47 protein-coding genes (2 of these 47 running past the window's edge) are annotated in these 57671 nt (G+C 56.7%); 13 read left to right on the top strand and 34 right to left on the bottom strand.

Annotated elements, in window-relative coordinates:
* The 3 genes from HD598_RS02530 to HD598_RS02520 form a co-directional block, all read left to right on the top strand.
* A protein-coding gene (locus tag HD598_RS02530; RefSeq protein ID WP_183663587.1) for a glucose-6-phosphate isomerase crosses the window boundary here: on the top strand, window positions 1–1209 show its 3' portion. It extends 429 nt beyond the left edge of the window; only the last 1209 of its 1638 coding nucleotides appear in the window; the start codon falls outside the window, past its left edge; its stop codon occupies window positions 1207–1209.
* 94 nt (window positions 1210–1303) lie between these two features.
* Window positions 1304–2929, top strand: coding sequence for a glucose-6-phosphate dehydrogenase (gene zwf / locus HD598_RS02525; protein WP_183663585.1), 1626 nt, complete (start codon window positions 1304–1306; stop codon window positions 2927–2929).
* Window positions 2926–3867 (top strand): glucose-6-phosphate dehydrogenase assembly protein OpcA, encoded by a 942-nt coding sequence (locus HD598_RS02520; RefSeq protein WP_071895138.1) that lies wholly within the window; start codon window positions 2926–2928, stop codon window positions 3865–3867. The genes zwf and HD598_RS02520 overlap by 4 nt, the downstream gene beginning before the upstream one ends.
* A gap of 218 nt (window positions 3868–4085) precedes the next feature.
* Here the strand turns inward: HD598_RS02520 and secG are convergent, their stop codons facing one another.
* From secG to HD598_RS02455, 13 genes are all read right to left on the bottom strand, one after another.
* Window positions 4086–4337 carry a preprotein translocase subunit SecG gene (gene secG / locus HD598_RS02515; RefSeq protein ID WP_071893663.1) on the bottom strand — a complete coding sequence of 84 codons (252 nt, stop codon included), beginning with the start codon at window positions 4335–4337 and terminating at the stop codon, window positions 4086–4088.
* A gap of 166 nt (window positions 4338–4503) precedes the next feature.
* Window positions 4504–5319, bottom strand: a complete 816-nt coding sequence (gene tpiA, locus HD598_RS02510; protein ID WP_183663584.1) for a triose-phosphate isomerase — start codon at window positions 5317–5319, stop codon at window positions 4504–4506.
* 3 nt (window positions 5320–5322) lie between these two features.
* Window positions 5323–6552 (bottom strand): phosphoglycerate kinase, encoded by a 1230-nt coding sequence (locus HD598_RS02505; RefSeq protein ID WP_183663582.1) that lies wholly within the window; start codon window positions 6550–6552, stop codon window positions 5323–5325.
* An 87-nt stretch (window positions 6553–6639) separates the two neighbouring features.
* Window positions 6640–7662 (bottom strand): type I glyceraldehyde-3-phosphate dehydrogenase, encoded by a 1023-nt coding sequence (gene gap / locus HD598_RS02500; protein WP_183663580.1) that lies wholly within the window; start codon window positions 7660–7662, stop codon window positions 6640–6642.
* A gap of 213 nt (window positions 7663–7875) precedes the next feature.
* On the bottom strand, window positions 7876–8505 hold the full coding sequence (locus tag HD598_RS02495; protein WP_071893667.1) for a superoxide dismutase: 630 nt from the start codon (window positions 8503–8505) through the stop codon (window positions 7876–7878).
* Between the two features lie 163 nt (window positions 8506–8668).
* Window positions 8669–9649, bottom strand: coding sequence for a DNA-binding protein WhiA (gene whiA, locus HD598_RS02490; RefSeq protein WP_183663578.1), 981 nt, complete (start codon window positions 9647–9649; stop codon window positions 8669–8671).
* 51 nt (window positions 9650–9700) lie between these two features.
* Window positions 9701–10723, bottom strand: coding sequence for a gluconeogenesis factor YvcK family protein (locus HD598_RS02485; RefSeq protein WP_183663576.1), 1023 nt, complete (start codon window positions 10721–10723; stop codon window positions 9701–9703).
* A gap of 2 nt (window positions 10724–10725) precedes the next feature.
* Entirely contained in the window at window positions 10726–11634 is a 909-nt protein-coding gene (gene rapZ / locus HD598_RS02480; protein ID WP_183663574.1) for an RNase adapter RapZ, read from the bottom strand.
* A gap of 29 nt (window positions 11635–11663) precedes the next feature.
* A complete protein-coding gene (gene uvrC, locus HD598_RS02475) occupies window positions 11664–13655 on the bottom strand; it encodes an excinuclease ABC subunit UvrC (RefSeq protein ID WP_183663572.1) in 1992 nt (663 codons plus the stop codon).
* 11 nt (window positions 13656–13666) lie between these two features.
* The gene (locus HD598_RS02470; protein ID WP_183663570.1) at window positions 13667–14338 is read right to left on the bottom strand and encodes a lysophospholipid acyltransferase family protein; all 672 of its coding nucleotides are present in this window, start codon (window positions 14336–14338) and stop codon (window positions 13667–13669) included.
* A gap of 29 nt (window positions 14339–14367) precedes the next feature.
* Window positions 14368–15054, bottom strand: coding sequence for an HAD hydrolase-like protein (locus tag HD598_RS02465; protein WP_183663568.1), 687 nt, complete (start codon window positions 15052–15054; stop codon window positions 14368–14370).
* A gap of 176 nt (window positions 15055–15230) precedes the next feature.
* Window positions 15231–18116, bottom strand: a complete 2886-nt coding sequence (gene uvrA, locus HD598_RS02460; RefSeq protein WP_183666512.1) for an excinuclease ABC subunit UvrA — start codon at window positions 18114–18116, stop codon at window positions 15231–15233.
* A 215-nt stretch (window positions 18117–18331) separates the two neighbouring features.
* Window positions 18332–18721 (bottom strand): GntR family transcriptional regulator, encoded by a 390-nt coding sequence (locus HD598_RS02455; RefSeq protein ID WP_071893674.1) that lies wholly within the window; start codon window positions 18719–18721, stop codon window positions 18332–18334.
* Between the two features lie 59 nt (window positions 18722–18780).
* On the opposite strand from HD598_RS02455, the gene HD598_RS02450 reads away from it, so the two are divergent.
* The gene (locus HD598_RS02450; RefSeq protein WP_183663567.1) at window positions 18781–19443 is read left to right on the top strand and encodes an MBL fold metallo-hydrolase; all 663 of its coding nucleotides are present in this window, start codon (window positions 18781–18783) and stop codon (window positions 19441–19443) included.
* Here the strand turns inward: HD598_RS02450 and HD598_RS02445 are convergent, their stop codons facing one another.
* The gene (locus HD598_RS02445) at window positions 19444–20271 is read right to left on the bottom strand and encodes a methyltransferase domain-containing protein (RefSeq protein WP_183663565.1); all 828 of its coding nucleotides are present in this window, start codon (window positions 20269–20271) and stop codon (window positions 19444–19446) included. It lies immediately after the preceding gene.
* A 132-nt stretch (window positions 20272–20403) separates the two neighbouring features.
* Here HD598_RS02445 and HD598_RS02440 point away from each other — a divergent pair, with 132 nt between their 5' ends.
* Window positions 20404–22962 carry a DEAD/DEAH box helicase gene (locus HD598_RS02440; protein ID WP_183663563.1) on the top strand — a complete coding sequence of 853 codons (2559 nt, stop codon included), beginning with the start codon at window positions 20404–20406 and terminating at the stop codon, window positions 22960–22962.
* A gap of 162 nt (window positions 22963–23124) precedes the next feature.
* Window positions 23125–24576, top strand: a complete 1452-nt coding sequence (locus HD598_RS02435) for an alpha/beta fold hydrolase (RefSeq protein ID WP_311538923.1) — start codon at window positions 23125–23127, stop codon at window positions 24574–24576.
* On the opposite strand, the gene HD598_RS02430 is transcribed toward HD598_RS02435, so the two are convergent.
* The 3 genes from HD598_RS02430 to uvrB all read right to left on the bottom strand — a co-directional run bounded on the left by HD598_RS02430 (window position 24573) and on the right by uvrB (window position 29472).
* Window positions 24573–25889 (bottom strand): MFS transporter, encoded by a 1317-nt coding sequence (locus HD598_RS02430; protein WP_311538922.1) that lies wholly within the window; start codon window positions 25887–25889, stop codon window positions 24573–24575. The genes HD598_RS02435 and HD598_RS02430 overlap by 4 nt on opposite strands.
* A gap of 158 nt (window positions 25890–26047) precedes the next feature.
* A complete protein-coding gene (locus HD598_RS02425; protein WP_183663561.1) occupies window positions 26048–27076 on the bottom strand; it encodes a TerC family protein in 1029 nt (342 codons plus the stop codon).
* Window positions 27077–27390: 314 nt separating this feature from the next.
* Window positions 27391–29472 (bottom strand): excinuclease ABC subunit UvrB, encoded by a 2082-nt coding sequence (gene uvrB / locus HD598_RS02420; RefSeq protein WP_183663559.1) that lies wholly within the window; start codon window positions 29470–29472, stop codon window positions 27391–27393.
* 552 nt (window positions 29473–30024) lie between these two features.
* Between uvrB and HD598_RS02415 the strand changes: the two genes are divergently transcribed.
* Window positions 30025–31335: an HNH endonuclease signature motif containing protein gene (locus tag HD598_RS02415; protein ID WP_183663557.1), complete on the top strand. Its 1311-nt coding sequence runs from the start codon at window positions 30025–30027 to the stop codon at window positions 31333–31335.
* 45 nt (window positions 31336–31380) lie between these two features.
* Here HD598_RS02415 and HD598_RS02410 read toward each other — a convergent pair whose 3' ends face one another.
* Window positions 31381–31542: a hypothetical protein gene (locus tag HD598_RS02410; protein WP_183663555.1), complete on the bottom strand. Its 162-nt coding sequence runs from the start codon at window positions 31540–31542 to the stop codon at window positions 31381–31383.
* A 179-nt stretch (window positions 31543–31721) separates the two neighbouring features.
* On the bottom strand, window positions 31722–32375 hold the full coding sequence (coaE, locus tag HD598_RS02405) for a dephospho-CoA kinase (protein WP_311538921.1): 654 nt from the start codon (window positions 32373–32375) through the stop codon (window positions 31722–31724).
* Window positions 32376–32392: 17 nt separating this feature from the next.
* Between coaE and HD598_RS02400 the strand changes: the two genes are divergently transcribed.
* Both HD598_RS02400 and HD598_RS02395 read left to right on the top strand, forming a co-directional pair.
* Window positions 32393–33085 carry an IMPACT family protein gene (locus HD598_RS02400; RefSeq protein WP_183663553.1) on the top strand — a complete coding sequence of 231 codons (693 nt, stop codon included), beginning with the start codon at window positions 32393–32395 and terminating at the stop codon, window positions 33083–33085.
* A 5-nt stretch (window positions 33086–33090) separates the two neighbouring features.
* A complete protein-coding gene (locus HD598_RS02395; RefSeq protein ID WP_183663551.1) occupies window positions 33091–34350 on the top strand; it encodes a class I SAM-dependent methyltransferase in 1260 nt (419 codons plus the stop codon).
* Here the strand turns inward: HD598_RS02395 and HD598_RS02390 are convergent.
* The 6 genes from HD598_RS02390 to polA all read right to left on the bottom strand — a co-directional run bounded on the left by HD598_RS02390 (window position 34347) and on the right by polA (window position 42945).
* Window positions 34347–34817: a DinB family protein gene (locus tag HD598_RS02390; protein WP_183666503.1), complete on the bottom strand. Its 471-nt coding sequence runs from the start codon at window positions 34815–34817 to the stop codon at window positions 34347–34349. The genes HD598_RS02395 and HD598_RS02390 overlap by 4 nt on opposite strands.
* A 274-nt stretch (window positions 34818–35091) precedes the next feature.
* The gene (rpsA, locus tag HD598_RS02385) at window positions 35092–36564 is read right to left on the bottom strand and encodes a 30S ribosomal protein S1 (RefSeq protein ID WP_183663549.1); all 1473 of its coding nucleotides are present in this window, start codon (window positions 36562–36564) and stop codon (window positions 35092–35094) included.
* 245 nt (window positions 36565–36809) lie between these two features.
* The gene (locus HD598_RS02380; protein WP_183663547.1) at window positions 36810–37292 is read right to left on the bottom strand and encodes a hypothetical protein; all 483 of its coding nucleotides are present in this window, start codon (window positions 37290–37292) and stop codon (window positions 36810–36812) included.
* 539 nt (window positions 37293–37831) lie between these two features.
* Window positions 37832–38329 (bottom strand): DUF6318 family protein, encoded by a 498-nt coding sequence (locus HD598_RS02375; protein WP_183663545.1) that lies wholly within the window; start codon window positions 38327–38329, stop codon window positions 37832–37834.
* 475 nt (window positions 38330–38804) lie between these two features.
* Window positions 38805–40160: a GNAT family N-acetyltransferase gene (locus HD598_RS02370; protein WP_183663543.1), complete on the bottom strand. Its 1356-nt coding sequence runs from the start codon at window positions 40158–40160 to the stop codon at window positions 38805–38807.
* Window positions 40161–40278: 118 nt separating this feature from the next.
* Window positions 40279–42945: a DNA polymerase I gene (polA, locus tag HD598_RS02365; RefSeq protein ID WP_260170616.1), complete on the bottom strand. Its 2667-nt coding sequence runs from the start codon at window positions 42943–42945 to the stop codon at window positions 40279–40281.
* Window positions 42946–43018: 73 nt separating this feature from the next.
* Between polA and HD598_RS02360 the strand changes: the two genes are divergently transcribed.
* Window positions 43019–43558: a hotdog fold thioesterase gene (locus tag HD598_RS02360; protein WP_183663539.1), complete on the top strand. Its 540-nt coding sequence runs from the start codon at window positions 43019–43021 to the stop codon at window positions 43556–43558.
* 79 nt (window positions 43559–43637) lie between these two features.
* On the opposite strand, the gene prfB is transcribed toward HD598_RS02360, so the two are convergent.
* The 8 genes from prfB to HD598_RS02325 form a co-directional block, all read right to left on the bottom strand.
* Entirely contained in the window at window positions 43638–44756 is a 1119-nt protein-coding gene (prfB, locus tag HD598_RS02355) for a peptide chain release factor 2 (protein WP_071893690.1), read from the bottom strand.
* Between the two features lie 133 nt (window positions 44757–44889).
* Window positions 44890–45270, bottom strand: coding sequence for a hypothetical protein (locus tag HD598_RS02350; protein WP_183663537.1), 381 nt, complete (start codon window positions 45268–45270; stop codon window positions 44890–44892).
* A gap of 107 nt (window positions 45271–45377) precedes the next feature.
* Entirely contained in the window at window positions 45378–45761 is a 384-nt protein-coding gene (locus HD598_RS02345; RefSeq protein ID WP_071895144.1) for a hypothetical protein, read from the bottom strand.
* A 144-nt stretch (window positions 45762–45905) separates the two neighbouring features.
* Window positions 45906–46277, bottom strand: coding sequence for a TadE family protein (locus HD598_RS02340; RefSeq protein WP_183663535.1), 372 nt, complete (start codon window positions 46275–46277; stop codon window positions 45906–45908).
* A gap of 55 nt (window positions 46278–46332) precedes the next feature.
* The gene (locus tag HD598_RS13405) at window positions 46333–46569 is read right to left on the bottom strand and encodes a hypothetical protein (protein ID WP_260170469.1); all 237 of its coding nucleotides are present in this window, start codon (window positions 46567–46569) and stop codon (window positions 46333–46335) included.
* A gap of 332 nt (window positions 46570–46901) precedes the next feature.
* Entirely contained in the window at window positions 46902–47588 is a 687-nt protein-coding gene (locus HD598_RS02335) for a type II secretion system F family protein (protein WP_232318066.1), read from the bottom strand.
* A 248-nt stretch (window positions 47589–47836) separates the two neighbouring features.
* Entirely contained in the window at window positions 47837–48691 is an 855-nt protein-coding gene (locus HD598_RS02330) for a type II secretion system F family protein (protein WP_071893694.1), read from the bottom strand.
* Entirely contained in the window at window positions 48688–49914 is a 1227-nt protein-coding gene (locus HD598_RS02325; protein WP_071893695.1) for a CpaF family protein, read from the bottom strand. Before HD598_RS02325 ends, HD598_RS02330 begins: the two co-directional genes overlap by 4 nt.
* A gap of 266 nt (window positions 49915–50180) precedes the next feature.
* Here HD598_RS02325 and HD598_RS02320 point away from each other — a divergent pair, with 266 nt between their 5' ends.
* Window positions 50181–54377 (top strand): FtsK/SpoIIIE domain-containing protein, encoded by a 4197-nt coding sequence (locus HD598_RS02320; protein WP_183663531.1) that lies wholly within the window; start codon window positions 50181–50183, stop codon window positions 54375–54377.
* A gap of 15 nt (window positions 54378–54392) precedes the next feature.
* Here HD598_RS02320 and HD598_RS02315 read toward each other — a convergent pair whose 3' ends face one another.
* On the bottom strand, window positions 54393–54836 hold the full coding sequence (locus tag HD598_RS02315) for a hypothetical protein (protein ID WP_071893697.1): 444 nt from the start codon (window positions 54834–54836) through the stop codon (window positions 54393–54395).
* Between the two features lie 358 nt (window positions 54837–55194).
* On the opposite strand from HD598_RS02315, the gene HD598_RS02310 reads away from it, so the two are divergent.
* Both HD598_RS02310 and HD598_RS02305 read left to right on the top strand, forming a co-directional pair.
* Complete coding sequence (locus HD598_RS02310; protein WP_071893698.1) at window positions 55195–55443, top strand: WhiB family transcriptional regulator; 249 nt, start codon at window positions 55195–55197, stop codon at window positions 55441–55443.
* A 296-nt stretch (window positions 55444–55739) separates the two neighbouring features.
* A protein-coding gene (locus HD598_RS02305) for a Stk1 family PASTA domain-containing Ser/Thr kinase (RefSeq protein WP_183663529.1) crosses the window boundary here: on the top strand, window positions 55740–57671 show its 5' portion. 444 nt of this gene lie beyond the right edge of the window; only the first 1932 of its 2376 coding nucleotides appear in the window; its start codon is at window positions 55740–55742; its stop codon lies beyond the right edge, outside the window.

The raw sequence follows: 57671 nt of genomic DNA, 5'->3' as shown, positions 1-57671 counted from the left end.
TCGCAACGCCGTATTTTTGAAAAGTACTATGCAGATGCAGGGATCAACCCCGCAGAGCGCATCATTGTGGTCACCGACCCGGGCTCCCCGCTCGAGTCTTCAGCTCGTGAAGCGGGCTACCGCGTCTTCGTCGCCGATCCCACCGTGGGCGGCCGGTACTCGGCGCTGACCGCATTCGGTCTGGTTCCCTCCGGTCTCGCAGGCGTTGATATCGACTCGTTGCTCAACGACGCAGAAGCTGCCTCCAAGCAGTTTGCGGCGGACACCGAAGACAACTTGGCACTTCAGCTAGGCGCTGCCTTGGGCGGCACGCGTCCATTGCGCGACAAGCTGATCTTCGAGGATCAGGGCTCCGGCATTGTGGGGTTCGCTGACTGGGCAGAACAGCTCATCGCAGAATCCACCGGCAAGGAAGGCACAGGACTTCTCCCCGTCGTCGTTCAGGCAGGCGATCCTGAGGTCACGACACCACAAGACGATTTCCTAGAAATCAAGCTTGTATCTTCCATCACCGCCACCGAGTACACGGCAACCACCGTTGAGGTCTCCGGAAATCTTGGTGCGCAAATGGTGTTGTGGGAGTACGCCACCGTTATTGCTAGCTACTTGTTGGACATCAACCCCTTCGATCAGCCGGACGTGGAGTCCGCGAAGATCGCAACTCGGGGTCTCTTGGAGTCTCGCCCGGCGGTTGAAGCACCGCTCTTCACCGATGGCAGCATCGAAGTCCGTGCAACTGCCGGCTTACTCCCCGCCGAAGCTTCTAGCGTCGAAGACGCGATCAGTGCTCTCCTCGGGGAACTGTCCGTCAGCGGCTACCTTGCTGTGCAGGCCTACACGGATCGACTCAACTTGCCGGCACTCGCCGGCTTGCGGAGCGTTCTGGCCGGTATTTCGGGCCGCCCCGTCACGTTTGGCTGGGGCCCTCGCTTCTTGCACTCCACTGGTCAGTTCCACAAGGGCGGGCCAGCAGTTGGTGTGTTCTTGCAAATCACCGCAAGCAGCGACACCGACCTCGAAATCCCTGGGCTCCCCTTCACTTTGGGTCAGCTCATCAACGCTCAGGCCACCGGTGACGCATCCGTCCTCACTGAGCTCGGACAGCCGGTCCTTCGTCTCCACTTGACTGACCGTACGGCAGCCGTCTCCCAGCTTGCGAGCGCCGTAGCCGCCGTGCAGCCCACACAAGCCGCGCAGGCGTCGTCGTAATCCTCTCCTTAAGGGCCTGGCGCCAACTACCCATTCGCGCCAGGCCTCAACTATTGGGGCAGCCCCGCTTCCCCCACAGTGAAAGCCGTAATAGATGACTTCGAGCTTCAACCGCTCCCCTCTCGGAACGAGCTCCACCACCTCGCCAGCTGCTAATCCCCTGCGCGATTCACGCGATCGCCGTCTGAACCGCATTGCGGGACCCAGCGCGCTCGTATTCTTCGGTGTGACCGGTGACCTCGCACGAAAGAAACTTCTTCCCGCCGTCTACGACCTCGCGCACCGCGGATTACTACCCCCGGGATTCTCCGTGGTGGGCTTCGGCCGTCGCGATTGGACTGATGAAGACTTCGTCGCCGAAGTACGCGGCTGGGTAGTCAGCAGCGCACGCACGCCGTTCAATGAAACCGTGTGGCGTCAGCTGTCCGCAGGCTTCCGATTTGTCTCCGGCGGATTTGACGACGACGCCGCGTTCGAAAACCTCGCGAAGGTGCTCGACGAGCTCAAAGAGTCGCGGGGAACGCGCGGAAACCACGTGTACTACCTGTCCATCCCGCCGAACTCCTTCGACAAGGTGTGCGGAAAGCTCTCCGAGCACGGGCTCGCGTCCCGTTCGGACGCACCAAACGCTGAAGCGCCCACCGCGTTCATCCCGGATGAATCGCAGGAAGACGGCTGGCGGCGAGTGGTCATCGAGAAGCCTTTCGGCAACAATCTGGAATCCGCCCGTCAGCTCAACGACATCGTTGAGTCGGTCTTCGCACCGGATGACGTGTTCCGAATCGACCACTACCTCGGTAAAGAGACCGTACAGAACCTGTTGGCGCTTCGCTTCGCCAACCAGATTTTCGAGCCACTCTGGAATTCGCACCACGTGGACCACGTCCAAATCACCATGGCCGAGGACATCGGCATCGGAGGACGTGCGGGATACTACGACGGCGTGGGCGCGGCTCGCGACGTCATCCAGAACCACCTTCTCCAACTGTTGGCGCTGACCGCCATGGAAGAACCCATTTCTTTCGCCGCAAACCACTTGCGGGCTGAGAAGGAAAAGGTATTGGCAGCCGTACGTCTGCCAGAGGATCTTTCAAAGCACTCAGCTCGCGGACAGTACGCCGGTGGCTGGCAAGGCGGAACCAAAGTGAAGGGCTTCTTGGAAGAAGAAGGCTTCAATCCTGATTCTAAGACGGAGACCTTCGCGGCTATTCGCGTAGACATCAACACCCGACGCTGGGACGGGGTTCCGTTCTACTTACGCGCCGGCAAGCGTCTTGGACGACGCGTGACTGAAATCGCCGTAGTGCTCAAGAAGGCACCAAACCTCTTGTTCCAAGATTCGGGCAGCAGCGATTTTGGCCAGAACGCCATTGTGATCCGCATTCAGCCGGACGAAGGCGCCACCATCCGCTTTGCGTCCAAGGTGCCCGGAACCCAAATGGAAGTTCGCGATGTCACGATGGACTTCGGGTACGGCCACTCCTTCACGGAATCAAGCCCAGAAGCCTACGAACGCCTGATTCTGGACGTGTTGCTGGGCGAGCCTCCGCTCTTCCCCCGCCACGAAGAAGTGGAACTCTCCTGGAAGATCCTTGACCCGTTCGAAGATTACTGGGCATCTCTTGATGAGCAACCGGAACCATACGCACCAGGTAGCTGGGGGCCGGCTTCCGCCGATGAACTCTTGGCTCAAGACGGAAGGACGTGGCGTCGACCATGATCGTGGATCTCCCTAACACCACTACCGGTGCTGTCGCCAAGGAGCTCGTCAACCTGCGAGACCGCGGCGGCGTTGTAGCGCTGACCCGTGTGCTCACGCTGATTGTTGTCACCAAGCCTGAATCGGTTGAAAAAGCCGTCAACGCAGCTAACTTCGCGAGCCGAGAGCACCCGTGCCGCGTGGTTGTCATTGTGGAAGGCTCGCCCGACGTTGACACGCGTCTTGACGGACAGATTCGCGTGGGTGGCGACGCCGGAGCCAGTGAAGTGGTCATCCTGCACACCTATGGTGAGCTTGCCGTTGCCGACGAGTCCTTGGTTGCCGGTCTCCTGCTGCCCGATGATCCCATTGTGGTCTGGTGGCCGGACGAGGCACCCGCGAACGTCAATCTCACCCCACTGGGGAAGATCGCCCAGCGGCGCATCACGGATTCTGGAAGCGAAGCGAATCCGCGCGACGCTCTTTTCCGCATTGGCCAGTGCCACACGGCTGGCGACACGGACCTTTCCTGGACGCGCATCACGTTGTGGCGCGCCCAGTTGGCTGCGGTGTTGGATCAAGAGGATGCCGGGCGTATCACTGCCGCGACCGTGACCGGTGCTGTGGATTCCCCAAGCAACGTGCTACTGGCTGCCTGGCTGACGCTCAAGCTTGATATCCCTGTGACGCTCGCGTCCTCCCCGTACGGTACTGGCGTTCATAGCGTGCGATTGACGGGCCTCGACGGGGACATTGTGCTCGCGCGCCCTACCGGGGACGTGGCGGAGCTGTACCAGCCGGGTCGTCATATGCAGCGGCTCTCCTTGCCCCAGCGCAGCTTGGCGGAGTGCCTCGCCGAGGAGCTTCGGCGCCTCGACCCCGATGAGGTTCTTTCGGAAGTACTCCGAGACGGCTTGCCGAAAACCAATCTCCGCGAGGTTAGCCCCAGCCAGCGTTAGCAAGTAGCGGGTAAGCGAGTACGACGTTACCTACTCGACGCTAGCCAGTAAGACGGCGCGTGCTCACTTACCTCAGCAGGCGTCGTCGTACTGGAATTACGTCAGTGGAATTGCTCGATTTGCTCCAATTGCTCATTGCAGCAGTGAAGGGCCTGTGACCACCGCATCTAGCGATCGTCACAGGCCCTTCACGTAAGTATTAGCGAATGCCTTAAGCGTTAGCTTTCGACATTGAAGCGCATGATCAAGCCCAAGGCGATGATCACTGCACCCCAAATCAGTCCGAGAGTCACCGTGATGCGGTTCAGGTTGCGCTCTGCCACGCCTGAGGATCCCAGCGACGACGTCATACCGCCGCCGAACATGTCAGACATGCCGCCGCCACGGCCCTTATGCAAAAGGATCAAGAGCGTCAACAAGATGCTCGTGATACCCAGGACTACTTGGAGGATGACCGTTAGTACGTCCACAATTACCTTTCACGTTGCACTCGACCCTCGTCGTGGTGCGATTGTGCCGCAGAATCAGTGCGACGCGGGCGCTCTTACCGATGAACCGCCCGTTGGGTAGGAATTTACTGCGCCAACCTTGTGCCGCTAAGAAGTAACTTCTTCACTGGCAAACAAGGTCAAGACGCTACGCATTCCCAAAGTGTTGCTCGAACCTGACAATGTTAGCAAACTCGCCTGCATCCAAGCTGGCACCGCCTACCAAAAGACCGTCAACATCCTTCTCACTCATCAACGCCGCCGCACTGGCAGCCTTGACCGAGCCGCCATACAGGACACGCACTCCCTCGGCTGCCTCAACGCCGTACAACGCAACCAGCTCACCGCGAATCGCCGCAGCCATCTCCTGCGCGTCCTCCGGTCCGGCAACTTCTCCCGTTCCGATAGCCCAGACGGGCTCGTAGGCCACAACAAGTTTGTCAACAGACTCTGCAGGGTACCCTGCGAGCGACTCGCGCAGCTGCTGGAGCGTGAAGTTCACGTGGTCGCCAGACTGGCGCACCTCGAGTCCTTCGCCGATGCACAAGATGGGCTGCAACGAGTGCTTCAGCGCGGCTGCCAGCTTGGAGGCCACTACTTCGTTCGACTCATCGTGAAGTGTGCGCCGTTCGCTGTGTCCCACTAGGACATAGGTGCACCCCAAGCGGGAGAGGAACTGGCCGCTGATGTCACCGGTGTACGCTCCGGAATCAAAGGGCGAGAGGTCTTGGGCGCCGTAGACGACGTCAAGATCGTCCCCAGCCACCAAGGTCTGCACACCACGCAAGTCCGTGAAGGGCGGGAAGACCGCAACTTCGACGCGCTGAAAGCTGTGCTTGGCGTCATCAAGTGTCCACTCAAGCTTCTGCAACAGGGTGATGCCTTGGACATGGTCCATGTTCATCTTCCAGTTGCCAGCGATCAGCGGGCGTCGAAGAAATTCGTTGTTCCGGATAATTGCCATGGATTACTTGCCTTCAAGGGCCGTCAGGCCAGGCAATTCCTTTCCTTCAAGGTATTCAAGCGATGCTCCACCGCCGGTGGAGATGTGACCGAAGTTCGACTCATCGAATCCTAGCGCGCGGACTGCCGCGGCGGAGTCACCGCCACCCACAACGCTGAAAGCTGCAGAATCTGCCAACGCTTGGGCAACGCCCTTGGTTCCGCCGGCGAACGCCTCGATTTCGAAGACGCCCATGGGGCCGTTCCAGAACACGGTCTTGGCGTTAGCAATTTCCTTGGCGAAAGCGGCGGTGGTGTCCGGTCCAATGTCCAGTCCCAGTCCGGTGCTGCCAAAGGCGCCGCCTTCGAGGTCGGCTGCGGCGCGCACTTCGGACTCTGCGTCTGCGCCGAACTTGGAGGCCACCACAATATCCGTGGGCAAAACGATCTCGGTACCCTCAGCTGCGGCGCGGTCAAGGTAGCCCTGCACTGTCTCGAGCTGATCTTCTTCAAGCAGCGAAGAACCAACGGCATGGCCCTGGGACTTCAAGAACGTGAACGCCATGCCGCCGCCCACCAGCAGCTTGTCTGCCTTGCCGATGAGGTTGTCGATGACGGCGAGCTTGTCTGAGACCTTGGAACCGCCGAGAACTACCACGTAGGGGCGCTCGGTGTCTTCCGTCAGCTTCTTGAGCACGGTGACTTCGGTTGCCACGAGGTCGCCCTGGTAGGACGGCAGGATGGCTGCGATATCGAAGACTGAGGCGTGCTTGCGGTGCACGGCGCCGAAAGCGTCGTCTACATAGGCACCGTTCTCACCGGTTAAGGCTTTGAACTCCGCGGCGAGTGATTCGCGCTCAGCAGCATCTTTGCTGGTTTCGCGCGCATCAAAACGAACGTTTTCCAGAATCAAGACGTCGCCGTCGGCGAGCTCCGCGGCGAGAGCCTCTGCGGACTCCCCGGTCACATCTTCCGCTAGCGCCACGTTGAGTCCCGAGAGCTCACGGAGACGATCAGCCGCAGGCTTGAGGGAGTATTTAGGATCCGCTTCGCCCTTGGGACGGCCGAGGTGCGCCATGACAATGACCTTTGCGCCGGCCCCCGCAAGCTTCTTGATCACGGGGATTGAGGCACGAACACGTCCATCATCGGTGATCGATGAACCATCGAGTGGAACGTTGAGATCGGAACGAACAAGTACAGCGCGTCCAGAAACAGATTCGGACACGAGGGTGTCAAGCGTCTTTGCAGTCATACCTTCAATCTATACGAAATCCCCGGCCAATGACCGGGGATTTGCGCGGTATGAAGTTGATTTTTTAGTACGACGACGCCGCTTGGGTTAGGCGGTTGCGCTCAGCTTTTCTGCCACGAGCTTCGTCAGGTCCACGAGACGGCTTGAGTAGCCCCATTCGTTGTCGTACCAGCCGATGATCTTGACCGTCTGACCGATGGACTTCGTCAAAGGCGCATCGAAGATGGTGGACGCTGGGTCGCCAACGATGTCGGAAGAAACGATGGGATCTTCGCTGTACTTGAGGTAACCCTTGAGTGGTCCCTCTTCAGCTGCCTTCTTGAACGCAGCGTTGATCTCTTCGACTTCTACGTGTCGGGTCAGCTCTACCGTCAGGTCCGTTGCGGAACCCGTGATGACGGGGACGCGCATGGCGAAACCGTCGAGTTTGCCCTTGAGCTCAGGAATGACTTCGCCGATGGCCTTAGCGGCGCCAGTCGACGTAGGGATCACGTTCTGTGCCGCAGCACGGGCACGGCGCTGATCCTTGCTGTGGGCGTTGTCGTGAAGGTTCTGGTCACCCGTGTAGGCGTGGATGGTGGTCATGATGCCATCAACGATTCCAAAGTTGTCGTTGAGGACCTTCACCATAGGAGCCAAGCAGTTCGTGGTGCAGGAAGCGTTGGAAATGATGTTGTGTGAAGCGGTGTCGTACTTGTCTTGGTTGACACCCATCACAAAGGTGCCGTCCACGTCTTTGCCAGGAGCGGAGAGGATGACCTTCTTTGCGCCGGCGTCCAAGTGCTTCTGGGCAGCGCTGCCGGTGTTGAAGTGACCCGTGCATTCAAGCACGATCTCAACGTCGAGGTCCTTCCATGGAAGGTTTGCCGGATCCTTCTCAGCGGTGACTTTGATGCGACGGCCGTCGAGAACCAACGTATCGCCGTCGACCTCAACGCTCTTGCCGTAAGCACCCAAGATGGTGTCGTACTTTACAAGCATCGCAATGTCATCGATGTGGGTTAGGTCATTGACGGCAACGAGTTCCAGCTCGGGAGCTTTTTGTTCGAGGACGCGGAGCACGGTACGGCCAATACGACCGAAACCATTGATAGCGATACGGGTGGTCACGAATATCTCTCCTTGAAGAGTTTGATGATGGCATTCAATAGAAGAGGCCCCGTTGCAGAGCATCACTCAGCAACGGGGCCTCAACGCCTACGTTTATCCTACGCTAACCTAACCGAAACATTATGACCAGAATCACATTGGCCACCTTTGGCTCGGTCTGGTTGCTCACATTCAACGTGAGCGGTGTTTTCTAGAAAGAAGACTGCGGGAAATTTACTTGCCTGGAACGATCAGCTGCGAAGCGCCATTGCGAGCTGCCTCGAAGCGAGCAGAAACGTCTGCCCAGTTCACGATGTTCCAGAATGCCTTGACGTAGTCAGCCTTGACGTTGACGTAGTCGAGGTAGAAAGCGTGCTCCCACATGTCCAACATGAGCAATGGGGTGGTTGCTACAGGAACGTTGCCCTGCTGATCGAAGAGCTGCTCGATGACAAGGTTGCCGCCGAGGCCTTCGAAGGCCAAGAGTGCCCAGCCGGAGCCTTGGATGCCGAGGGCAGCCTGGGTGAAGTGGCTCTTGAAAGCGTCGAAGGAGCCGAAAGCGTCATCGATGGCAGCTGCGAGCTCGCCTTCTGGCTTGTCGCCGCCTTCTGGGGACAGGTTGTTCCAGAAGATCGAGTGGTTGGTGTGGCCACCGAGGTTGAATGCAAGGTCCTTGGAGAGCTTGGCGATGTTCGCGAAGTCGTCCTTCTCGCGAGCTTCTGCAAGCTGCTCAAGAGCCTTGTTGGCGCCTGCAACGTAGGTTGCGTGGTGCTTGGAGTGGTGGAGCTCCATGATGCGTGCCGAGATGTTCGGCTCGAGCGCAGCGTAGTCGTAAGGAAGTTCTGGAAGTGAATAAGTAGCCATTCTTTTCTCCTTATACTGCCTCGCCGATGCGGGGCTCTGTTTATTACATTACTGACAAATCTCATGCTAAGGACAACTTGGGAGGAATCCCCCAGCGCCTCCTTACGAAGTTCCCATAAATTGCTCAGGAATTCCATGAGAAAGTCACAATCGACACACTAAATTAGCTGTCCATCACATCTAGTGGAACGCTATCTTCCGTCCCCGGTATTCCCAATTCAGCTGCTCGCTTATCCGCCATCGCCAAGAGGCGTCGGATACGGCCGGCAATTGCATCCTTGGTCATCTGAGGGTCTGCGAGACGACCCAGCTCGTCCAAGCTGGCCTGCTTATGTTGAATGCGTAGCTGTCCTGCGTACTTGAGATGATCCGGGACATCGTCGCTGAGGATCTCGAGGGCTCGCTCCACGCGCGCCCCTGCGGCAACCGCAGCCTGCGCTGATCGACGCAAGTTGGCGTCGTCGAAATTTGCCAGACGATTCGCAGTAGCGCGGACTTCTTTGCGCATCCGACGTTCTTCCCACGTCAATAGCGTTTCGTGAGCACCCATGCGGGTGAGCAATTCGGCAATAGCGTCTCCGTCACGAATGACAACACGGTCAACGCCACGTACTTCGCGAGCTTTAGCTGTAATACCCAGACGACGAGCCGAACCCACCAGCGCTAGTGCTGCTTCAGCACCAGGGCACGTAATTTCAAGAGCCGACGAACGACCCGGCTCAGTCAATGAGCCATGAGCCAGAAACGCTCCACGCCACGCCGCTTCAGCGTCTGCCACGGAACCGTTAACGATCGCTGGCGGGAGGCCGCGAACTGGCCTACCTCGAGCATCAAGGAGTCCGGTTTGGCGGGCCAGTGCTTCGCCATCGCGGACCACGCGAATAACGTAACGACTACCGCGCCTCAAACCTGTTCCGGTCACCACGACGATATCCGCCCGATGTCCGTACATTTCACCGATCGCTTTGCGCAAACGGCGTGCAGTTGCCGCCAAGTCCACTTCGGCCTCAATAACGACTCGGCCGGAAACAATGTGGAGTCCACCGGCGAATCGAAGAAGCGTCGAGATCTCGGCCTTGCGAACCGAAGACTTGGTGACTTCCAGTCGGGACAATTCGTCCTTGACTGAGGCAGTCAATGCCATGTGCTTACTCCTCTTCCGGGACTGACGATTCCCCCTGACAGCCAACCCACTCTAATCAAACGTGGAAAACACGTTGTGGTACGCAGCCGTCAATCTTAAGGGATCGTGGACGGCGCTACCTGAACCTACTCCCACTCTATCGAAGAACACGCGGGCCCCGATCCCCGCAGCCGCCTTCTCAAAGGCATCTACGTTATCCACGGCGAGGTGGTCGGCCAGTACTGCGTCCACGTTAAGATCGGGAGCATAGCGCTGAATTGTCTGCAGGTGCCCCGCCGCGTCCATGCCTACGGTTTCCTTGGTATCAGTGCTCAAATTCATAGTGACTAGGAGTCGAGCGCTCGTGCTTTCGAGGGCCTCGCGAATTCCCGGTAGCAGAATGTGAGGCATCACGGACGTGTACCAAGAACCTGGTCCCAGGACGCACCAATCGGCGGATTGGATGGCTTCGACTGCATCCGGGCAGGCCGGGGCGTCCGGTGGAATCAAGGTGACATCCGTGACAATTCCGCTATTGCCGGCCTTCGCGAGCTGCGCTTGACCGGTGATCCGGGTCTTAGTCAGCTGACCTCGATCTGACTCCCCCATGACAACGCCTGAGATGGCAAGCGGTTGAACGCTCATCGGCAGCACTTGGCCGCGCGCTCCCAGAAGGGCACCGGCCCAGCGGAGTCCTTGAACGGGGTCATCCAAAAGTTCCCAGAGAGCGGTGATCAGGAGGTTACCCATCGCGTGACCGTCGAGGCTCGCTTCAGAGCCTGGCTTTGATTTGAAGCGATGTTGCATCACGTCACGCCACGTACGACCCCAATCGGTGTCATCACACAGCGCCGCCAAGGCCATTCTCAGATCACCTGGTGGTAGAACATCCAGCTCTTCACGAATGCGGCCCGACGAGCCGCCGTCATCTGCCACCGTCACGATGGCCGTCAATTCGCTGGTGAGCCTTCTCAACGCCTGCAACGAAGCGGACAAACCGTGTCCGCCACCGAGCGCCACCACTTTGAGCGGCCCGGAGCCTCCACGAGGCGTCGGCAAAGGAACAAGGGGAATCATCCCCGTCATGAAAGACATACTTACTCCCGTCCCAGATCACGGTGCGCCACAGTGATCTTCACGGACGGTAGGGCTGACAGGCGGTGTGCTAGTTCTTCGGCGATCGCCACCGAGCGGTGCTTTCCGCCGGTACAGCCGACTGCCAGGGTTGCATAATGCTTGTTTTCCCGGCGGTAACCTTCGAGAACAGGCTCAAGTGCAGCAACATAATGCTCAATAAATTGCTGAGTACCCTGCGCTTCAAGGACAAATTCCGACACTTGGGGATCTTGCCCTGTAAAGGGACGTAGCTCTGGAACCCAGTGAGGATTGGGTACGAATCGCACGTCTGCCACGAAGTTCGCGTCATTGGGAAGGCCGTACTTGAACCCAAAGCTCATGATGTTGAGCCGAAGAACAATGGGCCCATGATCTGAAAAGAGCTGTGTGATCTCACGGTTCAGATCATGAACGTTGAAGTTGGTGGTATCCAGGACCACGTCTGCTCGAGAACGAATCTCCTGCAAAAGTTCACGTTCGGCAGCAATTCCTTCCGAAATGCGGCCAGATCCTTGCAGTGGGTGCGGTCTTCTGCCTTGCTCAAAACGACGCACCAGAACATTCTCGGCCGCTTCTAGGAACAGGACTCGGTAGGTAACACCGGCCGCCGTCAGTGAGTTCAGGCTCTCACGAATGGAGTCAAAGAGGTGCTTGCTCCGGACATCAACCACCACAGCTAGGCGTGGAATGGAATGTGGGTTACGAGCCACCAGGTCCGCCAACGTCACCAACATCTGGGGTGGCAGATTCTCCACGACGTACCAGCCGTGATCCTCCAGGGCATGGGACGTAGTAGTACGCCCGGCACCAGACAATCCGGTCACGATGAGCAGCTCTGACTCTTGTGGTTTTTCTGTCACCAGATCACTCGCAGCGCGTTCACTCGACATGTATCAACTCTATCCCGAGTATTGCCACTTTATTCCTGTTGCTCCGCAGATTCTGCGGCCACCGGCGCTTCAAGCACCAGCTCTTCGGCCACCGGCGCTTCGACCGAGTGTGCCGCTTCATGAACACGCTCGTGAACGGTCGCGGCAAGTTTATCGCCAAAGCCTGGCACTTGTTTGAGCTCCTCCAAGCTTGCAGCGCGAATCTTTTTGACACTCCCAAGATGCTTCATCAATGCTTGGCGCTTTGACGGGCCCAGTCCTGGAATATCGTCGAGCACCGAAGAGATCATTGACTTTGCGCGTCGCTGCCGATGGAAACTAATGGCGAACCGGTGAGCTTCGTCGCGAATGCGCTGCAAAAGGTACAAGCCTGCAGACGCTCGCGGGAAAATCACGGGGAATGGATCGTCCGGGGTCCAGACTTCCTCGAGTCGTTTCGCCAGACCGATGACCGGCATGTCCATGATGCCCAAATCAGTCAGTGCCGCGACAGCAGCGCTGACCTGCGGTGGCCCGCCGTCGACCACTACCAAGCTGGGCGGGTAAGCAAACTTCTTCGGTGGCGCTTGCTTCGCTTCCGCCGCATTGATCTGCCCAGATTCGAGATCATCACTGCCTGAAAGATCTTCAAGGTAGTGCTGGAAACGGCGCGAAATAACGTCGTACATCGACGCGGTATCGTCTCGTGCGGCGTCGCCCGTGATCTTGAATTTCCGATACTCACTCTTCTTGGGTAGCCCGTCTTCTACCACCACCATGGAAGCCACAACGTTGGTTCCAGAGACGTGGGAGATATCAAAGCACTCGATGCGCAACGGCGGCTCGGCCAGGCCCAAATTCTCTTGGAGTTCTTGAATACCCTGAGAACGCACGGTGATGTCACCGGAGCGTCGGGATTTATGCAGCGAGAGCGCCTGCACCGCGTTCTCCTGCACGGTCTCCATGAGAGCGGCCTTCTCACCGCGCTGAGGAACGCGGAGCGACACCGCAGCGCCTCGAAGATCCCGCAACCACTGCGCTACGTCTAATTCGTTAGCGGGCAGGGTCGGAACGAGGACCTCTCGCGGAATGCGATCGGCGTCGTACATCTCGCCATAGACCTGCTGCAGAAGGTGCTCAATAAATTCTTCCGGGCTGGCGTCTTCAACCTTCTCAACCACCCAGCCGCGCTGTCCCCGGATTCGTCCGTGGCGCACGTGAAATACCTGCACCGCGGCTTCTAGTTCGTCCTCGGCTACAGCGAAGATGTCGGCATCCGTATTGTCGTCCAATACGACGGCGTTGCGTTCGAACACTCGGCGTAGGGCCGCAATTTCATCTCTCAGACGCGCGGCCGATTCGTAGTCCAAGATTTTGACGGCTGCGGCCATCTGGGACTCGAGCTCTCGAATGAACTTTGATCCGTCGCTGGCCATGAACTGGACCAAGTCATCGGCAAGCTTGCGGTGATCTTCCTCGGAGATGCGGCCCACGCATGGGGCAGAGCACTTTCCGATGTAACCCATGAGGCACGGACGTCCGGCACGCTCGGCACGTTTGAAGATGCCAGTGGTGCACGAACGTATAGGGAAGACGCGTAATACGGTGTCGAGGGTTTCGCGAATGGCCTTCGCCGGATAGAAGGGACCGAAGTACTTGGTCCCCTTCTGTTTGTCGCCACGCATCACCAAAGCACGCGGGTATTTATCTGACATGGTGATGGCCAGATACGGATAAGTTTTGTCATCGCGGAAGACAATGTTGAACCGCGGCGCATACTCCTTGATCCAGGTGTATTCGAGCTGCAAGGCTTCAAGTTCGCTGCCCACTACCGTCCACTCCACCGATGACGCGGTGTGAACCATCGTGTACGTCTTCGTGGTCAGCTGAACGGGGTTGGCGAAGTAGCTATTGAGCCGGGAACGCAGGTTCTTTGCTTTGCCAACGTAAATCACCCGCCCGTTCGGGTCACGAAAGCGGTAAACACCGGGGGTGGTTGGAATCTCCCCGGTTTTTGGACGATAACTTGCTGGATCAGCCACGGAAGCTTCGCTTAATCAGCGGATTGAGGCGACTGGTTATAGTGCTCAACCCGTTCTTGGCCAGTGATTGCCGCGATAGCGTCCATGATCTCGTCGGTAGCTTTACGACGCATTGGCAAAGGATGCTTGGATCCCACGCGGTCGAAATGAAGCGGCTCCCCCACCGTCAGGGAGAACTTCGAAAACTTAATGCCGTTGCTTCCCGCAGGCTGAAGCTTCTCAGTTCCCTTCAAGCCCACAGGAACTACCGGCGCACCAGTGGTGAGTGCTAGCCACGCAACGCCTGTTCGACCGCGGTAGAGCCGGCCGTCACGCGAACGAGTGCCTTCCGGGTAAATACCGATTCCTTCGTCCTGTTCAAGGATGTCCACGAGTGAATCGAGGGCAGCAACAGAGGCAGCCTGTTCGCCACGTTGGACGGGGATAGAACCAACAGACTCGAAGAACGTCTTCATGAGCTTGCCCTTGACTCCGGGCGCCGTGAAGTATTCGGCTTTGGCGAAGAACGCGACCTTGCGTGGCATCAGTGCCTGAATGATCACGCTGTCCAAAAATGACAAGTGGTTACTCGCCACAATAAAGGGACCCGTCGTTGGGACGTGTTCTAGGCCGGTCACCGTGGGGCGACACGTCACCTTGATGGTGGCGGCAAACGTCGCACGAACGGCATCAAAAGTTTCCACGAAAGCTCCTTGTGCTCCTTTGCAACAACTTAGGAATCAGCGGAAAAGAGCATACCGCGCAATTCGGCAGCCGATTCCACAATGGCGTCTGGTTCACACTCTTCGAGCTCCCCCGCTGGCGCGAAGCCCCACCGCACACCAACAGTCACCAATCCGCAAGCCTTACCCGATTCAAGGTCAAAAAGTCGATCGCCCACCATGACTGTACGTGCAGGATCTGTATCCAACGACTCTACGGCTGCGCGGACAATTCGCTCTTTACCGGGACCGTGGCTCCGGATGACAGCCTCATCCATCTCCGCGCCGTGCAAGGCGGTGAAGAACGACGTCAATCCCAAGTTTTCAATGATCTTTGTGGCCGGAACGATTGGTTTGGAGGTAGCCAAGGCAACTTTCACTCCGGCGTCATACAGATCGCGAATCAGCTCGGCAATCCCTTCGTAGGCGCGAGCTTGATATAGCCCTTCTGCCACATACCAAGCCCGATACTCCGTCACGAGATTGTCTGCGATTTCTTCAGTAACACCCGGGACGCTGGAGAAACCGAAGAAGAGCGAGGGACCGACAAAGCTCTCGAGCTCTTCTTGAGAAGGTACCGGAAGTCCCGCGTTTTCCAGTGCACGAGCCATGCCACCCGTGATGGCACCCGCGGGATCTGCGACCGTTCCATCGAGATCGAAAATGACGGCGTCGTATGATCTCACTTCATTGGTCACAGTAATTTACTCCAGTAATTGCAATTTCTTCGGGGCGAATCCGGTATTCCGCCGAACACTTTTCATCGTACAAAATCAGAAGAAGATTCAACGAAATAGTTCCGACTCGGCCACGACGCAGACGGCTTCAATACCCGCGTCAACGTGTGACGTATCAGCTAACCTCTGCTGAAACGCTACTTGGCTGGGTTCAACAGCTCCGCCAAGAACTCACCCGTGAAGCTTCCCTTGGTCTTTGCAACCTGCTCCGGAGTTCCTTCAGCAATCACCCGACCGCCGCCAGAGCCGCCTTCCGGACCCATGTCGATGATCCAGTCAGCGGACTTGATGACATCAAGGTTGTGCTCGATGGTGATGACGGTGTTGCCTTTGTCCACCAAGCCTTGAAGCACCAACAGAAGCTTACGAATATCTTCAAAGTGTAGACCGGTAGTGGGCTCGTCCAACACGTAAATGCTTCGACCGTTCGAACGCTTTTGAAGTTCAGCGGCCAGCTTTACTCGCTGCGCTTCACCACCGGACAGCGTCGTTGCTGGCTGACCCAAGCGAACATAGCCCAGACCCACGTCAACCAAAGTGTTCAGGTGACGAGCAATCGGAGTGAACGCCGCAAAGAACTCGGCAGCCTCTTCAATGGGCATGTTCAGCACTTCAGCAATGTTCTTGCCCTTGTAGTGCACTTCGAGCGTCTCGCGGTTGTAGCGGGCACCATGGCACACTTCACACGGGACGTAGACGTCAGGCAAGAAGTTCATTTCGATCTTGAGCGTTCCGTCGCCCGAGCAGGATTCGCAACGGCCACCCTTGACGTTGAAAGAGAAACGTCCAGGTAAGTAGCCGCGAACCTTTGCCTCGTTCGTCTCAGCGAAGAGCTTTCGGATGTTGTCGAAGACACCGGTGTAAGTCGCCGGGTTGGAGCGAGGGGTACGGCCAATCGGACTCTGATCGACGTGAACAACCTTGTCCAGCTGGTCCAAACCTTCAACTCGCTTGTGACGGCCAGCAACCTGCTTGGCTCCGTTGAGCTTATTAGCAAGTGTCTTGTACAGGATGTCATTGACGAGAGTGGACTTGCCCGAACCGCTGACACCGGTAACAGCCGTCAGCACGCCCAAGGGGAACTTCACGGTCACGTTCTGCAAGTTATTCTCGTGACCATCCACGACGCTCACGAAACGATCCTTGTCGCGCTTACGACGCTTCGGCGGAACCGCAATGGAATTCCGACCGGAGAGGTAGGCACCGGTAATGGATTCTTCGTTGGCTTTGAGTTCTTCCAAGCTTCCCGAGTGCACCACTCGGCCACCGTGTTCGCCGGCGCCCGGTCCAATATCTACAATCCAGTCGGCTTCAGCAATGGTGTCCTCATCGTGTTCCACCACAATCAGGGTGTTGCCTAGATCTCGAAGGCGGGTCAGGGTTTCAATGAGTCGACGGTTATCGCGCTGGTGCAAGCCAATGGACGGCTCGTCCAACACGTAGAGAACGCCTACGAGTCCTGAACCAATTTGGGTCGCCAAACGGATGCGCTGTGCCTCACCGCCGGACAACGTGCCCGCCGCACGCTCGAGGTTCAAGTACTCCAAACCAACGTCCAGCAAGAACGTCAAGCGAGCAAGGATCTCCTTGAGCACCTGGGCAGCGATCTGCGCTTCACGGTTGGTCAGCTCCAACGTTCCAAAGAACTCGGCGCAATCTCGCAACTGCATAGCGCTGACCTCGGCAATGGACTTGCCGCTAATCAGCACCGAAAGCGAGGTGGGGTTTAGCCTTGCGCCACCACATTCAGGACACGGGGACAATCGCATGTACTCTTCGTAGCGATCGCGTGCGTAGTCCGATTCGGTCTCTTGATGCTTGCGCTCGATGTACTGAATGGCGCCTTCAAAACCGGTCGAATACTTACGTTCGCGGCCAAAACGGTTTCGATACTGGACAACTACCTTGTGGTTGCGCCCATGCAGGATCGCTGTCCGAGCCTCTTTGCTCAAATCCTTCCACGGCGTATCCAGGTCAAAGCCCATCTCCTCGCCGAGACCCTCGAGCAGACGGTTCCAGTACTCACTGGTTGCCTTGCCGAGGTTCCACGGCGCAATGGCGCCTTCGTTGATGGTGGCGTCATGATCGGGCACCACGAGCTCTTCATCGACTTCAAGTCGCGTACCAATACCGGTACAGACCGGACACGCACCAAAAGGATTATTGAAGGAGAACGACCGCGGTTCAATCTCATCGATAGTCAGCGGGTGCTCGTTAGGGCACGCGAGATTCTCGCTATAGGCGCGCACTCGCGATTCATCATTCTCGTCAAGGTCAACGAACTCGATGAGCACTCGACCATCAGCGAGCTTCAACGCCGTTTCCACGGAATCCGTCAAGCGCTGACGCACACCATCACGAATTGCCAAGCGGTCAATGACCACCTCGATCGAGTGCTTGTACTGCTTCTTGAGGACAGGTGGCTCTGAGAGCTGAACCGTTTCTCCGTCGACGCGTGCACGCGAGTAACCGCCCGCAGCGAGCTCCTTGAAGAGGTCAACGAATTCACCCTTGCGGCCACGCACGACGGGCGCCAGGACCTGGAAGCGAGTCTTCTCCGGCAGTTCCAAGAGCTGATCCACGATCTGCTGCGGAGTCTGCTTGGTAATAGCTTCACCACACACGGGGCAATGCGGACGACCCACGCGCGCCCACAACAAGCGCATGTAATCGTAGATTTCCGTGATGGTGCCCACGGTAGAACGAGGGTTCTTGCTGGTTGATTTCTGGTCAATCGAAACCGCTGGGGACAAACCCTCAATGAAATCAACGTCAGGCTTATCCACCTGGCCCAAGAATTGACGCGCGTAGGCGGAAAGCGACTCCACGTAGCGCCGCTGACCCTCCGCGAAAATCGTGTCGAAGGCAAGCGAGGACTTGCCTGAGCCCGAGAGACCCGTGAAGACGATCATTGAGTCGCGCGGCAACTCAACATCAATATTCTGCAGGTTGTTCTCGCGGGCACCTTGAACGAGAATCCGTGTCAGATCTGGCTTGTGGGTGACAGCCCCACCGCCGCTCAAAACACTCGATGAACCGTTCCTCGATGGAACCTTCGATACAAGGCTCTCGGACGGCGACTGGACTGTTTCTTCTTCAACGCGACTACCCACGCGTGCAAGAATATCCCGTCTCGGTTCGAAAATTTGTACGAATCACCCAAAAGCGAACAAACCAACGAATGAATTTCGCTCAAGGCGAGCCAGCGTCGTCGTACTCCCCCACTTAAGCCAAGCGACTACTCACGAAGCTTCGCCGAAAAAGCCGCCTCCACGTAAAGCGCCGCCCTTTTCTCATCGGCACCGCACGCGAGCGCTTCTTCAACGTATCGCTCCGCCGCATCCCTCATCCGGTCCGCAAATTCGTCGACACTTGCCCGGACGAATGAGCCAAGCCGCCCATTCGTCTCAATAATTCGCTGCTCTTCCAGCTCCTTGTAGGCTCGCGCCACCGTGTTGACGGAGAGTCCAACCGAACTTGCAGCGTGCCGCACGGTGGGCAACTTCGTCCCACTCAACAATGATCCCGTGCGAACCCGCTCGATCACTTGGCTCTTCAATTGCTCAAAAGGTGGCACGGACGACTGATGGTTGATGCCCTCAAATTCGAACGATCCAGTGCTCTTCATGCCTCGACCCTATGCCATTAATCACTACGATGGTGTGAACCCACACCTAGACTGAAGCTATGAATACATTGCTGGAGAACCGAGAGCTCGTGACCGTGCGGGGAGCATCGGTGAGCGAACAGGACAATCGCAGCTACCTCATCACGTCCAAAGAGACGGGCGCGCAGGTACTCATTGATGCTGCCGACAACATCGAACAACTGCGAGCGCTCATCGCTTCAGCCGCCGAAGATTCTGCGCAGCCCACGCGTGTGGTCATGATTGCAACGACGCACCAGCACTGGGATCATGTCCGCGCGCTCAAGGACCTCGCCGCAGAGACCGGCGCCACGACGACGGCCGGCACGGAGGACATTGAGGCTATTGAGAAGGAGTCCGGCTTACGTCCTGAACATTCTCTGGAGCACGACGACGTAGGTCAGTTCCCCGGGTTTGACTTGCGTGCGATTCACTTGCGTGGGCATACCCCGGGATCGATCGCTTTTGTCTACGAGGACCCCACGGGCAGCCCCATCATCCTGAGCGGCGATTCGCTCTTCCCCGGCGGGGTAGGAAATACGTGGAAGGACCCGGTGCGGTTCGCTTCGCTCATCTCCGATGTTTCGGCACGCTTGTTTGACCGGTACCCGGATGACGCCGTGGTCTATCCCGGACATGGTGACCCCACCACTCTTGGAGCCGAGCGTCCTCACCTGGACGAGTGGCGCGAGCGCGGCTGGTAGTTATCCTTCGAGCTTCTGGCCCACCACAAAAATGCGGCGGAAGAAGAACACAGCTTCCTTAGTCGACGGATCCAGCGGGTACGCGTCAACGAGGTGCCGCTCGTATTCAGCCTCGAAGACTTGATAGTTCAGGTCCTTCGTGAGTCGTCCTTGCTGTTCGCGTTCCCGGAACGCCGCCATGAGGGGGCGCAACGTTGTTCCGCGCGTCCATTCCAACACTGGGTGACGTTCGGGATTTGCCGGAAGAATATGCGAGTAGGTGGTTTCCCAGACGTCGGCGGTCATGCCGTGCTGGCGGAGTAGATGAAGGTATTCGTGGGGCTGATGCACGGCGTCCTTGTGACGAAGCACCCCACCCACGAGCGAACTCCATCGTGGCGATTCAGCGAGATCGTGCATGATGGCATGGGATTGGGCGCCGAAGTTGCCCGGTACCTGCACGGCGAACCAAGCTCCAGGGGTCAGCTGATCTAGCCAGCGACCCATCAGCTCGGCGTGCTCGGGAATCCAGTGGAGCATGGCGTTGGAGACAATCACATCTACGTCTGCTTCCGGCAGCCATGTCTTGGCGTCCACTTCGTCAAAGGATAGGTTCGCGATATCCGCGTATTCCGTTTGAGCGGTGGCAATCATCTCCGGGGAGGCATCGAGACCGACGACCTGAGCGTCCGGCCATCGGTCAGCAAGAGTTTTGGTGAGGTTGCCGGGGCCGCACCCGAGGTCCACGACCTTTTTCGGGGCGTCCGCGAAGACTCTGCCGGTCAGGTCAAAGTATGGGCGGTCTCGGTGGCCAGAGAATTTGAGGTATTGCTGCGGATCCCACTTCATGGTCCTAGCCTAATTCCTCGCTTGTGAACCACGCACAGGTTGAGTGACATAGCTTCATGTTCTGATTTTCTCCACAGGTATCCCAGTGGGCTCCTCATGAATACGTGGGAATCAGAATAGGCTGGAGGCATCATGAATCTTGCCGAAATGGTGCCCAGCGCACCGTCTAACGAAGTTTTGCCTGACGCTACCTATGAGAAGTTCCTCGAGTGGGTGTCTTCTCGCGGGCTCACGCTCTACCCGGCCCAAGACGAAGCGATCATGGAGATCGTCGAAGGCAACAACGTCATCCTTGCGACGCCAACGGGTTCCGGCAAGTCGATGGTGGCCATTGGGGCGCACTTCCATGCGCTCTCTCGCGGCGAGCGCAGTTATTACACCGCGCCTATCAAGGCGCTTGTTTCTGAGAAGTTTTTTGATCTGTGCAAGATCTTCGGTGCTGAGAACGTAGGAATGGTCACGGGCGACTCTTCCGTGAATCAAGATGCTCCCATCATTTGCTGTACGGCTGAGATTCTGGCGAACACTGCCCTTCGCGAAGGTTCGCGCGCTGATCTTGGCGTAGTAGTGATGGACGAGTTCCACTTCTACTCAGACCCACAGCGCGGATGGGCCTGGCAAGTTCCGTTGCTTGAACTCCCCCAAGCGCAATTGCTTCTAATGTCTGCAACCCTCGGCGACACGAGCTTCTTCGAAGAAGAACTGACGTCTCGCACTCACCGCCGCACGGTCACCATTGCGCACGCGGAACGCCCTATTCCCTTGCACTTCTATTACTCGGAAGATCCCATTCACGAGGCTATTCAGGAATTGCTGGAGACCCGCCAGACTCCCATCTATGTGGTGCACTTCAGCCAATTGGCCGCTATCGATCGCGCGAGCGACCTCATGAGCATCAACGTGTGCTCTCGTGAAGAAAAAGACCGCATTGCAGAAATGATCGCAGGCTTCCGTTTTGGTGCCGGCTTTGGAAAGACGTTGAACCGGCTCGTACGCCACGGCATTGGCGTTCACCACGCAGGCATGCTGCCCAAGTACCGACGCTTGGTGGAGCAGCTTGCGCAAGCGGGCCTTCTGAAGGTTATTTGCGGTACGGACACTCTTGGCGTTGGTATCAACGTTCCCATTCGTACCGTGATGCTCACGGCGTTGACGAAATACGACGGCGTACGTCAGCGATTGTTGAACGCTCGGGAATTTCATCAGATTGCAGGCCGAGCTGGCCGAGCAGGTTTTGATACTGCCGGAACCGTTGTGGTCCAAGCTCCTGAGCACGACATCGAGAACAAGCGTGCAATGGAAAAGGCGGTTGCGAAGTTCGGCGATGATCAGCGCAAGTTACGCCAAGTCAACAAGAAGAAAGCACCCGAAGGATTCCTCACCTGGAGTCGGAAGTCCTTTGACAAGCTCGTCACTTCCGTTCCGGAGAAGCTGACGTCCTCCTTTACGGTCTCTCACTCGATGCTCCTGAATCTCCTAGAGCGCGAGGACGACTCCTTTGCCGCAGCGCGCACTCTCTTGACGGAGAACCACGAGCCGCCTGCGAAGAAGAAGCAATTGATCCTGCGCGCACTGGGCATTTTGCGCGAGCTCTTGGCAACCGGTGTGGTGGAACGCCTCGAAACTCCGGACAAGTACGGAAACCGTTTGGCGCTGACCGTGCACTTACAAGCGAACTTCGCCTTGAACCAGCCGCTATCTCCTTTCGCGCTGGCTGTTCTGGAAGTTTTGGATCCCGAAGCGCCGTCCTACGCGTTGGACGTGGTCTCAGTAATTGAGGCAACGCTGGAGAATCCGCGCCAAATCCTGAGTGCTCACGAGAAGAAGGCACGTGGAGTCGCCATTGAAGCAATGAAGGCCGAGGGCTTGGATTACAACGCCCGCATGGAGGCTCTCGAGGATGTCACTTATCCGAAGCCTCTCGAGGAGCTACTCGATCAATCGTTCGAGACGTACCGCAAGGGTGCGCCATGGCTTTCCGACTTTGAGCTTGCTCCTAAGTCCATTGTTCGCGACATCTACGAACGCGCCATGAGCTTCGCAGAATACGTGAACTTGTACGGCATCGCACGGTCCGAGGGTGTCCTACTGCGATATCTCACGGATGCTTTCAAAGCTCTCCGCCAGACCGTTCCGCGCGATGCGTTGCGAGAGGATCTGGAAGATCTCATTGACTGGCTCGGCGAAGTTGTCCGTCAGACGGACTCCTCACTTCTTGACGAGTGGGAGCAACTCAGCGGCGATACCGTCGATGCGAACGACCTAACGGATCCATCAGAGATCTTGCCACCTGCTCCCCCGAAGGTCACCGCCAACGAACGCGCGTTCCGGGTGATGGTCCGCAATGAGATGTTCCGTCGCGTCCAGCTCTTCGCCGACGAAAAGGCTGAACTCTTAGGTGAGCTGGATGCATCCGCCGGATTCGATACCGAATTTTGGAACGATCTTCTGGACGAATACTTCGACGAGCACGATGACATCGACGACGGCCCCGCCGCCCGTGGACCAAATCTGCTCATCATCGATGCGTCCGAGGCCGCGAGTAAGCGCCAATGGAAAGTTCGACAAATATTTGCGGATCCTGCGGGGAACCACGACTGGGGTATCGAAGCCACCGTTGACTTGGACGCGTCCGACGAAGCCGGACAGGCAATCGTCACGTTGACCAGCGCAGGTCGTCTCGACGGATAACGTACGCGGTACTTATAGCACGGTACCGAAAGCGCGGTACTAACAGCGCAGCTACCGGAAGCAAACGGATGTGAGCGAAAGGTTTAGCTTTCACGGTGAAACTAAACCCTTCGGTGTCCATTTACGGACTTCTGTGTCCACTTCTTAGGGAAAGGTCATAACGTGAGCCAAGAACAGTCGGCGATTACGAGCAATGCAGCCGGAATCAACCGTGCGCTAACCGTCGGGGCTTCATCGGGTTCACGGAGTCACGTTGCCGAAGCACCCATTGTTCTTCGCGGTATGACGGCTACCAGCCACCGATTTCACGTTCCTCTGGTCCACTCCGACGCGAGCTCTCCGAGCATCGAAATTTTTGCACGCGAAATCAATTCGCTCGAGGACACTGACGGCTACGACATTGACGGCGAAGTCAGCCAGGGGGATGACAACCAAGCGGAGGACAACCGGGCGACCGACCAAGCCTCCACTACGCGTACCAAGCCGTGGCTGCTGTATTTGCAGGGCGGCCCCGGCTTTGGCGCCCCACGGCTCTCTTCACTGTCTGGCTGGCTCAAGGAAGCAACTAGAACGTTTCGAGTTCTCCTGTTAGACCAACGCGGAACCGGATTGAGCACTCCGATCAATCATCAAGTTCTCGCCGGAATGGCTCCCGATGAACAGGCCGATTACCTGACTCACTTCAGAGCAGATTCGATCGTCCGCGATGCCGAGCTCATCCGTTCAACTTTGGGGTTGAAGTCGTGGTCTATTTTCGGCCAAAGCTTCGGCGGGTTTTGCGCGCTCTCATATCTCTCCACTTTCCCGGAATCTCTTGACCGTGCCATCATCACCGGTGGTCTGGCGCCTCTTCATGGCTCGGCGGATCGCGTGTATCGCGCAACCTACGCGCGCATGCGCGCCAGGAACGTCGAGTACTTCGCCAAATACCCAGCAGACCGGGAAATTCTTAATCAGGTGCTTGAATGCGTTCGCCGCGGAGATCAGATCTTCAGCGACGGTCGAAATGTTTCGGTGGGTGCAGTGCAGATGCTTGGAATGTTCCTAGGCGGGAATACACGCATTGATCAGTTGCACTTCCACCTCGAGGGAGCCCTACTCACCACTGCCGAAGGAACACAACTGAGCGATTCCTTCAAAGAAACCCTCCGACAGCAAGCATCCTTCGCATCCGCTCCGCTCTATGCCGTAATGCACGAAAGCATCTACGCCCAAGGAGAAGCCACTCAATGGGCTGCGAACAGAGTGCTTGCCGAAAATCCAGACTTCGATCCGTTCTCACCAGAACCACTGCTCACCGGCGAAATGATCTTTCCGTGGCACTTCACCGAAGACCCTGCACTTCGGCCGCTCAAAGAGGCAGCGGAAAGGATTGCCAACAAGGCGGATTGGCCTCAGCTTTATGACGTTGAACGGCTGAAGACCAACCAGGTCCCTGTCGCCGCAGCGGTCTACTCACACGATGTGTACGTGGATCGAGACCTGAGCCTGGAAACGGCACAGAGCGTTCAGGGACTGCGGGGCTGGGAAACCAGCAAATTTCATCACGATGGAATCTCTGATGACGGCGCCGCTATCTTTGCCCGGTTATTAGGGATGACTCGGGTCGACTAAGTGGCCCGCGATCGGTTGGAAAGTATCCATACGGCGACGGCTCCTGCTATTGCCAAGCCGATCCAGGCGAGCCCCTCAAAGCCCCACGTAGCCAAGACAAGTCCGGCTAGTCCGGAACCTGCGGCCCCTGCGACGCCCATCAGCGTATCGCTCATACCCTGAACAGGCACCCGGGATTCCTCTGTCACTGATTCGCTCACGTAGGCAGAGCCCGAAACGGTTGCGATGGACCACGCCAGCCCCAAGAGGACCAACGATACCGTGACGGCAAGCTGGCTGTTTTTCCCCAGAATGACGCACAACGCGCTCGCCGCAAAAACAGCCTGCGCCAAAACCATTGATCGTTGCCGACCCCAACGATCAGCGAGCATGCCGAAGAGCGGGGACAAAGCGAACATTCCGGCGATATGCAATGAGATGATGAAACCGATAACAACAAGGGTGTCCATGGCAGCCGGCGCTAAAGCCGACCCACCGGAATGTTGCGCCGACAGGTGCTGCACGTGAACAGGTGTCATGGACATGATGCCGACCATCGTCAAGTGAGCAAACACGACTACGCCGACGCCAAGCCGCGCTTGAGGCAAAGCTCTGAGAGCCGAAACTCCTTCGACGAGAGAAGAGCGTCTCGGAAGAACCTCCGTCGAGGAAACACCGTCAGTCTGCTCTTGTTTCAGCCGCTGCGCGAACTTCAGTGGATCTGGCCTGAGTCCAAGGTTCAAGACGAGAATGGCGGCAATCATGCCCACCAAAGAAATCACGAAGGGGCCGCTCATGTCGGGAAGACCCAAGAAGCGTCCAATGGCGGCGCCTGGCGCAATGAGGTTCGGCCCAGCCACGGCACCTATCGTGATTGCCCAGACCACCAGCCCCAAGTCCCGACCGCGATGTTGTGGAGCGGCAAGGTCCGTTGCCGCAAATCGAGCCTGAAGGTTGGCCGCGTTTCCCACTCCCAGAAGGAACGCCGAGACTAGAAGTAGCGGGAAACTTTGCGTCGGCGGGACGAACATCATCCCCAGAGCCCCGAGTGCCGCAAGGAAGTAGCCGGTGGTGAGCGCGCGCCGTCGTCCTCTCTGTAGCGCAAGTGAGGCCAACGGCAGTGCCGACAAAGCGCCGGCGACACTGATCGCTAGCGTCGCCGCTCCGGCAAATGCCTCCGATCCAGAAATCTGAACCGCCAGGAGCGATCCCACCGCCAAGCTGGCGCCGTTACCAATCCCGCTCAGCAACTGCGAAGCGGACAGCGAGCGAATGACTCGCTTCTGCAATTGATCTTGCGAGATTTCCGGAGGAAGACCGCTCAAAGTGTTCACTCCCAGAGTCTATTCAGTCCGGCATTCAGCGCCGACCGCGACTCATCGTAAACACAGAAAGGTCGGCACCTTGCCATAAGGCTCAGTGCCGACCTTTCGAGTGGCTAGCGACGAACTAAGAGAACGTCGCTACCGTCCAGAAGAACTAGTTGTCAGAACTAGTTCTCATCAGAGAGCGCGCGCTTCGAGTCTTCCTTGAGGCGCTCGTCCACCTTGACGTTCTTGCTTGCGATCAAGCTAGCGACGATCGCGATCACCAGAATGCCCACGATGATGCCGAGGGACAAGAACGTTGGGATCTCGGGAGCCCATTCAATGCCATGGCCACCATTGATGAATGGCAACTCGTTCTCATGCATAGCGTGGAAGATGAGTTTCACACCAATAAACGCGAGGATCGCAGACAAAGCGTGCTTGAGGTACACGAGGCGCTCCATGAGTCCGCCCAAGAGGAAGTACAACTGGCGCAACCCCATGAGCGCGAAAATGTTCGCCGTGAACACAATGAACGGGCTCTGGGTGAGTCCGAAGATAGCTGGAATCGAGTCGAAAGCGAACATCAAGTCGGTGATACCGATGGTGATGAACACCAGAACCATCGGGGTGAACAAGCGCTTTCCGTTGACGGTGGTGCGCAACTTGTTGCCGTCGAAGTTCTCCGAGACTGGCAGACGCTTGGTGAGACGAGCAACGAAGCCAGGCTCCGCGCCTTCCTCTTCTTCTTCACCGGAATCTGTAGCTTGCTTCCACGCGGTCCAGAGCAAGAAAGCGCCGAACAAGTAGAAGATCCAGCTCATGTGCTCGAGAGCAACAGCGCCGATAGCAATGAAGATACCGCGAAGAATCAACGCAATAATGATGCCGAACATCAGCACTTCTTGCTGGTACTTACGAGGTACCGAGAAGCGAGCCATGATGATGATGAAGACAAACAGGTTGTCAACAGAGAGTGAATACTCGGTCACCCAACCTGCAAGGAACTCCGCACCGTAATCTGGGCCGGCTTGCCAAAACATCAATCCCGCAAAAATAAGTGCGAGAGTGACATAGAAACCAACCCACAGGCCGGCTTCCTTCATAGAAGGTTCGTGTGGTCGCTTAACCACGTATAGAAGATCAAATAGAAGCACGAGGCCGAGCACCACAAACGTGATGATCTGGAATTGTGCTGTGAGCTGGTCTGTCAAAGACTGGCCTTTCACTTTTGGCCGCGCGACAGGAAGAGCGCGGGTACGAATGATGATCGCAAGTCTCTCCGCCGCAAGAATGCGGCTACTGCGCCCGGCTCCGCTCGGCAGTGAAGACTAACCGGCTCGGCGTGCTGACGTTCGCAGTATTGGGATACTCCCCTACGCTGTTGAAAATCATACACACCCACCCGCTCATTGCGGGACTTAGCTAACTAACGTTCACGCACGTTGCGCTCGTTTCCGCAGGGTGAGCGCGGTGGTGAGCTGCGTCGTCGTCCTTCAATATTTAGTACGACGACGCAACTCACCTTCTACGCGTGTCCCGCCTTCTGCATTTGGCGCAGTTCCTTCTTCAGATCCGCAATTTCGTCGCGCAAGCGGGCCGCGAGCTCGAACTGAAGCTCTTCCGCAGCGCCATGCATCTGCTGCGACATCTGCTCAATCAAATCCACCAGATCCTCAGCCGGTGCCGCAGCCAAGCCGTCCTTACGGATACCCTCCGCGGCCTTACTTGCCGACTTTGAACCCTTGTTCTTCGCGAGCAGCTCTTGAGTGTCCGCATCCTCGCGCGCCAACTGATCCGTGATATCGGCGATCTTCTTGCGCAACGGCTGCGGGTCAATACCGTGCTCTTTGTTGTGCGCAACCTGGATTTCACGACGACGGTTCGTTTCCTCAATCGCTTTCGCCATCGAGTCCGTAATCCGGTCCGCATACATGTGCACTTCGCCCGAAACGTTACGCGCCGCACGACCGATGGTCTGGATAAGACTCGTTGCAGATCGAAGGAAGCCTTCCTTGTCAGCGTCAAGGATTGCCACCAAGCTGACTTCGGGAAGGTCCAAGCCCTCGCGAAGCAAGTTGATGCCTACGAGGACATCAAACGTTCCGAGGCGCAGCTCCCGCAAGAGCTCCACGCGTCGGAGCGTGTCCACATCCGAGTGCAGGTATTGGACCTTGACACCATTTTCCGTGAGGTAGTCCGTGAGATCTTCCGCCATGCGCTTGGTCAACGTGGTCACCAAGACACGTTCGTTCTTGTCCGTACGCGTGCGAATCTCGTCCAGCAGATCATCAATCTGGCCCTTCGTGGGCTTCACAACGATCTCCGGATCAACCAAGCCAGTCGGGCGGATGATCTGCTGCACCACACCGTCAGCCTTGCCAAGCTCATACTTTCCAGGCGTGGCGCTCAAGTAGACCGTCTGTCCGATGCGCTCGAGGAACTCATCCCACTTGAGCGGACGGTTGTCCATAGCGCTCGGGAGTCGGAAGCCGTGCTCCACCAAGGTGCGCTTGCGGGACATGTCACCCTCATACATGGCGCCGATCTGCGGAACCGTTACGTGGGACTCATCGATAACAAGTACAAAGTCATCGGGGAAATAATCGAGTAGACAGTGCGGCGCGCTACCCTGCGGACGACCATCAATGTGACGTGAATAGTTCTCGATACCGTTGCAGAAACCCATCTGCTGCATCATCTCGAGATCATAAGTGGTGCGCATTCTGAGGCGCTGAGCCTCCACCAGCTTGTTCTGGCTCTCGAACTCCTTGAGCCTCTGTTGGAGCTCATCCTCGATACTGGTGATCGCCCGGTTCATACGGTCCGCTCCAGCGACATAGTGCGATGCCGGGAACACGTACATTTCCTGCTCTTCACGAATGATCTCGCCAGTGAGCGGATGAAGCGTGTAGATGTTCTCGATCTCATCGCCGAAGAACTCAATCCTGATGGCTTGCTCTTCGTACATCGGGATGATCTCCACAGTGTCTCCACGGACCCGGAAGGTGCCGCGGTGGAAGTCCATGTCGTTGCGCGAATATTGCATCTGTACGAACTGCCGCAGCATGTCATCACGGTTCAGCTCGGCGCCCTTGGTCAGAGTGACCATTCCGCGGATGTACTCCTCCGGAGTACCGAGACCGTAGATGCAAGAGACCGTCGCGACAACCACCACATCCCGGCGCGTGAGAAGCGCATTCGTTGCCGAGTGACGCAAGCGCTCAACTTCTTCGTTGATGCTTGAATCCTTCTCAATGAACGTGTCCGTCTGGGGAACGTACGCTTCTGGCTGGTAGTAGTCGTAGTAGCTCACGAAGTACTCCACCGCGTTATTCGGCAGGAGTTCTCGGAACTCATTAGCCAGCTGCGCCGCGAGGGTCTTGTTCTGGACCATCACAAGCGTTGGGCGTTGAATCTGCTCGATGAGCCACGCCGTCGTTGCGCTCTTACCGGTACCGGTGGCGCCCAAAAGGACGACGTCTTTCTCGCCGTTGTTGACGCGCTCTGCAAGTTCCTTGATGGCTTGTGGCTGATCGCCGGCCGGCTGGTACTCGCTGATGACCTCAAAGGGTGCAACTACACGATTGATCTGTTGGGCAAGACTCATGTGTAAAAGGCTACGCCTCCGTGCCTGTGTAGATCCCCCACTGGTGACTGTTTTCGCTAACAGAGGTGGAAGTTGTCCACATTCTTGTGCTGTTGCTTTCGGAGTGGCTGCTGGACGAGTCAGGCTGGGTACATGGAATCACGAGAGGAATTCTCTGCGGAAGAAATGGGCCAGGCTGAGAGGGAGCCTGGTCCCGAAGTTGCGTCTGGAGTTGCATCTAAGGTCGCATCTGGAGGTGCGCCTAACGTTGTTTCTGGAAAGGCCGCTAGCCGTGCGCTCTCTTCTACTGCGACGACTGAGGGTGACGTTGCGGACAAGGACGCGATGAGCGCAGAAATCTTCGAGCAGCTGTTCGACTCTCTTCATCAGGCTGAGGTGGCGCGCCGCCAAGCTGATGCCGAAATTTTCCGTGTCACATCTGAGATCGTTGAACTAAGCGCTCGTGACTCCTCGCAACTCAACGAACGAGGAACCCTCAACTTCGAGAGACTCGCCATTCCGCCACGCCCCGGCATGATTACGTCCGTGCGCGCTGGCGTGGGACCGGGACAAATGGCCGAGCTTGCAGTCACCTATCATTTGGCTCAAGAGCTAGATATTTCAGAGTACGAGGCGGCGGCCTTGATGCGCAGGGCGCATTCAGCAGTTCACGTGTTTCCCATGCTTCAGCAAAAGATTTCTGCTGGTGAGGTACCGCGCCGGGCCGTTGAGCACGCGATCGACGAGATTGAAAAGATCACTCCGCCGCCTGTTGATACGCCTCTTCCCGATGAGCAGGGCAACTACCACCCTGACGAACTCACGCGATTTGAGAACGACGTCAAGGCAGCGCAAGAACAGGTCGAGGCGATGAAAAATCAGCTTGCGTCCTTCCTTGAGAGTCGCCTCACCGGAAAGACCGCCTGGCAAGTCAAGAAGTTGGCTGAGAACTGGCGAAAAAGACACCATCTCAAGAGTCCAGCGGCTGCTCATAAAGTTGCCCGAGAGAACCGCTTCATCTCAATTCAGTCCGGCGACGACGGAATGTCATATGTGAACGCCTACATACCAACCGTTGCGGCTGAAGCACTCCAGCGCCGACTTGACAAAGCAGTAGAACAAGCCCGGCTCAAGGATCCCAAGGATCCGCGATCTACCGATGAAACGCGTACCGATGCCTTCCTAAATCTCATTCTGCCGAGTCCTGCAATCCGTAAAGAGCAGGAAATTCAAGAAGCTCAAGGTCGCGAACCGGAATGGATTACCGATGAATCATGGCTCGAGAGCATTTCTGCAACAATTGCCGTTCTGATCCCGTCAAGTGTATTGACCGGGGTCCAGGGAGCGCCCGCAACGTCCAATCTCCTGCCGGAAAGCCATGAGAATCCGGCCGCCGCTCTCGCTCCGGAGAACCGTTGGGCTGAAGGTGAGAGGTTCGGAACGATCGATCCGGACTCTGCGAGGGAACTGGCACGACGGGCAACGGTATGGCGCCGACTCATCGAAGATCCGCTCAATGGATCGGTGAACGGAATTGATACATATCAACCGAGTCGCGAACAACGAGACGCGTTACTGTGGCGGGATCGATTTTGCAGGGTTCCCGGTTGCCAGCGACCCGGGCGATCCTGCGATGCCGACCATTTGCACGAAGCCCAAGATGGCGGGAAAACAACCTTGGAGAACCTAGCTCTGCTCTGCAGAAAGCACCATCGCCTCAAATCACTGGGTCACCTGCGCATCCGCTCTGGAAAAAACGGTGAGCTGACCATCACGGACAGGTTTGGGCTCAGTGTGAAGAGTCGCCCATGGGAAAGTTTGGACGATTCGCCGACAAGAACATTTCGCCGACGCTCCTATCGGTCACTCAATGATGCTGCTTAGCAAGCGTCACTTCTGGAATGTTGCCTCGGTAATGCTCATTGAGCTCTACCAACGCGTGCCCTTTTTCTTCCCATTAGGGTTCAACAGTGGACCCTCCGAGAGCCGTTCCATGGTGGCTCCGGAGAGGCTCTGAACAAACGTGAGCGCTGCAGCAACCGCAAAAATTACTCCCAGACCGGCCAAGATGCCGCTGAGGATTACCGTCATCGAATATGGGCTCTGTCCCGAGACAAATTCCGCTCTGCCACCTAGCAGCAGCCAGAAGACTAGTGCAATCGCCCAGCAAACGGTCATTGCGACGACGAAGCGGCGAACCCACTTCATACGTTGCAATTTGTAAGGCCCTGGAGCTGTACCCCGCCCCGGAATAATTGGCTGTTGTTGACTCATCTATCTTCACTCCTTTGGACACCAGCAGGTGACTCATTAGCTACGTGCTCGTTCCAAAAACGATCTACGGAATCTTTTAGGTCTTCTAGAGAACCTGAATTGTCGAGAATGACATCGGCGATCTTCGCCCGCTCACTGTCTGACGCCTGCGCACTTATTCGAGCAAGCGCGTCCTCCCTCGACATTCCGCGGTCCTCTGTCATGCGCCGGATCCGTTCCTCGATCGGCGCTTCAACCACTACGACGATGTCAAAGCTCTTTTCCTGACCCGTCTCTACCAACAATGGGATGTCTTGAACGATGACAGATCCGGCTGGAGCAGCCGAGATCAAGCGTGCCGATTCTTCGCGGACCCTAGGATGCACAATCGCATTCAGTTGTTCCCGTTTCTGCTCATCTGAGAAGACTATTGCACCCAGAACTGGCCTATTTAGGGTTCCTTCTGGCGTGAGAACCTCAGGACCGAAACTTGAGACAATGTCCTTAAGCGCCGGCGTTCCCTTGGCAACAACGTCACGAGAAATCTGATCTGCGTCGATCAATATGGCGCCAAGTTTCTGAAAGCGACGCGCTGCCGCAGATTTTCCAGAGGCTATGCCGCCGGTGAGGCCAATCATCAACCGTTTCTTAGTCTGCGATTCGGTATTCACTCAATAGACTTTAGAGCATGTCCTCTTCCACCTCCGTCGCCTCGCAGCATGTGTATTGGGTGCCGAAGGAAAGCACAGAGACTATCCACGAAATAGACATCAAACGATCCCGTTTCATTGCTTACGCCAACCGAGTTGAGAGCGTAGATGAATCCCGCGAATTATTAGGCCGAATTCGCCGTGCACACTTTGATGCCAGGCATCATTGCAGCGCCCTCAGTATTGGTTCGAAGCGGGAAATTCAACGAAGTTCTGATGATGGAGAGCCTTCGGGAACCGCCGGGGTGCCGATGTTAGACGCGATTACCCAGCGAGCCATGCCTGATGGAAATAACACTCTCAGTGACGTGTTCGTCGTAGTGGTGAGGTACTTCGGAGGAACGTTACTAGGAGCGGGTGGACTGGTCCGGGCGTATTCCGAGGCCGTATCACGTGTACTGGACGAAATGCCCCTGAATAAACGGGCACTTGTGCAGAAGTTCTCGGTGTTGACCACGGCAGCCGATGCAGGTCGACTGAACTTTGGCCTAAGAAATCACGGAATTGAAGTACTTGATACCAGCTACGGCGCCGATAGCGTTCGAATAGAAGTCGGAGTATTCCACGAACCGGAGGCTATCTCCCGGCTACATGAGGTCGTTGCGAGTATTTCTTCGGGAAGCGCACAAGTGGACGCAAGAGAATCTACGTGGATTGATCTGGGAAGGTAACCGCAGTGACTGATGGCGGACAAGATATGTACAACCTAGATCTTCTGGGCCAAGACGTTTCGCAGGGAGAAATCACCAGGGACTTCGATTTCAGTGCTCTGAGTCGGTGGCCGGAACCTGAGGCCGACAATCTGCAAGGCTCTGATGCCACCGATGAACTGCTTCTCGACACAGCCGATATCCTCTCTGCGCTGACGCGCAGCAACGGGCAAGACGAACTTAGAATCGTCACGCTCAATGACGGCTTTGGAGCACTATCCTTGCCACTCCAACAGTTCGCCCGAGGAAACTCGCTCAACTGGACCATCACAGCCTGGAACGATTCCCTTTCACGCGAACAGGCAATCAGCAACAACGCGACTCAACTTGGCCTTCCTTCCCCTGTTGCCACACAGCTGAAGCTACAGGAGGTGGTGAGCGGCGCCGTCGTCATCCTCATTCAGGCACCTCGTTCTCTGAGCGAGCTACGGCAATTAATCGAAGCCACCGCTCTAGCCGCAAGCGCAGACGTGTTGGTGCTCGTTGGAGGGCGGCAAAAATACCTCACGCTGTCGATCAATGACGTGCTAGGCGAGTATTTCAATGAGGTACGAGCGGGACGCGCTCGTAGCAAGTCAAGAGTCATCGCAGCAACAGGCAAACGACCACTTCCGGAAAACTATGTCTCAGCCTTTCCAGTACGGTCAGAACCCAAGACACTAGCGGGTATCCCACTGAAATTGGCCGCCTACGGCGCAACCTTTGGTGGGACGAACATTGATCCTGGCACGAGGTTCTTCCTAGAGACCCTAAAGCTCACCTTTGGCGATTCCGCGGAATTTCCTGACTCCATTGTCGATCTTGGCTGTGGAAATGGAACCATTTCAAGCTTCTTCCCGCTTCAATTCCCAAAATTCTCAGGACGCATGCTTGCCACCGACTCATCGCGCGACGCCGTGGCTGCGACTCAAGAAACAGCAATCCTCAATAACGAGGCGGACCGTGTAGTCGCCGTCCGGGACGACGCCATGAGCACGTTTCCGGATAAGTCTGAAGAGCTAATACTGCTCAATCCGCCGTTTCATGTGGGGAACACCGTCGACCCCAACATCGCACTCAAACTCTTCAGAGCCTCCGCGCGCGTATTAAAGAACAATGGTGAACTTTGGTGTGTGTGGAATTCACACTTGAACTACAAGCATGACTTGAACAGGATCGTCGGGCCAACCACTGAGATCGCAAAGAACAGGAAGTTCACGGTCACACGATCACTCAAACGTGCCTAGTCCCCTGTCTGTCCGTCAAGTCTCTCGCGCAGAAGATCCGCGTGCCCAGCGTGTCTGGCGTACTCCTCGATCATATGAACGAGAATCCATCGGAACGTCATATCCTCTTCCCCGGCACTAGGCCGCGCAACCCGGGCAGATAACGTGTCAATCCTGGATTGAATACTCCGTGACGCATCAACTGCCCTATCAAACAGCGCAAATACTTCATGTTGAGAATCGTCTATCGCCGAATTCCAGTCCCAGTCAGGATCCTGTTGCCACGGCGCCAAGTCCCAAGGATGGCACGGTTCATTGCCCGCGAGACGGTGTCCAAACCAATAGTCCTCCACGAAAGCCAAATGCTTGATCATTCCGATGAGGTTCATACTGCTAGGAGGGCATGTCGTCCTAACCTCTGCGTCCGAGAGCCCTTCGGCCTTGCGCCGAATCACAGCCCGGTAATAATCCAGAAAACTGAAGAGCATCGCGCGTTCATCCGACGACACTGACGGTTCTGGCGGCAAGACCGACCGCACCGGTGCAACTTCAGCTCCGTCCAAAGCTCGTTCATCCACGGCCCACAGATCTCCTCACTTGGTCACACATTTCAATGACACACCTCGCTGACACTGCGAACCTACGGCTCACCACTTGTTTGGTAACCCTCGAAAATAGTAGGCATAAAAAAGAGGGCCACCCGGTAAACCGGATGACCCTCCAAGGACTAACTTGAAACCTGCTCTAAGAGCAGATCAACAATTAGTTGCCCGTGAGCTTCTCGCGAAGCGCTGCAAGTGCTTCGTCAGATGCCAAGGTGCCCTGCTCTGCGGCTGGAGCCTCAGAAGAGTAGCTGGTCTGTGCTGGCTCGGAAGAACCCTCAGACGTTGCTGCAGCTGCATCTTCGGCGAGGTGCTGTGCAACCTGCTTCTTGTGGGCTTCCCAACGCTCCTGAGCCTCAGCGTACTGCTGCTCCCAAGCGGCGCGCTGCGTCTCGAAGCCTTCGAGCCACTCGTTCGACTCTGGGTCGAAGCCTTGTGGGTACTTGTAGTTGCCCTCTTCGTCGTACTCTGCAGCCATGCCGTAGAGTGCTGGATCGAATTCGGTGCCTTCTGGATCGACGCCCTCGTTAGCCTGCTTGAGGGAGAGCGAGATGCGGCGACGCTCGAGGTCGATGTCGATGACCTTGACGAAGAGCTCGTCACCAACGGAGACAACCTGCTCAGCAAGGTCAACGTGGCGAACTGCAAGCTCGGAGATGTGAACAAGGCCTTCGATTCCGTCTTCAACGCGAACAAACGCACCGAATGGAACGAGCTTCGTAACCTTACCTGGGACAACCTGTCCAAGAGCGTGGGTACGAGCGAAGGTCTGCCATGGATCCTCCTGCGTTGCCTTGAGCGAGAGCGAAACGCGCTCACGATCGAGATCAACTTCGAGAACCTCAACGGTAACTTCCTTGCCAACTTCGACAACCTCAGATGGGTGGTCGATGTGCTTCCAGGAGAGCTCGGAAACGTGGACGAGACCGTCTACGCCGCCAAGGTCCACGAATGCACCAAAGTTGACGATGGAGGAAACGACGCCTGGGCGAACCTGACCCTTCTCAAGCTTGTTGAGGAAGGTGGAGCGAACCTCAGACTGCGTCTGCTCAAGCCATGCACGACGGGAAAGCACAACGTTGTTGCGGTTCTTGTCGAGTTCAATGATCTTGGCGTCGATCTGCTGACCGATGTATGGGTCAAGATCGCGGACGCGGCGCATCTCAACAAGCGATGCTGGGAGGAAGCCGCGAAGTCCGATATCGAGGATGAGTCCACCCTTGACAACTTCGATAACGGTGCCGGTAACAACACCATCTTCTTCCTTGATCTTCTCGATGTCGCCCCAGGCACGCTCGTACTGTGCGCGCTTCTTGGAGAGAATCAGGCGGCCTTCCTTGTCTTCTTTCGTGAGAACAAGGGCCTCGACGGAATCGCCGACTGCAACAACGTCATCTGGATCAACGTCGTGCTTGATGGAAAGCTCGCGGGAAGGAATAACACCCTCGGTCTTGTATCCGATGTCGAGCAGAACTTCATCGCGGTCGACCTTAACGACGGTGCCTTCGACGAGATCGCCATCATTGAAGTACTTGATGGTGGCGTCGATGGCGGCGAGGAAGTCTTCTTCGGTACCAATGTCGTTTACTGCGACTTGTGGCGTACCGGTCTTCTCGTTGGTGGTGATGGTCATGTAGTAGGGGCTCCGATATGGATAGGATTTGTCAGTGGGATACCGGAAGTCCCGGCGTCCCGATGTGGATCATGCATGTCGCACGCGCGCGAAAAGACGCACAAAGTGCCTTTTCAGTTTAGTTACTCTTCGCAATCACCGCAAATCGCTGCGGTTCAGCTCATACCGCTGAGCGGACCGGGAATTACGACGGCGCAGCTCACCATTTCACGCTGATTTCGGACACGTGTTGAAGGCTGAGAGGCTTAGCCGTCGCTGCAACCAATTGCTCCTGGATTTGCTATGCAATCTTCCGCTACCAAAGAGCGTTTGGTCTTCCAAACGGTCATGGATTCAGGTGCACTGTCTACACGAGCTACGCCGTTAATCGAGATCCAGGGTCCACCGTTGACAGAGAACTGACCGGTGTAAACAGTGGTGAGGTTGATCGGAAAAGTACCCGTCTCTTCGAACTGATGCGACGTTTCAGTCTGAATATCGAACGGATCCCCTGCAACCGCCTCACCCGACTCATAAGTACGACGTGTCGTACCGTCTCCGTAGTTCCAGATGTATTCGATGGGCACCGCTCGAACTCGCACCGGCTGACCCAGAACCGTGGTGTTGAGGTTGCGAACACTGGCGGTCGCATAGATGTTGGTATGCGCTGTCCGAAGAGTGTTGCCTTGAGTGTCTAGATTGATCGTTGAAGGCGGAATCGGCAGCCGCTGAAAGTCTGATGCAGTCACAGTGATTACGACTGGTGGTGCGGCCGGTGCCGGTGCGCCGCCGGCGGCAACCGGAGCCGGCGTGCTAGGCGTTGATCCGGTGCACTGCCTGTCCCCCGTCTCAGTGGCAACGCCCGCACTATCGATTGCCAAAACGACACCCAGGTATTCACCTGGCGGACAGACGTCAGGAGCGGCGATCGCGCAGGCAATACTGACATCCCCCGTGGCGTTATCGGCGCACAAGTGTCGCCACGAGTATGTCCCCTCGGAGGATGTTGAGGTCGCGTTGCCGACAGATGCACTTGGATTCTTACTGGGCGGAATGGGTGCTGTCTGTCTGGGAGCAGAATTCACCTTGTTACCGCTTACTTTGGTTTGACCCGTAATTCCTTCAACAACAAACGACCCTCCGACTGAATCACTATTCCAATGATCAGATCGAGACGTGGTGACATTCCCTTCCATAAATTGCAAGGAAAAGTAACTGTTGCCTGCCAAAGCGTCTGAGACGCTGAGACCTCCTACAACTGCAAGTAACACGAGCGTCAATCTTGGAGTCATCGTTGTTCGTACTCCACTCCGTCAATTGGGTCTATAGCCAGAAATCTCCAGCCCCCATCGCGCCAAATTGAATAGGATTCAAAGGCACCCGAAGTGGACTTCAAATTAGCCTCTACGATCGGCCCGTCGGAGTTGTATACTTTTCGACCTTCTTGGTCGATTTCAACAATCGATACTTTGTAGCCTGCCGGCGTTTCGGATTGGTCTGAAAAGTAGGTGCTGATGATCGTGTCGCCATCGATCATCCATGCATTTCGCTCGGTAAATTGGTCGACGGATTCTTTTCGGTGATCGCAAAAAGCACTCTCCTCCACACAAAGCGCCATCATCTGCTTCGTGTCACCGGTCTTCTGCGCGTAGTTGTGCACCTCAAACCAGTACCGAGTAAACGCCTCTAGCCCTTCGGCCGTGTTCTTCTTGGCCGCGGCCGGCATGACTGGTTCCGGAATGTTCTTGGCTGGCGATGTCGGAGTAGCTTCTTGAGGCTTGGCCACGGGGCTGCTTGAAGCGGCAGCCGAATTGCTGGCCGAAGCACTCCCGGAAGTCGCCTGTGAAGCCGCGCTCGTTGGGCTCTCGCCATTAGCATCAGAGCTACATCCAGCTAGCGATAGTGACAGGCTCAGCGCTCCAGCGGCGCAAAGCACGCCCCATGACCGGTTGAATAAACGTCGAGGATTCGTCATTCGATCCCCTCCCCTATTTCGGATTCGATGACCCTCTTAAGGTATCGGAGCTAAGTAGACGAATAAGAGTTATCCACAGCCCAAAAGGAAGAGTTTGGTCAAAATCCGCCCGAAGGAAACCTTGCGTTAACCCTCGGCGTCACAGAGCGCGTAATCCCCGAAACGGCACCACATGAGATGCGCCGAAGCAATAGCCAAACGGCTAAAAGTGCGTCGGCGCCACGTCACGCGCCAGCACACGGGGACCGCCCAACAAGCACCGGTCAACAGGCGTCTAACCGAGAAATCAGAACCCTGTATTACAGAACGGCTTCACTGCCGTAGCCCACAAAGCATCCAGTGCGGCTGGCGGGACCGTGACATCGATCAATCCAGCTCGCACAAGTTGGCTGACACTCGTATCGCCCAGCATGAGCGCGCCTAGCGTCGCAACATCAAGTCCCATATCGGCGGCCTGATCGGGATTGTCTAAGAGGCCAACGCTAGCGACGCCTCCACGGATGGAAACGGAAAAGGTCCCTTCCGCGTAACCCCACCGGTCGCGGACGCGAAGACTGAAGTCACCGTCGGCCAACCATGAACGCGAAGTCAGCGCCCGCGGGACATCAAGCACCCGTACCCATAGATGGTGGTCAACAGACACGGTGTTCAAGGCGCCGGAGTCTTCCAAGGCATAGAACAGGGCGGTATCCACGGGCGCCTTCGGCCAAACGATCTTTTCGATCAGGTCCAAATTGGCCAGGTGCTCCCACAAAGCGAGCTCGGCGGAGTCACTTGCGGCGACGAAGTTTCGAATACCGATAGTCGGCGGCTTCCAGCCCCAGCCGTTGAAGGCATAGGTCACGAAACCTTCGGGTTCACCGGACGGCCCACGATAAATGAGCGCGCGCAACGTACGGTTCGGGACGGTGACGTCGTCGCTCCAGCGGCCGGTCTTGTATTCAAGATAGGTGCCCTGGCGATCAACAGAGCCGGGATTCTGAGCATGAGCGCGAGCGAAGATCGTAGCCGCAACATCACCAATCTTCGAAGGATCAGCATTAGTTACAGTCCCCACGGACGGCGACTTAAAACGCAAACCACCGGCGCAATTCAGCTCATATTTGGCTTCTCGAGTGGCGATTCCAAAGCCAAAGCGTCCATAAATCGCAGATTCTGACGCGGTTAACAAAGCGACGGGTCGCCCGGCTTCCACCGCAGCATCGAGGCTGTGGCGCATCATGGCGGAGAGAATCCCCTGTCGACGGTGCGATGCCGCAACGGTCACCATGGTAATCAGATGAGCCGGAACGAGCTCTGGCCCACCGATGTTAAAAGACTTTTCATAGTGCCCAAAAGTCGCAATGGGAAACGACCCTGAATAGGAGAATTCGTCGGCTTCTTGAGCAGCGTCGTCGTAAACAGCTACAAATCCGATCGGCTCATTCGCGTAAACCGTTCCCGTGCGTCGAATTTCCTCGGCACTGGCTCGCTTTTCGTAGAATCCCGATCGCATGGCGTTGAGGAATCCTACGGTGCGGTCAGAGGGCGTTCCGTCCGCCTGAATTTCGGGCAAGAATTCCTCGAGCCGAAGCCCCTCGCGCAACGCAACCTTGCGTTCCCCGTTGGTACTCGCACTCGCTTGCAGTGAACTTTCGGACATGGCTCCCCTTCCATACCGCAGCCTGCGTGTCGGAAGCGAGCAGGCGTCGTCGTACTCAAGAAATTTTCAGTACGACGACGCAGCTTCCGTCAGCGGGCCGCCTCAGTTAGTTACAAATTTAGTGACCTGCGTCGTTCCAGTTCTTGCCGATTCCGATGTGCACTTCAAGCGGAACGGAAATTTCGACCGCGTCACCCATTTTGGTCTCGACGATCTCGCGGATAATTTCCAATTCGCCCGGAGCGATTTCGAAAACCAATTCGTCATGGACTTGCAAGAGCATGCGGGACTTAACGTTCTGAGCGTCGAGTTCGGCCTGAATGTGCAACATCGCGAGCTTGATGACATCCGCTGCCGATCCCTGAATTGGCGAGTTCAGTGCCACTCGTTCGGCAATTTCGCGAAGCTGACGGTTGTCGCTCGTGAGGTCCGGCAAGTAGCGTCGGCGGCCCAGGATGGTTTCGGTGTATCCAACCGAGCGGGCCTTCTCCACTCCCGAACGGAGGTAATCGCGGACGCCGCCGAAGCGCTGGAAGTAGTCCTTCTGAAGCGTGCGGGCTTCGTCCACGGAGATGCGGAGCTGCTTGCTCAAGCCAAATGAGCTCAGCCCATAAGCAAGGCCGTAGGACATCGCCTTAACCTTGGAGCGCATCGCCGGAGTGACTTCTTGGGGGTCCACGTTGAACACGCGCGAACCCACAAAACGGTGCAAGTCCTCTCCCGAGCGGAACGCCTCGATCAGCCCTTCGTCGCCGGAAAGGTGCGCCATGATGCGCATTTCAATCTGCGAGTAGTCGGCAGTCAGCAAGGTTTCATATCCCTCGGCCGCGACGAAGATTTCGCGGATACGACGGCCCTCTTCGCTACGAACGGGGATGTTCTGCAGGTTCGGGTTGAGCGAAGACAATCGGCCGGTTGCGGCAATGGTCTGCGCATAAGTGGTGTGAATGCGGCCGTCGTCGGCCACAGCCTTCCCGAGCCCGTCAACGGTCTGCTTGAGCTTCGTGGCGTCGCGGTATTCCATGAGCGCACCCAAGAATGGGTGGTTCGTCTGCGCGTACAGCTCGGTCAGCGACTCAGCATCGGTTGTGTAGCCGGTCTTGATCTTCTTGGTCTTTGGAAGCTCGAGCTCATCAAACAGGACAACCTGCAATTGCTTCGGAGATCCCAGGTTGACCTCGTGGCCGATCGCTTCGAACGCGCGAGACTTGGCGTCGTCAATGACCTTGGAGAAGTCCTTTTCGAGAACCTCAAGTTGCGGCAAATCAATCGCAATACCCACGCGCTCCATCCGCGCGAGAACTTGCGAGAGCGGCAGCTCGAGTTCAGCCAACAAACTAGCGGCGTTCCGCTCAGACACTTGACCGGCAAGCATCAAACTCAGTTGGCGCACCACGAAAGCAGCGCGGGCAGCCGACGCCGAGTAGTCCTTGCCGTCAAGGCCCAGATCAAGCTCGCCCTTGGACTCAGACTCACTCAGGTCCAGGGAAATCTTCAAGTGGTGCAATGCCACATCCGGAAGTGCATGACTACGGCGGTCCGGCTGAATGAGGTAAGCGGAAATCATGGTGTCGTCTACCACGCCGCCGAGTGTGAGTCCGCGTTCCTTGAGCTGTTTGAAAGCCAGCTTGTAGTCGTGCACGGCCTTCTTGTAACTCACCGATTCGAGCGCCGAAGCAATCGCAGCTTCAGCATCAGGATCGAGATCTGCGAGCTTGATGTAGGAGAGCTGATCCTCAGACGCGAGTCCTAGCGCGAAGACATCATCGGGCATGCCCGGGTTGCTTGCTGCGGGCGCTTCCGTCACCAGGTAGAGGCCCAATACATGCGAGCCCTCGGCCTTGAACCAGTCCGTGATCTCTGAAGCGGAGGTCAGAATGGTTGCTTCTGGCAGCTCTTCTTCAACGACCTCTTCCTCTTCTTCAGTGAAAAGTTCCCACACGCGCTTGCGCAGAGTGTTGAATTCGAGGGTGTCGAAGATTTCCTCGAGCGCTTCACGGTTGGGCGCTTCGAGTTCAAGAGATTCAAGGTTGACCGGCAGCTCAAGGTCACGGAGCAAGTGGTTCAAGCGACGGTTCCGCTTGACGTTATCGAGGTTCTCACGCAGCGAATCGCCGACTTTGCCCTTGATTTCGTCGACGTGTTCAAGGATGCCCTCGAGCCCGCCATACAGGTTGATCCACTTTGCGGCGGTCTTCGGTCCAACGCCAGGCACGCCGGGCAGGTTATCCGCGGTCTCACCCACGAGCGCGGCGAGGTCCGAATACTGATTCGGCTGCACGAAGTACTTTTTTTCGATGGCGGCGGCGTCCATCGGAGGGATCTGCGAAACACCCTTCGTGGGGTACAGAACGGTTGTCTTTTCCGTGATCAGCTGGAAGGCATCGCGGTCGCCGGACACCACCAAAACTTGCATGTCAGCGGCTTCGCCGAGGGTCGCGAGAGTTGCGATGATGTCATCTGCTTCGTAGCCGTCCATCGAGATGGTCGGGATGTTCATCGCTTCGAGGACCTTGCGGATCAGGTCAATCTGGCCCTTAAATTCCTCGGGGGTCTTGTTTCTGCCGGCCTTGTACTCGTCATACTGTTCCGAGCGGAACGTGGGCGTATCCAGGTCAAAAGCCACACCGATATAAGTCGGCTGGTGCTCGCGAATCATGGTGAGCATCATGGAAATGAACCCGTGAACGGCGTTCGTGTACTGCCCTGATGCTGTCAAGAAGCTGTCGGCTGGCAGGGCATAAAACGCTCTGAACGCCATCGAATGACCGTCAATAACGATCATCTTTGACGTCTTTTGGGCGGTTTCTTGAATTTCCGGTTTTGCTACATCACTCACAAGTGCAAGCCTAGTTGTCATGAGCCAGAATCACACGACCGCCTCAGCATCTAATGAATCTTCGGATTCTCGTCACACTTCTGCGGCTGAAACCCCATTAAGTACGACGACGGAGCATCCGTTTGCGGATCAGCTCACTCGCGCTGGGGTTCCGGAAGAATTGTGGGGTCCCTTTGGGAAGTTCGGTGTTGGGCCACTCGTGGAGAAGTTGGGCATTGTGTTCACGGAGATGAGCGCCCGACGCCTCGTGGCCACGATGCCTGTCGAGGGGAACACGCAGGTTGCGGGCATTCTGCACGGCGGTGCTAGTGCCGCTCTCGCTGAGACTTTGGGGTCGTTTGGCGCAGCGTTGCACAGCTTTGAGCAAGGCCTTGGCAAACGACCCGTAGGCGTGGACCTCAACTCCACCCATCACCGTGCGGGCGTGTCCGGTCTGGTCACCGCTGTCTGCACGCCCATCTTCTTGGGATCGCGCATCACCACTCACGAAATCATCATGAGTGACGATCAAGGTAAGCGGTTGTGCACCAGCCGAATCACCAACATGTTGGTGGAGTAGCGGGAATGGTGGAGTAAGCAGAGGGCTTTCAGGAGCTATTCGCCGACGCTAAGTAGCAAACCGGCGGGGTATTTCAGGCTTAGCTATCGGCGGCGTTGCGGTTGTTGGCACGCCAGCGGATACCAGCATCGATGAAGTCATCGATGTCACCATCAAGGACGGCTGAAGTATTGCCGACTTCGTGTTCGGTGCGGAGGTCCTTGACCATTTGGTAGGGGTTCAGGACGTAGGAACGCATCTGGTCGCCCCAGCTGGCTTTGACGTCGCCTGCGAGCGCCTTCTTTTCAGCGTCCTCTTGTTCCTTTTTGAGCAAGAGAAGGCGTGACTGCAGCACGCGCATTGCCGCCGCTCGGTTTTGGAGCTGCGACTTTTCGTTCTGCATAGAAACCACAATTCCGGTTGGAATGTGGGTCAAGCGCACTGCAGAGTCCGTGGTGTTCACAGACTGTCCGCCTGGGCCCGAGGAGCGGAAGACGTCCACGCGGATCTCGTTTTCTGGGATCTCGATGGAATCCGTCTGTTCGATCAGGGGAATCACTTCGACGGCAGCAAAGCTGGTTTGGCGACGCCCCTGGTTGTCGAAGGGGCTGATGCGCACTAGACGGTGTGTTCCGGCTTCGACAGACAGCGTGCCGAAGGCGTAGGGTGCGTTGACCTCGAAGGTGGCGGATTTGAGTCCGGCTTCTTCCGCGTAGGAGGTGTCCATGATCTTTACGCCATAGCCGTGCTTCTCTGCCCACCGGGTGTACATGCGAAGGAGCATCTCAGCGAAGTCGGCAGCGTCTACTCCGCCGGCGCCCGAACGAATCGTGACCACGGCTTCGCGCTCGTCGTACTCGCCGGACAACAAGGTAACGACTTCCAAGTCAGCGAGAGCCTTACGCAGTTTGGAAAGTTCCTTTTCAGCGTCACGCAAGGCTTCGTCGTCGTGATCCTCTTCTGAAAGCTCAACCATCAGCTCGAGGTCGTCGATGCGTTCTTCGAGCTTCTCGAGTCGTTCCAATTCAGACTGGCGGTGGGACAACTTGGACGTCACCACTTGGGCGCTTGCCGGGTCATCCCAGAGGTTCGGCACGCCCGCTTGAGCGGACAGGTCTGCAATGTCAGCCTTGATTTTGTCGACGTCTGAGACTGCCTGAATTGAAGTGAATGTGTGTCGAAGAGCCGCAATCTCTGCGGGAAAGTCAATGGAAGCCATGGTCTAACTAGGTTACGACACCACCGCAAGATTCTCTTGTCGCGTTCCGTGACAAACAGCTCGTCACTCCGCAAGGCCTACTGCTCATGGCCTACGGCTGAGTGCTCACTGCTCACTGCTCACTGCTCACTGCTCACTGCTCGAGATGAACACGCGCGTCGGACTCGACGCTAATCGTCACACCGTCGGGGACGATCCAATTGACCAATGGAGGATGCACCGAAGCACCGAGACGAACATGGGCGGTTCTACCATCGGGGCTTGCGGTGGCTTCCAAAATACGAAGTTCAGTGAATTTGTTACTCGCATTCGTCTCCGACAGATAGCTGGCCACCGACTCTTGCACGGTCGCGTTGGTGAGCTTCACGCTGAGATCCCCACCTTGCAAATCAACCAAGTAATCATCGGCGGCTGCGGTAGAGGCCCCATCCGCTACACCGAGTAGACGCCGTGCCTGCCCGTTGACTTGGGTGGCCGCCAACATAACCGTTACCACCAAGAGTGCGATCGCCAACAGTCCGATAATGAGCGGGGTTGACTGACCAGATTCACCCGATAGATCTTGACGAAGACGTGCACCGCACATGCGCCGATATCTAATTCCCAAACTCTTCATCTGCGTCACCCGAATCGATCCACACGGTGAGTGGACGTTGAACTCGTGGTCATGAGTCCTGATCCCACGCCTTCTGGCAAGAGAGGCAGTGGAACGTTGATGTGCACACTGACCGTCACGGTGCTTCCTGGTTCTAGGCAAGCATCAGAACAAGTAATGGTCGTGTTCGCCGCGCCAGCAGGAATGCCCATATTGTTCAGGGCAGTGGACACCGCGGAGGCCGCGCGACTTCGTGCTTCGGATTCAGACTCAGCGCCAACAAAGACCTTTGCGGCGTGGTCTGCAGCTCCAATCGCCGCTAGCGATGACGCCTGAAGCTGTGCAACTGAAAGTATCAAGTAGACGATGGGGACCATCAAGCCAACGGCCAAGAAAACGAATTCGATCATGGCCGAACCCTCTTCAGCTACGTGAAGTCGATGCCACCGCGGTTTCCACGCTTGCAGCGTTCGCGCTGGCTGTTTCTCACGCATCGTCATCACTCCCCTCACCCCGTGCTTGATCTTGACCTCCCCAGCTTCGGTAGCCGAACGTTATTCGTATCTCACGGCTTCGCCTGATACTTCAAGCTCTCCGCCTGTCGAAAAGAAGCCAAGTAGTGGGAAGTCTGTAGAAACCCGAATGCGAACGGCGGGCTGCCCGCCAATACTTGTTTCCTGTGCCGATACATTGGCTTGAAATCCAGAGCCTAGCGAACCCTGAAGCAACTCTCTGGTTCGAGAGATACCATCGCCGGTGGTTCGATCGGCGAGCGTTCCGTACCGTGCCCCGTTAGCTGCGGCATCGAGCATCGTGTTTCTTACATGCAGAACCAATGTGAGCTGCACAATCGAGATAAAGAGCGCGATGACAAGAGTGCTCACGAGGACGAACTCAGGGATACTGGCGCCGTCTTCCTTGGCCACCGACGAAAGACTTCCCTTCGTTCGCCCCTCGCAAGTTCTCCGGAGCAGAGATCGACTATCCAAGGCCTGCGACGTTATCGATCGCCTGGTTGAAGAGCTCAATCAGGCGAGGCCCTGCGATTGCAAGAAGTCCTGCTACCAGCAACGCTGACATGATCGCCAACATGACCCAGCCAGGAACGTCTCCGCGTTCTTGGATTTGGACACGCTGAGTCAGTCCGCGTACTAGTGATGAGACAAAAGTTGAGATTGCTCGAAGTGTTGTCAAAAAGTGAAACGAAACCTTTTCCATGGTTCCCCCTCGTTCCTTAGTTCTTGTGATTAAAGAGAGTGACTTCAAAGATTGAAAAGCGTGACTTCAGAAATTGTGGTGACGGTGGCGGACAAGAAAAGTGCTAGTGAGATGAGGCGATGAAGCCTGCCGTCAAGTGGTGTGTAGCACTCAACAGTTTGAAGCTATCCAGTGAAAGTTAAGCTTTGGCAAACACATGGAGAATCATTGGAAACACTGATGTCAGCACCTCGTAATGCTGCTTCACGCTCAGCCTATGAAAATCAAACCGCTCGCGGGGAAGTAGCTCAAGAATTGTGGATAACTGGATACACAACTCCAGCGGACGCCTGTCAGAAGCTGAAGTCGAACAGTGCGATGCCCGGAAAGACGGCAAATATCACCGTCAGCGGGAGGATACCGAAGACAACTGGAAGCAGCATGCTCACTTCCTTCTTTCCAGCTGTTTCCATCAGTTCTCGCTTTGCAGCATCACGAACGTCCTGAGCCTGATCTCTCATGACCTGAGCCAGGGGCGTGCCACGGTCCGTTGCCACCAAAATGGCGTCGACGAATCGCGTCATGATGTCCTGGTCAACACGATCAGCCATGGACCTGAGGGCCTCGCCGAGTGCGCTTCCTGCTCGCACGTCCGCGAGCACTCGACCAAACTCGTCTGGGAGCTCGCCTTCTGAGCTCCTGCGGACTCGTTCCAAAGAACCCAAGGTGGACTCTCCAGCGGCCACTGACAGTGCCATCAGTTCTGCAACATTGGGGAATTGGCCAAGAATCTTTCGCGCTCGGCGAGCAATGGTTTCACCCAGCCACCAGTCTCGAAGCAAGAACCCGCAGATGGGGAATCCAACCACCATGACAAGAGACAGCAACGGGTTGAAGTTCTGGTTCGGTACAGAAAGGATCGTGGCCAAAAGCGCAACACACAAACCAATACCGGCCCATAAGAACTGTTGTGCCCGGAAATCGGAGACGGAAATATCGAGCCCAGCCCTCGCGATGCGTTTCTTCAGAGCGTCACCCATGGGACTGATACTCGAGGATCTCCTGACGAGGTCTTGAACAAAGGGAGCAATGATCCTGCCCAACGGTCCAAAGGAACCGCCTGCATCGTGACTTGTCAGTAGGGCAGATTGCATTCGACCCGCACGCAGTTGCGGCGCTATTCGTGCGGCGAAAGTAGATCGCCTAAAGCGTGGAATCCGGGTGAAGACAAGGACTAATCCAAGACCCAATCCCAACCCGCACAGGAGACCGGCGAAGATACTAGGACTCATTTCAGAATCCTCTCTTCGTCCGGAAGCTCACCCAGACGAATCATGAGCTGATAACAGACCACGGAGATGATCAATCCACTAATTAGCACCAGTCCCCCAAGACCTGTCGAATAGGCGTCCGCGACCGCTGGCTGTGTTGACATTAGTAGCAAGACAATCCAGGGAGCAGCGACCGAGAGCCTCGCGGCGTTGACCGTCCACGACTGCCGAGCCTCAAGCTCTCCTCGGGTTCGAACGCTATCTCTCAAGAACTGGGCCAGTGTTCCTAACATCTGGCCTAGGTCCGATCCGCCCACCTCTCGCGTGAGTTTGAGCGCGCTAATGATCTTGTCGGCAACCGGATTAGCGAGGCGGATACGCAGATTCTCTATGGAGGTATCGAAACGGCCGCTGACTCGGTAGTCACGAGCGAACTCGTCAAAGGCCGGACGAAGAGCAACGGGACCCTGTTCGCTGAGCTGCGACAGCGCTTCGGGAAGAGAAAGACCTGCTCGAACCCCGGATCGAAGGTGGTCTACAACGTCGGGCCACACTTCCCGGAGATTCTTTGAGCGCTGATGCGCTCGCCAGTTCACCAGGATGATCGGCAAGAGTGCACCAAAAAGGCCGAAGATCAGCGCGATCAACGGTGCTCCCGTAAAGATGAAAACCAGGAGCAAGGTGACGAATCCAGCTATTCCGCACGCGGCGAGCAGCCCAGAAGGCGAAACGTTGTCTAGCCCGGCCCGCAACAGCATGTTGCGGATAGCATGCCGCTCCTTCTTAGGCGCTTCGGTGGGAGGCTCATGCCAGAAAGACCACCAAATCAAAAACAGGCCTAGCCCTAGCATGAGGCCTAGCAGCGCACTCATGCGGCCTCTCTAAGGATCGAGTTGATGTCCAATCCCGCATGATGGAACTTTTCGGACGGCACATCTGCGGAGTCCATCAGCAGTAGCTCACCGTCAACTCGTTTGAAGATCGAGGACGTTTCAATCACCCCGTTCTCGACTCGTTTGCCGAGGGCGAGGATTTCCGAGATCCGGCGTTGGCCAGTTCGGGAGCGTTCGCAGTGGATGACCAAGTCGATGCTCGAGGCGACGGTTTGAGTAACGAAGTGCGGTGAAATATTGTCGCCGGCCAAAAGCGGCAGCGTACAAATCTTGGTGACGGCATCGTGAGCGCTGTTGGCGTGAACACTTGCCATGCCAGGAAGACCTGAGTTCAAAGCGATAAGCATGTCCAGGCTTTCCGCCTCTCGCACTTCACCCACAATGAGACGGTCTGGGCGCATTCGCAAGGACTCCTTCACCAAGCGACGCATGGAAATTTCGCCTTCGCCTTCAAGATTCGGCTGACGGCATTGGAGCCCTACGACATCCCGAAGTGGTACTTGTAGCTCGAAGATCTCTTCCACCGTAATCACACGCTCGCGACTTCCAATGGAAGCGGCGAGACAATTGAGCATCGTCGTCTTTCCCGCCTGCGTCGCACCGGAAACGAGAATATTCAGCCCCGAAGACACTGCCGCGTCAAGAAAGGCAGCCGCTTGCGGAGTCATGGAACCTAACTTGACGAGCTGTTTGAGGGATGCGGCGCGCGCAATGAACTTTCGAATGTTGACAGCCCACTCCTTGCGGGTGACGTCCGGGATTGCAACGTGCAATCGCGAACCGTCAGGCAAGGCAGCGTCCACGAAAGGCGAGCTGAGGTCCAAGCGGCGCCCGGAACTCTTGAGCATCCGCTCCACCAGAAAGTGCACGTCCGAGGGTTCCAGCCGAATGGAAGTCAGTTCGGAAGTGCCCCGGCGAGCTGAAAATACTTCACGCGGCGAGTTGATCCAAATTTCCTCTACTTCTGGATCATCAAGAAGAGGCTGAAGAGGACCAAAGCCGGCAACTGAATCAAAGATCAATTGATTGGTTTGATCAAAGTCAACGATCGGCGGCAAATTGGCTCGAAGCGTCCGTTCGTCATAGTCCAGGACAGCGGCGTGGATGAGACTGCGAACTTCGTCTGGCTGTACGAAAGGATCCAACCCACGACGACGCAGGATCTCCCGAATTTCTTCTTCCAGCCTTGCAATTGCTTCCATGCATTCCCCTCAGCTCACTGCACTAGTGCTCCTGCTTGACCGCGCACCATAAGGTTCGTGATCACCGTAGGCAACACTTTTGGATGCTTTCAATCCAACGCAGAGTTCTGTGGACAAGTGGATGAACGAGTTATCAACAGAAAGTGAACTATCAGAAAATCTCACGACGATTCGTTCTACTCTCACTGTGAACCCAGACCGCGAGAAAGGATGACATGCAAACGTTTTTGATGTTCCGAAGAACTTCACTTGCCCATCCTGAACACATGTCGCGACAAGGTTCAGGCCTCATCGAAATCGAGGGACGTGGAGAAGGGATTCCTCGCGAGGCATTGATGCAAGCCCTCAATTACGACGACGCAGCTTCAGTCCGCGGTCCACTTGATGTAGGTGCCACGTGCGCGAGCATGCCGGTAAAGCTTCCGAGCGCCGGTTTGGTAGTGGTGGACCAGTCGGATCAGGGGTTGAACGAGCAGGCGTCGCAGAACGCTGCGACTTCTTCGTTTGATCACGGGCTCGCTGATCATGGACGTCCGCACCGACGAAACGCCTATCTCACGGTGGTTGCCGGACCGGACGTTGGTCGCCAATTTCACTTGCCCAGAGGCACTTACAGCATCGGACGCAGAGATGCCGATGTGAGTATCCGCGACCCTGCAATGCCGACGCAAGCAGGCGTCGTCGTACATTCTGCCCAAGGGTTCGCCTTGAAACTACACCGCGGTTACGGTCAAAGTCATGGCCCGAAAATTCCAACGACTCGTCACCTGTCCTTTGGTGACACCTTTACGCTTGGCTCAACGAGATTTCGCCTTGAAGAGGATCGAGAGCTAGAGAAATCAGAACCTCAGCCCGTTCAAACTTCGTGGCCACTTCCCGCCATCACCATCACCAATGCACCTCGAGCACAACGGCCGCTCATGATGACGGTAGGCGCCGTCATGCCCGTGGTGCTGGGTCTGGCCATGGTGCTCATCATGGGCTCGTGGCTTTTCATGCTCTTTGCACTCATGAGCGTGGTGACAGCCGGAGTTCCGGCACTGTTGCAATGGCGCGACAAGAAGAAATTGAACGTTCGGATCCAAGCCGAACTCGCGAAGGATAAACGACAAAGGCAGTACGTCGCTCCAGATTGGGGCATATTACGAACCTGGCTGAGGCATCCCAGAGGATCGATGCCAGGCGCCTCACCATCGAGCGGATCGTCGGCGGAGGGGCAACGCAACGATCCATCTCGGGAAGCTTCACTCGCTCTTCCCCTACCCATCGGGGAAACTGATCGGCTACCTGTCGTCGTGAGACTAGGAGCGGGAACGGAGCCGCTCGAGTTCTACCATCAGGACTGCCCTGCAATCGTGACGTTGTCCTCCCAAACACCCACAATCTTCTGCGGCATGCGGTCTCGCGTCCAAGAGGTGCTCCGTGCGTGCTTTATCCGGCTTCTACTTACCGATACTTCTCGCCGACTTACGTTTGTGTTGATCGGGGACGGTTCGTGGCTTCCTTCCCTCGCTCGCGCTGCGGGGAAAATCCACTACTACGAAACGGTTGAGGCTTTTGCTCAGCTCCACGCGCCTGCGAGCGCAGGTCCGGTGATTGTTTTTGCCTCGCGCGGTAACCTCAGCGAAGCCCGCGGTCCGAAGAGATTCGAATCGACTGGATCGAACTATCCGCCGCTCTTTGTGGCTTTCGAGTATTTAGACGAGCCCGTGGCAGCATCCCGCGCTGCGGAGAAATCGGGTCCTGGAGGCGACGTGGGCGAGTCATTCGCCCACGAGATTCGGGTGGACACTGGACAGTGGATAAATCGCACTCGATCAGATGGTGAAGAGACGTCACGAGTTTCGGTGCTCCTCGACGGAATGTCCGCCGAAACAGCCACGGTGTTTTTGGAGATTCTTGCATTGAGCGAGGTCCCAGTTCCGGAGACCTCGGAACCGAAGCCGAAACAACGGCACAGCGAGCATGAACATCCGGCGCTCAGCAGCGCTAACTCCTTGCTACTTGATGCGGGGGTGGCCTTAGATGCCAGCACGGAAGCGATGCAGAGCACGCCGAAAGTAGCTAGTTCCGGCAACGGTCTAAAGCTCGATCTCGCAACAGATGGCCCGCACATGCTTGTTGCAGGCACTTCTGGTTCTGGAAAATCCGAAGCTCTGAAGTCCATGGTGTGGTCCATCGCTCGGCACTATTTACCGTCGGATGTTTCCTTCCTTCACTTTGATTTCAAGGGCGGATCAACTCTGGGCGAGTTCGCGGCGCTCCCCCATACGATCGCCGTTGAGACCGATCTAACCCGCGCCGATGCCTCCCGTATGATCCGAGGAATTCGAAGCGAGCTCTCTCGCCGCGAGCATCTTTTTCAGAAGCAAGGTGTTGCTGATTACCCGAGTTGGCGCGCGATAGCAGACATGCGAAACGACCTGCCAAAAATTTCACGGCTAGTAATTGTGGTGGACGAGCTGCGGATGTTGTTGTCGGCTATGCCCGAAGCCATGAACGAGTTAGCGTCGATTTCCACTATCGGACGATCTCTTGGGGTACATCTACTGCTCTCAACGCAGCGTCCACTCGGGGTCGTATCTCCGGACATTCGAGCGAACATCGGTATTTCTGTGCTTCTTCGAGTCGCAAGTCAACAGGAATCACTAGACGTTATTGGAACGCCGCAAGCAACATCGATCTCCCACCGATTTCCAGGACAGGGGTACGTCAAAGTTGGCTCGCAACCAGCGCAACGAGTGCAGTTTCCGCCACCCAGCGGAACGTCGTCAGGATGGATGATCCACCGTTATGGTGACGTCGTAGGACCAGCGCTCTCGACGCTCCACGTCGCCTCTGCTGAGCCCCCGCTGACGCCGGTGCAACGCTGGCTTAACTATTCAGGCGGCGTCACCATCGACCCCGCCCCTCCAACCGCCCTCCCGGTTGCGTTGCCGAACGAGGTTGACGGCGAGCTGTTGGTGACGCTGATGGAGCACACGATTCGTCTGATTTCACACAGCGCGGAATACGACGACGCCCGCTCGCCAGAGGCAGCCTCTCCAGAGGTACCGATCTATCTCGGAGTTGGTAACGACGAAACGATGGGCGATCTGGAGCCGGTGCTATGGGATTTGCAGAGTTCGCCACGCTTGTCGGTTCTTACCGGGATGGATGGTGGAGGATCGGCGGTCGCCGCATCCTTAATAAGACAGTTTCTGGAACACTCATCGCGAGTGATTGTCATCGATGGGGCTGAGATGTGCGGCGATTTCGCCGACGATCCTGAGGTTTACGCATACGCGTCGAATGCAGACTCGATTGCCATCGTCGAGATCTTGGAGCGAGTCCATGATGAATTGATGCTGTCTTACGACGCTCACGGTGCGCACACACTCGTGATGGTGACTGGCTGGAGCGCTGTGCTTTCCCGAGTGGGTCCACGAGTTGCCACCTCTTTGGAACAGCTCATGAGTTCGCTCGTGCGTCTTACGGTGACGGGACGAGTTGCAGTAGTCGCTCTCGGCGCTCGTGAACTCACCGGAACGACACTCTTCGCCGCATTAGAGAGCCGGTTGTATTTGCCGTTCGGACTCGGCAGCGAAGTCAAGGCGCTTTGGCCACGAATGGTGGAGATCCCTGATATTCGGGGTCGTGGTGTGCTCGTTGTACCCGGCGGGCCTCAATTGGGTCGAGAAGTTCAGTGTCTTAACGGCACGGGAGTAGGAACGCGTCGTCCTTTAAGTCCAGTCCACGGCGACGCCGGCCGTGGCTCGGGTTGCGGCTGGGCAACGGCATCGGCCGAGGACACGTACCCGGTGACTGCCACGGCCACGGCCGGCACGCTAGTCCCCACGACATTTGCTGCCCCGAATTTGCGTGGCCTGCCTAAACAAGTTAGTCCCGACGCGACTCTCATCGCCGGGCTCCTCGCGCAAAGTCTCGCCGAGGAGAGCGAATCCCTCGCTTTTCCGCTTGGAATATCGTCGCCGACCCACGAACTATTCGTGTGGAGACCAGGCCGCATAGGGCTCATCGCAGGTGGCTCAGGAACCGGCAAAACCTCGATACTGATGAATCTCGCCCGCACCCTAGAAACGCAAGGACTACCCAATGGTTGCGTGAGGATCACTGGTTCAACGGTGAGCTCGACGGATCTACAGGACATCATTCGATCTCCGCCACGTGTCCTACTTATCGACGATGTTGATCTGATTCCCGATACCCTGAGAGCAGAAACTGAGAAGCTGCTTCAGTCATGCGGCCAGACAATTGTGACGGCGAAAGCAGATTTCAAGTCGCTACATCGAATGCCCGGTGCCCTCCTTCAGCGTCCGGAAGGCGCGGACATCCTACTGAGTCCCAGAACTCCGCAAGAAGCAGATGCGCTCGGCTGGCAGGGTTGTCCCGTGGATCCATCACCTGGCCGAGGGTTCCAACGTCTGCATGGACGATACGTCCGTTTTCACGCGTGGAGTTGAAAGAACGTTCGACAGCTATCGCTCGTTGCGAAATCCCAGGTTGCTGGCAAAGAAGTCAGTGGTGGCTTTGGCAAACATCAAGATGACGGCTAGAGCTGACGGGATCAAGAGCAAGAGGGCAATCCACCAGGTCGGTCCAATCAATAGTTGCGTCGCAAAGATGATCTGGAAGATGTGCCACACGATCACGAACGCTCGCGTCCATGGACGCGACTTGAGAATCTGAAAGCCCGATAACGCAGCAAGACCCGTTGCTGCTAACAAAAGCACCAGAAAGAAGATGCGTCCGCTCATCGGAACCGGACCTGGCGTGCCAAGAGAAAGTGCATACCAAACCAGGACAACCCCAGCACCCAGAGCCATCAAGAACATCACAGCGGCTATTGCTTTGACCGTCCATGGCGACGGAGTCACCAGTGCACCGGATGCCGACGCCACGTTCGAGCCAGCGTTGGGCATCTCTTCTAATTTGGGGCTGTTAGCCGAATTCTTCGACCTCTTTGCTTGGGAACTCACCCTGAAAACGTACCTGAACTTCCACGATCCCGCCGATAAATCTCCGGGATTCTAGAACAAAGTGGTCACTCGTGACAAAAACCACACAAGGATTCACTATATTTTTACACAAAACCTCTTGTTTACAACTTCAAGTCATGAAACCCTTATTTGGCAGTTGCCGCGGGAGTAGTAAGCTCCCGCTTTCGTTTGTTGAAGCACTTAACTTCGGGCAGTCGGACTCTTGGGAATTTCTCAGAGCTGCTGTCCGTTGTTCATGAATTGCCCTAATTATTGCCTTTGAGAAGGAGCACTAACGAGCATGAGTTGGCGTAGCCGCGCAGCATGCCTGGACAAGGATCCCGAACTCTTTTTCCCAGTGGGAAACACGGGTCCGGCATTGCTCCAGATTGAAGAAGCCAAAGCCGTGTGCCGCACGTGCCCTGTCATCGATACCTGCCTTCAGTGGGCTATCGAGACCGGTCAGGATGCTGGCGTATGGGGTGGCATGAGCGAGGATGAGCGCCGCGCGTTGAAGCGTCGCGCTGCCCGCGCACGCCGCGCTTCCTAGTACTGGGATTCCTAGTACTGGGATTCCAAGTACTAGGATTCGCAGTACAAAGATTCTCCGTACAGCGATCAAAGTACAGCGATTCCTTCACGCAGCCCGGCGTCCTCGCCAGCTGCAGAGACGCTCACCCGTAGCACCGGCGTCTCACCCAAGAAAGAACCACTCTCAGGACCACCATCCTGAGGACACCTACATATAGCGATAGTACGAACCGAAAACTATCGACTCGCTGATAGAGCGGGACTGAGCCGTGTTGATTCAGTCCCGCTCTTGCGCATCTGGCTACTATCGGAAAGGTGGAAGAGAGAACCGTGGATCCGTTAGTGGGTCAAGTGATCGATCGTCGGTACCATATTCACCGACGCCTGGCCCGCGGCGGCATGTCTACCGTGTACCTTGCAACCGACGAGCGGTTGCACCGCGACGTCGCGCTCAAAGCGCTCTATCCGTACCTCGCCGAGGACGCTCGAGTGGTGAAGCGCTTCGAAGAAGAAGCCATTACCGCCGCCAAGTTATCCCACCCCAACATCGTCAACGTGCTCGACCAAGGCGTCGACGGCGATACCGCTTACCTCGTGATGGAATACGTCAAAGGCGAGACGCTACGCAAACTGTTGGAGCGTCAAGGCCGACTCACCCCACGCCAGACTCTGCGCATCATGGAGGAAATCCTCGACGGATTGGCCGCGGCTCATGCCAAGGGCCTCATTCACCGGGATGTGAAGCCGGAGAACGTTCTGTTGACGGAAACTGGACGCGTCAAGGTGGCGGACTTCGGCCTCGCGCGGGCCGCTTCTAATCACACGCAGTCCGGAACGCTGGTGGGCACGGTCGCCTACGTCAGCCCGGAACTCGTCACGGGCGGGAACGCGGACAAGCGCAGTGACCTCTATGCAATCGGCATCATGCTCTTTGAACTGTTGACTGGCGAGCAGCCTTTTCAGGGCCAGAACTCGATGCAGATCGTCTTCAAGCACGTCAATGAGACGGTGCCGTTGCCCTCCACGGTGGTACCCGAAATTCCGCAAGATCTCGATGAGCTGGTGGAATGGTGCACTGCCAAGGACCCTGAAGCGCGACCAGTAGACGCGGAAGCTTTGTTGGGCGAGCTGCGGCACGTTCGAGCTGCGTTGAGTGACGAACAGCTAGATTTGGGTGCCACTGAAATTGCGAATAGACGCAAGGATTACGACGACGCCGCTGCCGCGACTGCTCCTGTTGCCGTTGACCGGGAGGTCGAAGAAAAGTATGCCGGCTACTGGAACGAACCCGATCAGTCTCAGAACGGCGAACCAGGTGCTTCCACCGCTGCCAACTCAAGCTCCAACTCCACTCCTGACGGAGATTCATACGACACTGACCCCACGCTCGATGATCCCGATCAGCTCGAGGATCGAGACGATGACGGCGACTTCTCCTCTGACGTCGATGAGGATGAAGACCTCGATGCAACGACGGTCATAGCCACGGGCGATCACCGGACTGAAGTGTTTAGTCGTGTTGGTTCGGGCTATGACGCTCGTGAAGATTCGCAATTCACAGAGGTGATCAACGCCCGGGATCTTTCGGCGAATGAAGCGACGTCAGGCGTCGAGACCAGCGCCCGAGCCGACGGGGGCACCTCCGATACTGGAGTGATTTCAGCAGTCGGAGCGACGGCTCCCCCAGCACGCCCCGTGAAACCTGCCGTTGCTGCGAAGCAAGCGCGCAAGGACGCTAAGAACGCAGAACACGAGTGGAAGAAACAAGCACAGAAACCACTCGTCAAGTTAGACAAAAAGGGCGCCGGTGTCCGTCGGTGGATCCTCGCGATTGTCCTCTTCATGCTGGCAGCACTCCTAGCAGCCACCGGGTGGTTCTTCGGCATGGGGCCTGGAGCCCCAGTGAGTTTGCCGGAGACGAGTGGCCAGACGGTCGCTTCGGCCACCCAGGCACTCAGTGACGCGGGGGTAGCAGCGCGCCCAAAAGAAGTATTCAGTGACGATGTCGACAAAGGACTCGTCGTCGGCACTGAACCACTAGCCAGCACCACTATTCGCCGTTACGAAGGAGTGGACCTCTTGGTATCCAAGGGGCCCGAACTCTTCGAAGTTCCAAACCTCGCCCAGCTGGCGCAATCGGACCTCCCAGCAATTCTGGAGGCTGAGTCATTGGAGCTGGGAACTGTCACGCAAGAATTTGACGAAAGCATTGCCAAGGGCGAAGTCCTCAGCCAATCAGTGGCCCCC

Source organism: Neomicrococcus aestuarii (assembly GCF_014201135.1).
GTDB lineage: Bacteria > Actinomycetota > Actinomycetes > Actinomycetales > Micrococcaceae > Neomicrococcus > Neomicrococcus aestuarii.
This window is presented reverse-complemented; position numbering and strand designations above follow the sequence as displayed.

Excerpts from the sequence above, each read along its gene's own strand:
- HD598_RS02370 (WP_183663543.1), bottom strand. The coding sequence starts at position 40,160 with ATGTCCGAAAGTTCACTGCAAGCGAGTGCGAGTACCAACGGGGAACGC.
- HD598_RS02320 (WP_183663531.1), top strand. The coding sequence starts at position 50,181 with ATGTCGCGACAAGGTTCAGGCCTCATCGAAATCGAGGGACGTGGAGAA.
- rapZ (WP_183663574.1), bottom strand. The coding sequence starts at position 11,634 with ATGTCGAGTGAACGCGCTGCGAGTGATCTGGTGACAGAAAAACCACAA.
- HD598_RS02440 (WP_183663563.1), top strand. The coding sequence starts at position 20,404 with ATGAATCTTGCCGAAATGGTGCCCAGCGCACCGTCTAACGAAGTTTTG.
- HD598_RS02505 (WP_183663582.1), bottom strand. The coding sequence starts at position 6,552 with ATGACTGCAAAGACGCTTGACACCCTCGTGTCCGAATCTGTTTCTGGA.
- whiA (WP_183663578.1), bottom strand. The coding sequence starts at position 9,649 with ATGGCATTGACTGCCTCAGTCAAGGACGAATTGTCCCGACTGGAAGTC.
- prfB (WP_071893690.1), bottom strand. The coding sequence starts at position 44,756 with ATGGCTTCCATTGACTTTCCCGCAGAGATTGCGGCTCTTCGACACACA.
- HD598_RS02455 (WP_071893674.1), bottom strand. The coding sequence starts at position 18,721 with ATGAAGAGCACTGGATCGTTCGAATTTGAGGGCATCAACCATCAGTCG.
- HD598_RS02360 (WP_183663539.1), top strand. The coding sequence starts at position 43,019 with ATGAGCCAGAATCACACGACCGCCTCAGCATCTAATGAATCTTCGGAT.
- HD598_RS02400 (WP_183663553.1), top strand. The coding sequence starts at position 32,393 with ATGTCCTCTTCCACCTCCGTCGCCTCGCAGCATGTGTATTGGGTGCCG.
- HD598_RS02415 (WP_183663557.1), top strand. The coding sequence starts at position 30,025 with ATGGCCGAGCTTGCAGTCACCTATCATTTGGCTCAAGAGCTAGATATT.
- polA (WP_260170616.1), bottom strand. The coding sequence starts at position 42,945 with ATGATCGTTATTGACGGTCATTCGATGGCGTTCAGAGCGTTTTATGCC.
- tpiA (WP_183663584.1), bottom strand. The coding sequence starts at position 5,319 with ATGGCAATTATCCGGAACAACGAATTTCTTCGACGCCCGCTGATCGCT.
- HD598_RS02485 (WP_183663576.1), bottom strand. The coding sequence starts at position 10,723 with ATGTCTTTCATGACGGGGATGATTCCCCTTGTTCCTTTGCCGACGCCT.
- HD598_RS02315 (WP_071893697.1), bottom strand. The coding sequence starts at position 54,836 with ATGCCCAACGCTGGCTCGAACGTGGCGTCGGCATCCGGTGCACTGGTG.
- HD598_RS02330 (WP_071893694.1), bottom strand. The coding sequence starts at position 48,691 with ATGAGTGCGCTGCTAGGCCTCATGCTAGGGCTAGGCCTGTTTTTGATT.
- HD598_RS02310 (WP_071893698.1), top strand. The coding sequence starts at position 55,195 with ATGAGTTGGCGTAGCCGCGCAGCATGCCTGGACAAGGATCCCGAACTC.
- HD598_RS02445 (WP_183663565.1), bottom strand. The coding sequence starts at position 20,271 with ATGAAGTGGGATCCGCAGCAATACCTCAAATTCTCTGGCCACCGAGAC.
- HD598_RS02325 (WP_071893695.1), bottom strand. The coding sequence starts at position 49,914 with ATGGAAGCAATTGCAAGGCTGGAAGAAGAAATTCGGGAGATCCTGCGT.
- HD598_RS02410 (WP_183663555.1), bottom strand. The coding sequence starts at position 31,542 with ATGACGGTAATCCTCAGCGGCATCTTGGCCGGTCTGGGAGTAATTTTT.
- HD598_RS02520 (WP_071895138.1), top strand. The coding sequence starts at position 2,926 with ATGATCGTGGATCTCCCTAACACCACTACCGGTGCTGTCGCCAAGGAG.
- rpsA (WP_183663549.1), bottom strand. The coding sequence starts at position 36,564 with ATGACCATCACCACCAACGAGAAGACCGGTACGCCACAAGTCGCAGTA.
- HD598_RS02495 (WP_071893667.1), bottom strand. The coding sequence starts at position 8,505 with ATGGCTACTTATTCACTTCCAGAACTTCCTTACGACTACGCTGCGCTC.
- HD598_RS02345 (WP_071895144.1), bottom strand. The coding sequence starts at position 45,761 with ATGATCGAATTCGTTTTCTTGGCCGTTGGCTTGATGGTCCCCATCGTC.
- zwf (WP_183663585.1), top strand. The coding sequence starts at position 1,304 with ATGACTTCGAGCTTCAACCGCTCCCCTCTCGGAACGAGCTCCACCACC.
- HD598_RS02450 (WP_183663567.1), top strand. The coding sequence starts at position 18,781 with ATGAATACATTGCTGGAGAACCGAGAGCTCGTGACCGTGCGGGGAGCA.
- HD598_RS02335 (WP_232318066.1), bottom strand. The coding sequence starts at position 47,588 with ATGGGTGACGCTCTGAAGAAACGCATCGCGAGGGCTGGGCTCGATATT.
- uvrB (WP_183663559.1), bottom strand. The coding sequence starts at position 29,472 with ATGAGTCTTGCCCAACAGATCAATCGTGTAGTTGCACCCTTTGAGGTC.
- HD598_RS13405 (WP_260170469.1), bottom strand. The coding sequence starts at position 46,569 with ATGGAAAAGGTTTCGTTTCACTTTTTGACAACACTTCGAGCAATCTCA.
- HD598_RS02390 (WP_183666503.1), bottom strand. The coding sequence starts at position 34,817 with ATGCTCTTCAGTTTTCTGGATTATTACCGGGCTGTGATTCGGCGCAAG.